Genomic DNA, 57,671 nt, shown 5'->3' with positions numbered 1-57,671 from the left:
CTTGATCACCGTGACAACGTCCACATTAGGCAGGCCTTGTGGACCGACGGTAATGAGGCCGCTCACGCTGTTGACCTGGAAATGAGGACTTGTGATCGGGTTGCCTAGTGAATCGGCAAGCGTAAAGCGGAAATTTCGGTTGCTGATGAAGGTGTCGGGATCGATCACGTCCTGATCCCGTATCGTTCCGATGGTGGAATTAACCTGAGCATCCTCGCTCATGGTATTGACGGCATAGGTCGCGGCAGTCGGCGCCTCGTTGACGTCGTTGACATAGACCTTCACGGTCGTCGTGCCGGAATTCAGGCCGTTTGTACCGGTTTCGACAGTACGCACCTGCACATTGAAGTACTTGCGCTCCTGTGTCGTGCCCCCGTTCTCGACGACGAGATTGGTGTTGTTCTCGTAGTTCAGGTTGCTGCCGGTGAAGGTGATCACCCCCGAGGTCGCGTTTATTGAGAACAGGTCGCCCGGATTGTTGGTCAGTTCATAGCGCAGCGCGCCGCCCACGCCGTCATCGTCGGATTCAACCGTTGCAACGTCCATGCTTCCCTGTCCCTCGGTCAGCGCCCGCAGAGTGCCGGTGACGACTTCCGGATCGGACGGCGCCTGGTTCGCCGGGCCTTCGTTCGGATCGTTGGTGATGTTGACTCTCAGCAATTGCGGGAACGACAGGCCACCGCCGTCCGTCGCAATGACCTTGACGATATGAAACTTTGATCCTTCCGGAAGAGCTTCGTAGTCGAGCACGCCGTTGACCACGAGCCGCCATGTGTTGCCGTTTCTGACGACCGTATAAAGGTCACTGTCCGGGTAAAGCGGATCGTTCGGATCCACTGCATAGGTAACACTCGGGCGCCCCCAGGTCGTGTTGATCCCGTCGGGATCGACGACGCCCAGCGTCGCGAGTTGAGTGTTAAGCGGCTGGTTTTCCTGAACCGTGATTTCGGTGGTGCCTATCGAATTCAACCATACGCCCGTCGGCCGTTCGTTGATGTTGTTGAGGTTGAAGGCGAAGCTGCCGGCATCCTCGGATTGCGTCGCGCTGCCGCGGAATCCTTCGACTGTCACCTGATGCTGAGCGGTTCCCTCGAAATTGAAGTTGGTGTCACCTCCAGCGATGACCACAAGATCGAGAACCCTTTGACCGTTGTCCATCCGACTGGCGAGGCCATAACGGGTCGCCCCGGAGGTCTGGCCCGTAATTCGGTAATTGAGGTCAACATCGACGTCGCGGATCGTTCCGATGACGACGCCCGTCGGCTGGTTCTCATCGAACCTGAACAACGTCGTTGAAGTTCCCTCAGGTGTCGCTACGGCAGGATTGTGAGTTAGAGTCAAAAGTGGCATCGGAAACTACTAATCTGATTTTTAATAACGTTTCATTTTCTGGTTGTCGAGGCATCTGCATTGGCAGGCACTGATCGCCAAAAGGCCGATCGGCTCCCTAGATCACACGGAAGTTGTCGTGGTTGAGGGAAAAGGCGTCGAGGACTGCGATCAGGATAGCCTGCTCACCGCCGACACCGTCGAAATCGTACATCAAGTAGCCCATGTTGGGATCATAGATGAGCCGATGCGCTTCGGTTGTTGCCTGATCCCCCAAGGTGAAGGCGTCCTCCGAAACCGCGCCTTCCTGACCGAACGCCTCGAAGATCGACAGCTTCAGGTGGATCTTGTCCTCGGCCGCATTGAAGTCGACCAAGAGATCGACATTCGTCTCGTCGAGCCATGTGTCAAAGACGAACACGTCGGCTCCATCTCCGCCAGCCAACTGGTCGCTGCCATATGATCCATAAAGGGTGTCGTTCCCGCCGCCGCCGTTCAGGTTGTCGTCACCAGAGCTGGCTTTAATCAGATCATCGCCGTTCCCCGCGACCACAACCTCCGTCATGAGATTGATGACGCCAAGGAAGACATCAAAAGGTTGCGATGTGACACCATTGAGCGTGACTGAGATCTTGAGATTATAGAGGCCAAGATCCTCGAAATCGAGCAACACGCCATTTTTGACTCTGAGGAAGTTACCGTCGATGTAAAACCGTCCGCCCGCATCGTCCTCGAGATTGAAGGTGTAAGTACCTGTGAGGTCGCCCCCGATTACCGACAGATCGGTAACGAATGAGTCCGTGGGGGTGAGTTCGTCCACGAATTGCCGAGAGAGCCGCACACCTGTGGGCACGCTGTCCTTCTGATAAAGGACGCTATCGATCCAGACGTTCTCGATGCCCTTGGCCCAGAGGTCGTGCACATAGGCATTGATCTGGTCCCTGGTGGCGGGAGTGCCTTCGTCTCCAATATTCTGCCGAAGAGCATAGACCGTGTCGGCGTCGCCACCTTCGTCGATCTCGACCACGTCGCCCCTGTTTCTCAGGTAGTAGATATCGTCGCCCTTGCCGCCGATGAGGGTATCCGGGCCGCCATCGCCACTATCGAGGATGTCGTTGCCGTCTCCACCATCCAGCCAGTCGCTGCCTTCGCCACCGTTCAAGTGGTCGTCGTCGTTTCCGCCGTAGAGCGTGTCGTTGTCGGCACCGCCATCGAGCCAATCGTTGCCGAAGCCGCCGACGAGAGTGTCCTCGCCTTCGCCGCCTTCAAGACGATCGGCTCCATTGCCGTTGTCCTTGCCGTCCTCCTTGTCGTCGGAGATCAGGTCATTGCCGGCGCCGCCCATCAAGGTGTCATCGTGCGCACCGCCATAGATGGTGTTGTCGTATTTGTTGCCTATGATCTCGACGCCGAAATCGACATCGTCTGCGACCTCGAGGATCTCGACGCCGACACCGTCATCAAGGGTGTAGCTCGCGACATGGATGATGGCGGTATCGATGCCTCCGATCGCGGGATCGACGTCCTCGACGATCGGCGGGCTGTCCTCGTGGACATGATAGACGTTGTTCTCGGGACCGGTTCCTCCACCGGTATAGAGTTCTTCGTCGACATAGACGTTCTCGATACCTTTGCTCCAGAGGTCCGCGACATAAGCGGTGACGTCGTTTTCGTCCTCGACGCCATTGCCATCGAAGTCTCCGATGTTGCTCGAGAGAACCCAGGCCGTGTCGTTGTCGCCTCCTTCGTCGTTCTCGATAACGTCTCCTTCATTCCAAAGGTAGTAGACATCGTCGCCGGCGCCGCCGCGAAGCGTGTCCGGTCCGCCGCCCTTACCGCCGTCGAGAGTGTCGTTACCGTCACCGCCATCGAGCTGATCGTCGCCTTCGCCGCCGTCCAGGGTATCGTCGCCGATCTCGCCGAAGAGCGTATCGTTATCCTTGCCGCCATCGAGCCAATCGTTGCCGAGACCGCCTATGAGAGTGTCTTCTCCGGCCTCGCCCTCCAGCCGATCGTCGCCGCTGCCAGGATTCTTGCCGTCTTCCTCATCGTCGGAAATCAGGTCGTTGCCGTCGCCGCCGCGAAGCGTATCGTTTCTCAGGCTGCCATAGATGGTGTTGTCCTGGCTGTTGCCGTTGATCGTGACGTCGAACGAGAGTCCATCCACAACCGACAAAACCTCGACACCGACGTCCTCGCCGAGCGTGTAGCTCGCGACATGGATGTTGGCGCGGTCGAAACCGCCCTTTGCCGGATCCAGATCCTCGACGATCGCCTCGCTTTCCGGGTAGACCTCGTAGATGTCGTCTTTGCCGTACGCCACCTCCTTGCCGTCGACGTAGATGTAGATCTCTTCGATGCCGTTATCCCGGAGATATTCGGCATAGGCCTCGATGGCATCCCAATCGACTTCGCCATCCGTCGCGAAGTTGTCCGCAACGAGGTAGACCGTGTCGGTGCCTTCATCCTTCCCTGAGCTGAAGTCGATCTCGTCGTCGGCATCCATCAGGAAGTAGGTGTCGTTGCCGGCACCGGCATGCAGCGTGTCGGCCTCGCCGTCGCCGACGGCTTTGCCTTGAGCGTCGAAGAAGCCGCCATTGAGGGTATCGTTACCCTCGCCGCCGAACAACTCATCGGCACCGCCGCCGCCGATGAGCGTGTCATCGCCGTCTTTGCCGTCAAGGACGTTGGCATGCTCGTTGCCGGTCAGCTTGTTGTCGCCGTCGTGGCCGATCAGGCTGGCGCTCCCGGCGCTGCCGTCGAGAATGCCGTTCTCGATGACGTCGTCTAGTTCGTACGCGCCGGTGGTGAACACTACAACCGTGTCGGTGCCCTCGCTGCCGTCCTCTCCGATCGTCTCGTGACCGCGCACGATATACGTGTCGCTGCCCTCGCCACCGTTCAGGAAGTCGTTGCCGGCGCCGCCGTCGAGCGTGTCGTCGCCCGCCTCACCGTAGAGCGTGTCGCCGCCCTCGCCGCCGATGAGCACATCGTCGTCGCCAAGGCCGTAGATGGTGTCGTTGCCCTTGCCGCCGTCGAGCACGTCCTTGCCGGGCGTGCCGAAGATCTCGTTGTCGCCATCGTTGCCCTCGATCACGTCGGTCAGGGTGATCGTGATCTCCTGAGCCGCCGACGGCTGGCTGCCGGCATAGGCCACAACCGTCAGCGTCAGGGTCGCCAGCATCTCGAAGTCGAGCTCGTACCCGTTCTTCACCCGCAGCCGGAAGGCGCCGTTCTCGACCACCACCTCGAACATCTCGGCATGATCGCCGGACAGATCGTAGCCGGTGATCGCGTCTCCTTCCGGATCCACCGCGCTCAGCACACCCAGATCGGTCGTGTTCTCGGCCACCGTCACCGCGGTCGCGCCCTCCAGCTGCACCGTGTGCGGCCCCTCGTCGACGTCCGTGATCGTGATCGTGACGTCTTTGTAATCGGTGAGCCCATGCCGGTCGGTCACGAGGATCCTGAACGAATAGCTGTCCCGCTCCTCGCGGTCGAAGACCGCTCCTTCCGCCACCAGGACGCGCCAGGTGCCGTTGTCGTTGACGATGATGAAGCGTCCGCTCTCATCGATCCGGTCGCCCGGACCCTGCCCGTTCACGAAGCTGAAGCTGGGCGTGTCGCCGACGCTATCGTGAGCCCCGAGGACACCGACTTCATCGCCCTCATGGGCGTCTTCGCGGATCGTGCCGCCGGTGAAGCTGACATTCGTGGGTGCGCGATACAGCTCGCCGTCGATGTAGATCTCCTCGATCGAGCTGTTCAAGAAGGCCGCCATATCGAGCGCTTCGGCCCGGCCCAGGTTACTTCCGGTAGTCAGATGCGCCACGTCATGGCCGCGGCTACCTTCGTCGTAAACCTCATCGTCGACGCTATCGACATAATACGTATCGCCGCCCTCACCGCCGATCAGGACGTCATCGCCCTTGCCGCCGTCGAGCGTATCGTCGCCCTCACCGCCTGTAAGGACATTGGCGCCGTCATTACCGGTCAGCTTGTTGTTGCCGTCGTTGCCGTTAAGGCTTGCGTTCCCGGCACTACCAGCGAGGCTGCCGTTCTCGATGCCACTGGCAAGCGTGAATTCACCATACGCGGTCACGATGACGAGATCGACGTCATTGCCTCCGGTGCCATCGTCGTAGGTCTCATCATCGACGCTGTCGACATAATAGGTGTCGCTGCCCTCACCACCGCTCAGGGTGTCCACGCCCTCGCCACCGTCGAGCAGGTCATTGCCGCCGCCGCCATTCAGTGTGTCATTGCCGGCCCTGCCATAGAGCTTGTTCGCACCATCATTGCCGACGAGAACGTTGTCTTCCTCGTCACTCCCAGTGAGATTGATCGAAGCGTTGCCTTCTATCGCCTGCAGAACCTCGATGCCCGTTCCCGCCTGGAGCGTGTGGTTGAAGTCTACGATGACGGTGTCGTAGCCGTCCGATTCTTCCGGGTCTTCGGATACGACGCCATCTTCGCTATCGACGTAGTAGGTGTCGTCCCCGTAGCCGCCCGACATAAAGTCGTTTCCGGCGCCCCCTTTGAGCACGTCATTGCCGCCATGCCCGTAGAGGGCGTCATTGCCGGCTCCGCCCAGAAAGGTATTGTCGTCCTCGTTGCCTTCGAGTGAGTTGTCTTTATCGGTACCGATAAGGGTCACGCCGTAGCCGCTGGTCGACGAGATCTGCCCGTTCTCGATTCCCTCAGCAAGCTTATAAGTGCCGCCAGGCCCATCGACGATCAGGAGATCGTTGCCGCCACCGGTGTCGGCCTCAACGTCGTCCAGATCGTCCACCCAATAAGTGTCATTGCCGTCGCCACCATTGAGCGTGTCACGGCCCTGATTACCTTTGAGAACGTCGTCTCCGGCGCCGCCATACAGACGATCGAAGCCAAGGCCGCCCGTCAGCTTGTCGTTTCCGCCGTGTCCTTCCAGGGTATCGTCGCCACCCTCGCCCCAAATCTCATTCGCAGCGTTGTTGCCCCAGATGATATTCTTGTCGTCACTGCCAGTCAGCTTGATCGGATTGCCACTGTCGGCTGCCTGGAGGATCTCGATGCCGCTTCCGCCCCGGAGCGTGTAGTCGAAGTTGACGATGACGATGTCTTTGGTCCCGCCGGAATCAAGATTTTCTTCGTAGAAAGTGTCTCCTGGAACCCCGACATGATAGATGTCGTTGCCCGTGCCCCCTTCCATATGATCCTTGCCGGCATTGCCGTCCAGAATATCGTCGCCCGCCTCACCGTAGAGCGTATCGTTGTCATCTCCGCCGTTGATGACGTCATTGTCGTCGCCACCCCACAGGGTGTCCTGTCCGACGTCGCCATTCAAGAAGTCTTTTCCGACGTCGCCTCGAAGCTGATCGTTGCCGTTCCCGCCGTTGAGGACGTCGTCGCCCCCATAACCGTACAGGAAATCATTTCCATCGTGTCCGTTGAGGATATTGGCCTTCTCGTTGCCCTCTAATGTATTGGCGAAACCATTGCCGCTCAGCGTGACTCCGTCGAGGCCGGCGCTGATCTGCCCATATTCGATGCCTTTCGAGAGGATATATTCGCCGTTCGCTTGGGTTGCGATCAGCCGGTCTGAATCACCTGACGTGTCTTCTCCGATAGAATCGCCAAGATCGGCCCAGTAGGTATCGTTCCCTGCGCCGCCGATCAGCGTATCATCGCCTAGTTCACCCTTGAGGACATCGTCTCCGTCGCCGCCGACGAGGCTATCCCTGCCGCTACCACCTAAAAGGGAATCATTGCCGCCATGACCTTCGAGGGTGTCGTTGCCGTCCTTACCGTCGAGGGTATTGGTTCCGTCATTGCCGATGATGATGTTGTTTTCTGCGTCGCTGCCAGTGAGATTAATCGTTGCAGTGCCTTTTTCTGCCTGCAGAATCTCGATTCCGGTGCCCGACTGGAGCGTATAGTCAAAGCTGACAATGACGGTATCCGTGGTGCCACCACCGCTTTTGGTATCGGTCTCAAGGACGCTATCGCCTTTGCTGTCGACATAGTAAGTGTCGTTGCCTGCGCCTCCCTCCATGTAATCGTTACCGGATCCACCATTTAAGGTGTCATTTCCGTCACCGCCGAGCAGCCTGTCGTTGTTGGCACCGCCATCGAGCGAGTCATCACCGAGAGCGCCGTCAAGCCTATCGTCGCCCGCATACCCACTTAATGTATCGTTGCCAGCATCACCCCAAAAGATATTGCCATTGGCGTCGCCCCCGAACACGTCGGCGCCGCTGGATCCGTTGAAGACGTCTATATCGAAATAAGTGTCACCAGTCGCAGCGCCGGTGTTGGTGCCGAGACTGGGATCCAAGAAGACCCTGACAGGCCCTTGACCCGCATAACTGACAGTATTCGTACCGCTTCCGCCTACGAAGACATCGGCGGCCGTATCGGTGCCACCATGCATGTAATTGTCGCCGCTGCCACCTTGGAGATAATCGCTGCCATCATTGCCATATAATTCGTCGTTACCCTGTCCGCCTCTGAGAGTGTCGTTGTGGGCACCACCGACCAGCGAATCGTTGCCGTCGTGACCGGATAGCCGATCGTTTCCACTGCCTCCCAAAAGTGTGTCATTACCAACCGTTCCAGCGTAGTGGTCATCTTGCTGATTACCTACGAAATTGACTTGGTTCCTGCGCACATCAAACGTTTGGCTGCGGATATAGCCGCCGGCCGAATTCCACGCCGTCGTCCACGTGATGGTAAACCTGCCGTCATCATGCGAGATGATCCGTGGGTCGATCTGCGCGCCCCCGTTAATCGTGCTGACGACGAACTCCAGCCCTTCTCTGACTCCGGGAGCAGAGAAAACCTGGGCTTTAATGACACTGGTACCGCCCTGTTCCTCGACCCAGGCCACGACAAAACTTGTACCTAGTGGGCTGGGCAGACTGGCTATAACGGGCTTGCTGTCGTTGCCATCGGTTGTCGGATCGATAATAAACTCACTTCCAACACGATTTCCGTTGGCGTCGACCGCTTGACCGCGCATTGTCGTTCCGGCGGGAGTGACTTCCAGCCATGTCACGACCATATGCCCATTTTTTAAGGCGGTGATCTCAACGTCCTTGAATTCGTACCCAGGTCGGTCGGTAATGGCGCTCTTTAGGACAACTAGAGTATCTTGTGGGGCACCGTACGTCTTGATGCGGAGAACAATCTCGCTGCGAAATTCAGTACCAGTTTGATGATCAGGGTCCCGTCCTCTCGCAAACACTCTTTTCTCTGTTATCGCATGCATTTCTCCAATGGATCCGATATAGGCGAAGTCATAATCGACGGCATACAGGCCAAGGGTGGAATTATCTCCAACAGCGGTGCCGCGTGCGTCAAACTTTTGTTCCCTGAACTCAGTGCGATATTCTAGGTCGGGCCATGGAGGCACAACATTGCCGGTTACTTTGTATAGGACGGAGTAGCTGCCATTTCCGAGATCGACGACCTTCGCATTGGTGAGCGCGCCAGATGTGTGGGACACGGGATCGGCCAAGGTGCTCGATCCATCTGGTCTGACGATCTGAGTAAATATTTTGTTTGCCGACTCATAGGCGACCACAAACGTCCCGTTCGACAGGGCAGTGATGGAGGGCCTTATCTGGTCCATCACACCAGGATAGATATTTAAATCGAAGGCTGCGTTGATAACGGTGCCGTCGAACTCGACAATCTGACCGACGACCTTTGTTATGTTCCGGCCCGGAACCCATTCTTCCCAGACCGTCATCATCGTTCCATCTGGCGCAACGGCCGTCGCCGCACGGTTCTGCGTCTGCGCGATGTTGTGAACCCAGTCCTCGCTGTTCCACCGTGTTACCCCACCAGCCATGACACTCTCCGCGCAGAATACGTTACTTAATGTTATATTAAGGCGTTATCGCATCAAAGCGGCGCGAGATGCAACCCTCTTACGGTCAAAAGTTCACTTTTGATTTACTCTGAGGGTTAACGGACGGACTTTTCGTGCATCCAGATGAAGGCCGAGACAATGGCCGCGGCGAAAGCGCATCCAATAGATCAAATTCAAGGATAGTCTACGTCCCGTCTATTTATATAGGGCAGTAGAAACGTTGTCTTGTGCTTGAACATTCAATTCATACACGACATTACTTTTCGTCAAGATCGCCGACTAGATTTATATTATACTCGTCATTTCTTTCCCATCTTTGCCAATGATCCGACAATAGGATTATTTGTACGTGCAAGGCGCCGGCGATCGAAGGCGCAGCGGCATTGTCCCGCCCTGCCAGCGAGCGAGATTGGGTTCCTACTTCGCTTTATCCCACCACTTATTCCCCAGCTTAGCAGCACACTTGCGGAACACAGCGAGAACGGCTACCTTGTTCCTGATTTGTTTCAGAATCGCTCCGCTGGGGAGCAGTAAGGGCCTGCCATGCTGACGCGTAAACAGCACGAATTGCTCCGCTTCATTCATGAGCGGCTGCGTGAAACCGGGGTTCCGCCCTCCTTCGACGAGATGAAGGATGCGCTCGACCTCAAGTCGAAATCCGGCATCCATCGCCTGATCACGGCGCTCGAGGAGCGTGGCTTCATCCGCCGCCTGCCGAACCGGGCCCGGGCGCTGGAGGTGATCCGCCTGCCCGAGAGCACCAGCGGTGCCGGCAGCCAGCGGCGCTTCACGCCGAGCGTGGTCGAGGGCGGCCTTGCCGGCAAGGCGAAGGCCGCGCCGCAGCCCCAGGCCGATCCGCGCGACCGCGAGATGTCGATCCCGGTCATGGGCCGGATCGCCGCCGGTGTGCCGATCTCGGCGATCCAGACCCGCAGCCATTCGATCACGCTGTCGGGCGATTTCCTCTCGCAGGGCGACCATTTCGCCCTGGAGGTGCGCGGCGACTCGATGGTCGAGGCCGGCATCCTCGACGGTGACCTCGTGGTGATCAAGCGTCAGGATACGGCCAATACGGGCGACATCATCGTGGCGCTCATCGACGACGAGGAGGCGACCCTGAAGCGCTTCCGTCGCCGCGGCTCCTCCATCGCGCTGGAGGCCGCCAATCAGGCCTACGAGACCCGTGTGCTCGGCCCCGACCGGGTCAAGATCCAGGGCAAGCTCGTCAGTCTGGTTCGCCGGTACTGAGATCCTCGTCAGGAAGATCCTGCTCAGGGACAGGCCGCGCGCGCCGCGGCTTTTCCTGAGCGCGAGAGGCGACGGATTGTGAGGGATTTGGCGTCGACCAGGGCCGCACCTCCCGCCCCTCCCTGACCGACAGGATCTCGACATCCTTCGGTCCGAAGCGCAATGTCGTCGCGCCGCGCTCCTTCAAGGCATTGCCGTCGAGGAGAAGATCGACCGAACAGGTCGGCGGCGCCTCGAGCCGGGAGATAATCACGGACGCTCTTCGACAATCCTCCTCGAAAGCAGCGACGTTCTGCACGAAGGCAATCCGCCTTCCCTGTTCGGCAATGACGACGCATCCGGCATTGTCACATCGGGAATCCTGCCTGAGCCCCGCATCGTCGACGCTCCGCCCATCCCCATCGGCCCGAAGCCACTGTTCCACGACGAAATCGGACGGCCGTCCGACCAGGGTGAGTTTCCCTCCGGCGCTGCGGATGGCGGCGCCTGCCCCGTCCCGGTCGACGAAGAGGTCATAGCGCGCCGGCATGGCGGCCATGGCGAGCCCTGCGCCGGTAGGCAGAATTGCAAGCCATCGCAGAGCCGATACCGGAATCGTCACCACGAGCAGCGCCAGGCTCAGAAGCGCCAGCGCGCCGATGCTCAGGGCCGGCACGACGAGCGTCGATCCGTTGAAGCCTCCGACCCAGGCGGATACCTCGAGCACCTGCGATACGGCGGCTCCCATGAGCTGCCAGACCGGCCGGTCGAGCCCGAACGGATAGGCGAGTACGCCGAGAACAGCCGACGGCATGACGACGAGAGAGACGAGCGGCAAAGCCAGTGCATTGCCGATGAGGCCGTAAGGGTTGAGGCTTTGGAAATGATAGGCCGAAAAAGGCGCGGTCGCGAGGCTCGCCACCAGCGTCGTGATCAATAATCCCAACACGGCCTGAAAGCCCCATCTCAGCGCTCGCTCAAGCAATGTGGCGGGCCCCGTTTCGCGCCTCGACTGCATCATCGGAACGAGCGCCATCATTGCCGCGACGGCGCCGAAGGACATCTGGAAGCTCGGGCCCAGCAGCGCCTCGGGCTCGCGCGCAAGAACGATAAGCGCCGCGATCGACAGGTTGCGGATGCTCAAGGCAGGCCGGTCAACGAGCATCGCGCCGAACATCACGAGGGTCATGACGAGCGAGCGCTCCGTGGCGACGTCGGAACCGGAGAAGATGCAGTAGATCGTCGCGCCGATCATGGCTGCAACCGCTGAGATCTTCTTCACGGGCCAAAGCAGGGCGGCCGCAGGAGCAAGCGCCAGCAGGGCGCGCACCAGCCAGAAGAACGTGCCGGCCGCGAGCACCATGTGAAGTCCCGAGATCGACACGATGTGATAGATGCCCGCGCCGCGCAGCACCTCGTTGGCCGGCTCTGGAATGAGACCGCGCTTGCCCGTCACGAGCGCCGCGCCGACGCCCCCGGCTGCGCCTCCGATGGAGGAGGCGATACGATGCGTGAGTGCATTGCGGGCCTCGTCGACCTGTGCGGCCAGAAGCAGTGTCCATTCCGGCTTCGCGGGCGAATCGAGAACCCGCACCTGCCCGACCATGGAACCGACGGCGCCGATCCCCTTGTAATAGGCGTCGCGCGCGAAGTCGTAGCCACCGGGCCATGCGGCTTCCGGCGGTGGCAGCAGCCGGGCCGTGCCGGAGACGAACTGCCCGGCATTCAACACCGTCCCTTTGCGGATCGTGACCCGCACGAGCCGAGGCCGCTCCGCTTCCGCGACACCCTTCATCTCCGACACGCGCAGAAGAAGCCGCTGCCCCTCCTCCCGGTCTTCCACCGCTTCGATGAAACCGGCGAGCGGGGCGATGACGATGCGGTTGAGAACGGGTGCCGACACGCTGCGCGTGCGAATGGTTCCGGCGGCAAAACCGGCGAAGATCGCCGCAAGGGCAATCGTCATGGACAACGCCAGGATGCGGCCGCGCAGGATGAAAGCGGCGAAGCAGGAGATCGCGAATGCCCCGAGCGGCGCCCAGAGCGCGGGCGGCCCGTCGGCCTGGAAAAACAGGAGGATGCCGATACCGAAATACACAGCGATCCAAGGGAACAGCCGGCGCTGCTCGATCTCCCGGGCAATCGCCCGCGACAGCCAACTGCGCCCGTCGAAGAGGCTCCAATCGATGCCGGCGCCCCAGGCCCGCGGCAAAGCCACCGCGCGTGCCGAGGCGCGCGGGATCCTGCTCGGTTTTGCCTGGTTGTCTTGCATCGCTGGTTCGGCTTAACGCGGGTTCCGTTGCATGCTAGACGACCGCACCGCTCCGGCCCAAGCCGCCCTGTGGATTGAGTCGGCTGACGTTGCGGCGTATAGGCCGCGCGAAATCACGTTTTTCAGTCAAGGTTTTCTGCGATGACCGTTGTCACCCGCTTCGCCCCCTCGCCCACCGGCTTCCTGCATATCGGAGGCGGACGCACAGCCCTGTTCAACTGGCTCTATGCCAAGCGGCATGGGGGAAAGATGCTGCTGCGGATCGAGGACACGGACCGGGAACGCTCCACGAATTCCGCCATTGCGGCGATCCTCGACGGCCTGAAATGGCTCGGGCTCGACTGGGACGGCGACGCGATCTACCAGTTTTCCCGCGCCGCCCGCCACAAGGAGGTGGCCGAGAGCCTGCTGGCGCAAGGCCGCGCCTATTACTGCTATGCCAGCCAGCAGGAGCTGGAAGAAATGCGCGAGAGCGCCCGCAAGGAAGGCCGGCCCCTGCGCTATGACGGCCGCTGGCGCGATCGCGATCCGTCCGAGGCCCCGGCGGGCGTAAAACCCGTCATCCGCCTGAAGGCCCCGACCGAGGGCGAGACGGTGGTCGAGGATCAGGTGCAGGGCCGCGTGGTCTGGCAGAACAAGGACCTCGACGATCTCGTGCTTCTGCGCTCGGACGGCACGCCGACCTACATGCTCGCCGTCGTGGTCGACGATCACGATATGGGCGTGACCCATGTGATCCGCGGCGACGATCATCTCACCAATGCCGCTCGCCAAACCCAGATCTACCAGGCGCTTGGCTGGGGCGTGCCGACGATGGCGCATATCCCGCTCATTCACGGGCCGGACGGCGCGAAGCTGTCGAAGCGTCATGGCGCCTTGGGCGTCGAGGCCTATCGCAGCATGGGCTATCTGCCGGAGGCGCTTCGGAACTATCTCGTGCGGCTTGGCTGGAGCCATGGCGATCAGGAGATCTTCTCGACACAGGAGATGATCGACGCTTTTGATCTCGGCAGCATCGGGCGCTCCCCGGCCAGGTTCGATTTCGCCAAGCTCGAGAACATCAACGGCCACTATATGCGCCAGTCCGACGACGAGCATCTGGTGCGCGCCCTTGAGGATCTGCTGCCGGAGCTGGAGAAGGACGAGCACCATCTCGGCCGCACCTTCAAGCCGGCCCTGCGGGAGAAGCTGGTCGCCGCCATGCCCGGCCTGAAGGAGCGTGCCAAGACCCTCGTGGAGCTTCTCGACAGCGCCTATTACCTCTACGCCCAGCGCCCGCTGCATCTCGACGAGAAAGCCGCAGGCCTGCTGGCGGACGGCCGATCCCGCCTTACCGGTCTGGACGCGAAGCTCGATGGAGTTTCCGATTGGTCGGCCCAGAGCGTGGAGGCGGTCGTGCGCGAGCATGCCGAGGCGATCGGGGCCAAGCTCGGCCAGGTGGCGCAGCCGCTTCGGGCGGCGCTCACCGGGCGCGCGACCTCGCCCGGACTCTTCGACGTGATGGCGGTTCTCGGCAAGGATCAAACGCTGTTGCGGTTACGCGATCAGCTCAAGGATGCATCTGCTGCATAGCAAGCGTTTGTCGCCTTTAGACGTGCTTGCCCCCACCATACGGATAAGCTACCCAAGGCGCCATAATCCTACCCGACCGGCAAACCCTGGTTCGGCAGCCCGAAGGGCTACCCTGCCTCCATGGCTGCACTAGGTTCTGCCCGGCCTCCGTTTTGAAAGGGCCATGACGCATGAGTTCCCCCACCAGCACCGTCACCGTTGACAACAAGTCCGTGGAACTGCCGGTCAAAGAAGGCACGATCGGCCCGAGCGTCATCGACATCTCGAAGCTCTACGGTCAGACCGGGATGTTCACCTACGATCCCGGTTTTACCTCGACCGCGGCCACCGAGTCGAAGATCACCTATATCGACGGCGACGCCGGCATCCTGCTCTATCGCGGCTATCCGATCGATCAGCTCGCAGAGCATGGCGACTTCCTCGAGACCTGCTATCTGCTGCTCTACGGAGAGCTGCCGACCGCAGCCCAGAAGGCCGATTTCGACTATCGCGTCACGCGCCACACCATGGTGCACGACCAGATGCACCGGTTCTTCACGGGCTTCCGCCGCGATGCGCACCCGATGGCGATCATGGTCGCCTGCGTCGGCGCGCTCTCGGCCTTCTATCATGACTCGACCGACATCTCGGATCCGCACCAGCGCATGATCGCCTCGATGCGCATGATCGCGAAGATGCCGACGCTCGCCGCCATGGCGTACAAGTATTCCATCGGCCAGCCCTTCGTGTATCCGCAGAACGATCTCGACTACACCTCGAACTTCCTGCGCATGTGCTTCGCGGTCCCGGCGGAGGAGTACAAGGTCAACCCGGTGCTCTCGCGCGCGCTCGACCGGATCTTCATCCTGCACGCCGATCACGAGCAGAACGCCTCGACCTCGACCGTGCGTCTCGCCGGCTCGTCGGGCGCCAACCCCTTCGCCTGCATCGCTGCCGGCATCGCCTGCCTGTGGGGTCCCGCTCATGGTGGCGCCAATGAGGCGGCGCTGAAGATGCTGGAAGAGATCGGCACGCCGGATCGGATTCCGGAATACATCGCCAAGGCGAAGGACAAGAACGATCCGTTCCGCTTGATGGGCTTCGGCCACCGGGTCTACAAGAACTACGACCCGCGCGCGCGCATCATGCAGAAGACGACGCATGAGGTGCTCAACGAGCTCGGCATCAAGGACGACCCGCTTCTGGACGTTGCCATCGAGCTCGAGCAGATCGCGCTCAAGGACGACTACTTCGTCGAAAAGAAGCTCTATCCGAACATCGACTTCTATTCGGGCATCACGCTGAAGGCGATGGGCTTCCCGACCTCGATGTTCACCGTGCTGTTCGCGCTCGCCCGCACGGTCGGCTGGATCGCCCAGTGGAGCGAGATGATCGAGGACCCGTCCCAGCGCATCGGCCGCCCGCGCCAGCTCTATACCGGCGAGACGGAACGCGACTACGTGACGGTCGCCCAGCGCGGCTGAGCGAATTGCTTAAGCTGAAGAAAAGGGGCCGAAAGGCCCCTTTTTTGTTGCTCCGCCTAGTTAAACCTCTGACGTCATGGCCGCACTTATTCCGGGGATGACGCGCAGGGAGAATGCTACCCTGAACGCCTCTTTCAGCCGCGCTTTTTCGAGTCGAGCACCTCTTGCACGACGCGCGCAGCCCGCTCGCTCGGCACTTCCTCACCGATCTTCATGAGAGCATCGAGCCTGGCGAAGGCTTCGATCTGCCTTTGGCGCTCGGGCGTGTCGCTCAGAAGCGGCAGAAGCGCGTCGGCGAGTTTCTCCGGCGTGCAATCCCATTGGATCAGCTCGGGAATGACGTTCTCGCCGAGCACCAGATTGGTGAGAACAATGGAGGGTGCCTTGATGAGGTATTTCAGCACTTCCTCGATCTTCGAGACGCGATAGGCCACCACCATCGGCACGCCGGAGAGGCCGAGTTCGAGCGTCACGGTTCCAGACGCCGCAAGAGCGGCATCGGCCTCGCGGAAAGCCGCCCATTTGGCGTCCTCACCTTCGACGATCCGCGGCTTTACGCTCCAGCCTTCGGCCTGTGTCCGGATCTCCTGCGCGAGATGGGAGACGGCGGGGATCGTGACCTCGAAAGGACGCGGTGAGCGCTCCTTCAGCAGCGCCAAGGCGGCCCCGAACGGCTCCATGAGACGGCCGACCTCGGAGCGGCGGCTGCCTGGCAGGACCAGAAGCCTGATCGGCCCATCGGCATTCCCGCCGCGCTCTCCGCGTGCGGGGCGGATCTCGCCGAGACGCTCGATCAGCGGGTGACCGACGTAGGTCGTCGGCGGGCCGCCGAGTCGCCTATGCGCCTCAGGCTCGAAGGGCAGCAGGGCCAGAAGGTGATCGACATAGGCGCGCATCTTCGGCGCGCGGCCCGGCCGCCAAGCCCAGACGGAGGGGCTGACATAATCGACGATGCGGATCTGCGGCGCGCGCTGTCGTACGGCCTTGGCGACCCGGTGGGTGAAATCAGGACTGTCGATGATGACGAGCAGGTCCGGCCTCGCCTTCACCACCGCATCTGCCGTGAATCGGATGCGCTTCAGGATGGAGGGGAGCCGGGCGATGACGGCGGAGAAGCCCATCACGGCGATCTCTTCGAGCGGAAACAGGCTGGTCAGGCCCTCCCTCGCCATCGCATGGCCGCCAACGCCGCCGAAACGCAGATTGTCCGCACCAAGACGGGTCTTGAGCGAGCGCATCAGCTTGGCGCCGAGCTGGTCTCCGGATTCCTCACCTGACACGATCCAGATCGTCAGCGGCTTCGTCTCAGGCAAGCGTTTTCTCCATCCAGGGCAGGTCGACACTCGTCAGAAAGAGGCCGAGACGATCCGCAATGCGCAGGGTCTCATCCTGCTCCAGCACGAAGGTCGAGCCCGCTCCGATGGCGATGCCGGACAGGCCCGCCCTTGCCGCCTCGACGACCGTCTTCGGCCCAATGGTCGGCATGTCGACGCGCAGATCCTGTCCGCGCTTCGCGGCCTTGATCAGCACTCCGCCCTCCTCCCGGCGGCGCAGGCCGAACAAGGATTGCCGCATCTTCCGCACGCGCCGCATCATGCGGTCCGTTCCCTCGGGCCCCTCGATGGCCAGCACATGGCGGTGAGCGACGATGGCGCCCTGGCCGATATCGAAACCGGACAGGGATGCGAGAAGATCGATGCCGATGCCGATGGCTTCCCGGTCTTCCATTCCGGCCTGCCGCGCGCCTGTCAGGTCACGGGATGCAACGAGATCGGGAGCGAGTTCATGGGCGCCGACCACCTTATGCCCGCGCTCTTCGAGCAGCATCACCGCACCGCGCAGAACCTGATCATCTCCGCGGCTGATGACCTCCTTCACCTCGTGCATGTTCCGCAGCAGCGAGTAGGCGCTCAACAGCGCCGAGAAGCCGGGACGTCGCACCGCGCCCACGAGGGAAACGGCCTGCGGCCGCCAGCCCTCGAGGGTGCTCATGATGGTTTTGAGGTCGAGAAGGTCGACGGTGGCATGGGCGCGGCGCTGCAGCTCGGCTTCCGCGAAGCCGCGGAAAGCCAGCACCCGGACCTCCTGCCCCTTCCGCTCGAGATGGTTCAAGAGCTGAATGGGAAGCTGCCCGGCCCCGGCGAGGATCGCGATGGGGCCTTGAGGCATGGTCATCCCGCCGTGCTGACGGGATCCCTTGGCGTGCAGATGGCGCGATCCTTGCCCTCACGGATGAAGTCGAGGATCTCATGCACGAAGGGGTGATCGTCGAACTCGCCGGCGACGTCCTCGACGCGCTCGGACAACGTGCCCTCGTCCGCAAACAGCAGGCGATAAGCGCGGCGGATGTCGTGGATCTGCTCGCGGGTGAAGCCGCGCCGGCGCAAACCGATGATGTTGAGGCCGGCCAGATGCGCCCTGTTGCCCATGGCCATACCATAGGGAATCAGGTCGTTCTCCAGGCCCGACATGCCGCCGACGAAGGCGTGCGAGCCGACGCGGGCATACTGGATCACGGCCGAGCCGCCGCCGAAGATCACGAAATCGCCCACCGTGACGTGGCCTGCCAGCATCACGTTGTTCGACAGGATGCAGTCGTTGCCGACCTTCGTGTCATGGCCGACATGGGAATTGGCCAGAAAGGCGCAGCGGTCGCCGATCACCGTGCGCAGGCCGCCGCCTTCGGTGCCGGGATTCATGGTCACGCCTTCGCGGATCATGCAATCGGCCCCGATCTCAAGGGTCGAGGATTCGCCCTTGTACTTCAGGTCCTGCGGAATGTGGCCGATCGAAGCGAAGGGGAAGATCCGCGTCCGGGGGCCGATCTTCGTCCGCCCCGCCAGAGCGACGTGGCTCATGAGCTGGCAGCCCTCGCCGAGTTCGACCTCGGGGCCGATTGTGCAGAACGGACCGATCTTGGCGCCGGCGCCGATCTTTGCGCCATCCTCGACGACGGCTGTCGGATGAATCAGCGTTTCCATTATTCAAGCACCAGCATCGCACTGACCTCGGCCTCGCAGACGACCTTGCCGTCGACCTTCGCCTCGCCCTTGTACCACCACATGTTGCGGCGGTTGTTCAGCTTGCGCATGTGAAACTCCACCCGATCGCCCGGCTCGACAGGCTTGCGGAACTTCACCTTGTCGATGGTCATGAAGAACACCTGCTTCGGCTTCGCCTGCTCCGCGATCTTCGCCTTGACGCAGATGGCCCCGGCCGTCTGGGCCATCGCCTCGATCAGGAAAACGCCCGGGAAAATCGGGCGAGAGGGGAAATGGCCGCTGAATTGTGGCTCATTGAAGGTGACGTTCTTGATGCCGATGCAGGAATTGTCCCCGTCGATCTCGATGATCTTGTCGACCAGGAGGAAGGGATACCGGTGCGGCAGAAGCTCCAGGATCTCCATAATATCGGCGGTTTGAAGCGTGGCTGGCGCTTCGGACATGGCTTGAACTCCGGAGAAAAGTGTATGCCTTCAACGAACGTTATGAAGACGCGTCGTCGTCTTTGGCCGAATTGTCACCGGATGCAAGCTTTTTCAGAGCCATGATCTCGCGGAACCATTCCCGCATCGGGCGGGCCGGGATGCCGCCCCACCGTGCGCCTGCCGGAACGTCGCCGTTGACACCGCTGGTCGCGGCGATCTGGGCACCCATGCCGATCCGCACATGACCCTTCACGGCGACCTGCCCGCCGAGCGCCACGTAATCCTCGATTGTGGTGGAGCCTGCGATACCGACCTGGGCGACGATCACGCAATGCCGCCCGATCACCACGTTGTGGGCGATCTGGACCAGGTTGTCGATCTTGGTGCCCTCGCCGATCACCGTATCCCGGCTCGCGCCGCGGTCGACGGTGGTGTTGGCACCAATCTCCACATCGTCCTGGATGATCACGCGCCCAACCTGCGGCACCTTCAGATGCCCCTGCGGTCCCATGGCGAAGCCGAAGCCGTCCTGGCCGATGCGCACGCCTGGGTGAAGAATGACCCGGTTGCCGACGAAGGCATGGGAGACGGTCACGTTGGCGGCAATCGAGCAGTCCCGGCCGATCTTCACCTGGGGACCGATGACCGCGTGGGCGCCGATCAGGGTGCCTGAGCCGATTTCCGCATGCGGGCCGATGACGGCGCCGGGATCGACGCGGACCCCGTGTTCCAGCCGGGCCGAGGGGTGGACGAAGGAGCCGGGGGAGATCCCCGCCGAGGCGAACGAGGATTCCGGCCGCATCGCAGACGGAAACAGGATTGCCAGCACCTGCGCGAAAACGCGATACGCCTGCGGGGTGACGAGGGCCACCGTGTGCGCAGGCACCTTGGCGGCAAAGCGCGGAGTGACGAGGCAGGCCGCAGCGCGCGTGGCCGCCAAAGCGCCGCCATAGGCCGGGTTGTCCATATAGGCGAGGTCGCCCGGCCCCGCGCTCTCAAGCGGCGCGACGCCACGAAGCAAAAGCTCCCCGTCGATGCCGTCGGGGAGCTTTGCATTCGCCATCTCCGCCACCTGACGTAGATTCAACGTCTGGCTCTGCGGAAAGAAATTGGATTCTGTCATGAATAATAAGTGAGGGCGCCGCTGCGCCCTCCCCGATTAGAAGCGTGTGCCGCCGGAGAACCGGAAGGCCTGAGTCTGGTCTGCACCGATCTTGGCGCCGTTCGCCAGAGGAACGCCCTCTTCCTTCGAGAGAGCATACGCGTAGTCGAAGCGGATCGGACCGAGGGGCGACGACCAGAGGATGGAGGCGCCGATCGAGGACCGGATCATCTTGCTGTCGAGCACTCTGATGCAGTTCTGCGGCTCGTTCGGGTTCTGCACGCAGCCGCTGATCGGATCCAGGATGCTGCCGGTACCCGTGTTGAACGTGGTCGGGCCTTCGTAGCCGTAGAGCGTACCGGCATCGGCGAAGATGGCGCCCTTCAGGCCCAGCTCCCGCGGCAGACCCCAGATCGGGAACTGCACTTCGAGCGTGCCGCCGAAATAGGTGGTGCCGCCAACGGCGTTCGCACGGCTGTCGAGGCTCGAGATATCGCGCGGGCCGATGCCGTTGGGCGCGAAACCGCGAACCAGCGACGGGCCCATGAAGAAATGGTCGACGATGCGCAGGTCGCCGTTCGTCCCATCGTCGTCGCCGCTATTGAAGCCGATGATGTGGCCACCCTGGATGCGGGCGATACCGACCACATCCTCGAACAGCTCGCGGTAGTACCGGGCATCGCCGGTCGTACGGAAGTAACGGGAGTCACCACCAAGGCCGGCGAAGTCCGTCTTCACCTCGGCATAGAAGCCGTTGCGCGGCTCGCGGATATTGTCGAGCGTGTTGTAGTTGAAGGTCAGGCCGGCCAGCGACGTGAGCGTGTCGCCCTGCGATTCCTTGATGGCAAGCGAGGCCTCGCCGTTGCCTTCGCAGAACGCACGGTTCGGCGTGCCGTTGGCGTTGAGCAGCGTGTAGCCGGGGATCGGCGCCGAGCAGTCGTTATAAGGCTGCTCGAGGTCGTTCGGGATGGTGAGATTCTGCTGGTACAGCGAGTAGCGGGCCGTAACCGTGAACTCTTCCGTCATCGGAAGTCCGAGGCGCAGCGTACCGCCGGTCATCCGGTTCTCGTAACGGGAATACCGGGTCTGGTCGCTGAACTTGGAGAACAGGTCGATACCCGCCGACATCCGGTAGCCGAGGAAGTACGGCTCGGTGAAGGAGAAGTCGATACCATGCGCGCGCTGGCCAAGCTGACCGGCGAGACGGACGAACTGGCCACGGCCGAGGAAGTTGGTCTCGGTGACCGAAACTTCGCCGATGAAGCCGTCGGCCGTCGAGTAGCCGCCCGAGATCGCGAACGAACCGGTGGACTGATCCTCCACATCCACGTTGACGATCACGCGGTCGGCCGAGGAGCCGGGCTCGTTGGAGATGCGGACGCGCTTGAAGTAGCCGAGGTTGTTCAGGCGGCGCTCGGCGCGGTTGATGAGCACCTGGTTGTAGGCATCGCCCTCACCCAGCTCGAATTCGCGACGGATCACGTAGTCACGGGTACGGCTGTTGCCGCGAACGTTGATGCGCTCGACGTAGATCCGAGGGCCTTCCTCGATCACGTAGCCGAGGTTGACGGTGCGGGTCGAGGGATCGCGGGTACCGACCGGGCGAACCTGAGCGAAGGGATTGCCCTGACGCCCGACGCTGATCGTGATTGCCTGAACGGACTTCTCGACGGCCTCCGCGTTATAGACGGAGCCTGCCGAAGTCGAGACATCCCTGCGCAGCGCATCGCCATCGACACCCGGGAGGCGGGAATCGACGCTGACATTGCCGACCCGGTACTGCTCGCCCTCTTCCACCGCGATGGTAATCACGTAGCCGCCGGCATTGGGGTCGAACGTGACGTCATTCGAAATGATCCGGAAGTCGGCATAGCCGTTCTTCAGGTAGTAGCGGCGGATCAGGTCGAGATCGTTCGAAAGACGATCGGGATCGTAGACGTCGGTGCTCTTCAGGAAGCTCAGGAGATTGGTCTCGGTGGTCTGCATGAGGCCGCGCAGACGGCTGGACGAAACCTGATTGTTGCCGACGAAGCGGATTTCCTTCACGCCGGTCTTGTCACCCTCGTTGATGGTGTAGACCACGTCGACCGTACCGTTGGGCAAATCGACGAGGCGCGGGGTCACGGAGGCCAGACCGCGACCGGAACGGCGGTAGATCTCGAGGATCCTCTCGACGTCGGCGTCCACGGCAGCCTGATTGTACGGAGCGCGGGCGCGGGACTGAAGCTGATCCTCGATGAGAGCCTTCTCGACCTTCTTGTTGCCCTCGATCACGACCCGGTTGACGACGGGGCCCTGCGCGGTCGAAGCGCGGCGATTCCCCGGAGTTCCCTGCGCGAAGGCGGTGTCCGCGGCCGTAATCCCGGCCATCAGCGCGCTGATCGCGATAACGGCGGTGGTGGCCGGCTTTTTCCGGCGAGGCGTGGTCGTCGACATCATCAACTGGCCCGTTTCTTTTATCTTCTGTCCTAGCGAGGGAGGCCCCGCAGGTTGGAAACGAGTGCCCCCAACCTTATCCGTGTGACCGCTTGTACAAACTTTCGCCGCCATTGCAAACGGCACATCCACAACAGAGTACCAATTTTTAAAGGGCGTGGCGTCCTTGTCACGATCCCTGCGCTAGGAAACTACTGCCAAGGTGAACAAGGTCATTCCAAGTGGCGAAAAGCATGAGCATCGCCACCAGGGCAAACCCGATTCTGAAGCCGATTTCCTGCGCTTTCTCGCTCAGAGGACGCCCGCGAACCGCTTCAATGGCATAGAACAGAAGATGCCCTCCATCCAGCAGCGGAATGGGAAAAAGGTTAATAAGGCCTATCGAGACGGACATGAAACCTATCAGGCTGACGAGGCTATAGACCCCTCCCACATCGAAGGCGGTCCCGGAGGCCCGGGCGATTCCGATTGGCCCCGAGAGCTGATCGGCCGATTCCCATCCCAGCACCAGGCGACGGATGAAATTGAGAGTCCGGTCGACCAGATTCCAGGTTTCCACCGCCGCCGCCTTGACGGCTCCCCAAGGGGAATAGGTCAGGCGTTTGATGGCCGAGGGGTCCCGCGAAGCCTCGACGCCGAGAAGGCCGATGCGCTGCTTGCCGAAGGGGCTGGTGCGCTCGACGAGATTGGGAATTGCCGTCAGAGCGACCGTTTCGCCGTTGCGCTCGACGGTAAAATGCAGAGGCTCGCCGGCGCTCGAGCTCACGATGAGCTGCATGTCGGCGAAGGTCTGGATCTGTCGGCCGTCGACCGTCAGGATCAGATCCTTGGGCAGGAAACCCGCCTTTTCGGCCGCACTTCCGGCCTGAACGGCCTCGATCCTGGGCTCCAGAACCTGCCGTCCGTTGAAGTAGTTGAAGCCGGCAAAGATGGCGATGGCCAGGATGAAGTTGGCGATCGGGCCGGCGGCGACGATAGCCGCTCGCTTGGCGACATTCTGATGGGGAAAACTAACCGCTCGCTGGTCGAGGGGCATCCGATCGAGCTGTTCCTGGTCGGGAACGCTGGCCGCGTTGAGATCGCCGACGAACTTGACGTAGCCGCCGAGGGGAATCGCCGAGATCTTCCACCGGGTGCCCTTCTTGTCGGTCCAGCCGAACAGCTCGCGCCCGAAGCCGATGGAGAAGGCGGTGACGCCGACGCCGCAGAGACGGCCGACCCAGAAATGGCCGAACTCGTGGATGAATACGACCACCGTGAGCACCACGAGGAAGGAGATCAGGGTCAGGAACAGGGAACCTGTCGCGCCGCTGATCATCGTGAGGTATTCCATCTTCGTCCCTTTCGCGCTCGGTCAGAGCTGCGTTGTCTCAGGCATGGGCAGGCATGAGGCCCATGGCCGCCTCGCGCGCTTCCCGGTCAATCTCCAGGGCGTCGGCAACGATCGCCGGTGCCGATAGCCGTCTTCCCGAAAAGGTCGAGCAGACACTCTCAACCATTTCTGAGATATCGTAAAATCGGATGCGGCCCGCCCTATAGGCCTCGACGGCGATTTCGTTAGCGGCGTTCAGGACGGTCGGCATCGCACCTCCAGCCTTCAGCGCAGCCTTGGCCAGAGATAGGCATGGAAACCGCTCTTCGTCAGGTCGGTCGAAGCTTAAACGGCCAATCGCGGCAAGATCGAGACGCGGCAGGTCCATCTGAAGCCGCTCCCGATGCCGCAGGGCGTTGGCGATCGGCACCTTCATGTCCGGCAGGGCAAGACCGGCAGTGACCGCACCGTCGCGCCATTGCACCAGCCCATGCACGATGGCCTCCGGATGGACCAGAACGTCCAGACGCTCGGCTTCGAGGCCGAACAGGTGATGCGCCTCGATGAGTTCGAGCCCTTTGTTCATTAGGGTGGCGGAGTCGATGTTGATCTTCGAGCCCATAGACCAGACCGGGTGGGCGGACGCCACGTCGGCATCGGCCTGGGCGATGCGCTCCTTCGACCAGGTCCGGAAAGGGCCGCCGGAGGCTGTTATCACCGCCTTTTCCACATCCCGGTTGAGGCCCGCCGCCAGAGCGTGATCGAGAGCGTTATGCTCGGAATCCACCGGCATGATCTCGACCCCGAGACGGCGGGCATCGGCCATAAAGGCCTCTCCGGCACAGACAAGGCTTTCCTTGTTGGCCAGGGCGATGCGCCTGCCCGCCTTCAGAGCGGCATGCGTGGGGGCCAGCCCGGCCGTCCCGCTGATCGCAGCAAGAACGACGTCAGTCTCGCGCGCGACCGCTTCGAGGATCGCGGACTGGCCCGCCCCACTCGCGATCCCCGTTCCGGACAACGCCTCCTTGAGGGTCTCGCCCCCCCGTTCATCGGAAAGGGCTGCGAACCTCGCCCCAAGGCGCCGGGCGACCTCAGCCAAGGCGGCGGCATCGCGCCCGCCGACAACGGCCTCCACGCGGAACTCGTCCCTGTGCGCCAGGACAACATCGGCCGTGGAGCGGCCGATCGAACCGGTGGCGCCGAGAATGGTGAGAGAGCGGGTCATCGATCCCTATGCGGTGAAACGAAGGGTCAGCAGCGAAAGCCCGACGATGAGGCACACGGCCCAGAAGCCGTCGAGTCGGTCCATGACGCCCCCGTGTCCCGGGATGAGGGCGCTCGAATCCTTGACGTCGCAATGGCGTTTGAGCGCCGATTCCCCAAGATCCCCGATCTGGCTCGCGATGGAGGCGATGACCGAGATGACCGCGACGCCGAACAACCCGAAGGGCAGCTTCAGGCCGTAACGGCTGCCGACCCAGCCCACCAGAACCCCACCGAGCGCGGCGGCAACCACCCCGCCGATAAAGCCCGACCAGGTCTTCTTCGGGCTGATCGCGGGGCAAAGCTTGGGACCTCCGAAGGCCCGACCGGTAAAGTAGGCGGCGATGTCGGTCGCCCAGACGACCGCAAACATCCACAGGAGAGCGAGGATTCCGAGATCGAGATGATCGCGCACGACGGGCGGCACGAGGACGATCACGGCGGCATAGGCGAAGCTCGCGACCGCCCACACCTTGTTGGTTGTCCCGCGCGTCGCGAGGGCAGCCGCAAGCGGGAAGACGATCGTAGCCCCGAGTACCAGTCCCAGGCCAGCGTCGGTCATCACGAGAATGCTCAGGACAACGAGGCCCGCCCCGAGGATCCCCTGCACGAGCCGGCGCGGCTCAGTGCCCGTCATGTCGGTCCATTCGACCATGATCGCGATGCCGGCGGCGAGCCAGAGGAGCGCGAAGGGCCAGCCGCCCCAATAGGCTGTCACGAGGGCGATGGCGATCATGACGATGGCGGAAAGAACGCGGGTCGTCAGTTCCTGGGACGGGGTCGGCTTGGGCTTGGATGGCAAGGACGAGCCTTGGTCTGGGGCCATCGTCAAACCGCCCGGGCGCTCAAGCCGCCGAAGCGGCGGTCGCGCCTGAAATATTCGTCGAGCGCCGCCTTGAACGCCGCCTCGTCGAAATCCGGCCAGAAGCACGGCAGGAAGACGAATTCGGAATAGGCCGTCTGCCAGGTCAAGAAGTTCGATACCCGCTGCTCGCCCGATGTCCGGATGACAAGATCGGGATCCGGGATGTCGTGGGTGTCGAGAGCGGCTCCCACCGTATCCATATCGATCGCCGCAGGGTCGAGCGTGCCTTCCTTCACCCGCCGGGCAAGGTCGCGCATCGCCGAGACGATCTCCTGGCGCCCACCATAGTTGAAGGCGATGACGAGGGTGAGGCCCGTATTGACGCGCGTGAGATGCTCCGCCTCGTCCAGCAGGAGCCGGATGTCGGAGGCAAGTCCCTCACGCTCGCCGATGATCCTGACGCGGATGTTGTTGGCGTGCAGCTCGGCGAGATCGTGCCTGACGAAGCGCTTGAGCAGGCCCATCAGGTCGGAGACCTCCTGGGCCGGCCGGCGCCAATTCTCGGCTGAGAAGCTGTAGACCGTCAGGTAGCGGATGCCGAGATCGCCGGCTATGCGCACCGCCCGGCGGATCGCCTCGACCCCGCGCCGGTGCCCCTCGAAACGGGGCAGGCCTCTCTGCGCGGCCCAACGGCCGTTCCCATCCATGATGATGGCAACATGGGCCGGCATCCCCTCGCCCGCTTCCCTGCGGGCAAGATCGGGAGCCGTCCGTTTGGCTTCGCCGCTCATATTTCCGTCCCAATGCACGCCTTGAGGATCAGACGTGCATGATTTCCTTTTCCTTCGCCGCCAGCAGAGTGTCGACCTCAGCGACGAACTGATCCGTCGCCTTCTGCACCTGGTCGGCGTGGCGCTTTCCGTCATCCTCGCTGATGGCGCTGTCCTTCTCAAGCTTCTTGAGCAGGTCGAGACCGTCGCGGCGCACGTGGCGCACGGCGACCTTCGCCTCTTCGGCGTATTTGTGCCCGACCTTCACCATCTCCTTGCGGCGCTGCTCGTTCATCTCAGGAATGCGCAGGCGGATCACCTGCCCCTCGGTCTGCGGGTTGAGGCCGAGGTCGGATTCCCGGATCGCCTTTTCGACGGCGGCAACCATGCCCCGGTCCCAGACCTGGACGCTGAGCAGGCGCGGCTCCGGCACGTTCACGGTGGCAACCTGCGAAATCGGCATCATCGCGCCATAAGCGTCGATCTGAATCGGATCGAGCAGGTTCGGCGAGGCGCGGCCCGTGCGCAGGCTGGCCAGGTCGTTCTTGAAAGCGTTGATGGCGCCCTGCATGCGGCGCTTCACATCGGCGAGATCAAAGGTCGTAGCCATCAGATTCTGTCCTTACGCGAACTCTTTAACGGGCTTACGCTTCCAAGGGTCCTGCATCAAGACCCTTGGATCAAGGGGCGACGACCGTCGACGGCACTTTCCCCTGAAGAAGGGCGGTCACGGAGCTGGGAGCGTGGACCGAGCCCACGATGATCGACAACCTGCTCTCGCGCGCCAGCGCGAAGGCGGCCGTGTCCATGACCTTCAGGTCCCTGGCAATGGCCTCGTCATGGGTCAGGCGATCGAATCGGATCGCGCTGGGGTCCTTCTTGGGATCCGCCGAATAGACGCCGTCGACCTGGGTGGCCTTCAGCACGGCGTCGCAACGCAGCTCGGCGGCCCGGAGGACGGCCGCGGTATCGGTGGTGAAGAACGGGTTGCCGGTGCCGCCGGCCAAAACCACCACCTGCCCCTTATCCAGATGGTGCAGGGCCGGCTGGCGGGCATAGGTCTCGCAGATGGTCGGCATGGAAACGGCCGACATGGTCCGGGCGGGAACGCCGGCTGCGTTCAGGGCGGTCTCGATCGCCAGCGAGTTCATGACCGTGCCGAGCATGCCCATGGAATCGGCCGTGGGGCGGTCGATCCAGCCGGCGGCGCTCATGCGGGCGCCACGGATGATGTTGCCGCCGCCGATGACGACGGCGATCTCGAAGCCGGCGCGGGTGGCGTTGGCGAGATCCTCCGCCAGGGACGACAGGATCTGCGTGTCGAGCCAGTACCCGTCGGGGGCCATCAATGCCTCACCCGAGAGCTTCACCAGGATGCGCCGGAACCTTGCCATCGTCAGACCTTTCTTTTCGAATCCTCTCATGAAAACGGCGGCCCGAAAGCCGCCGTTTTACTTGGGGTCGATTTAGGCCTTGAGACCGGCCTGGGCGGCGACTTCCGCCGCGAAGTCCGGGGCCTCTTCCTTCTCGATGCCCTCGCCGAGAGCATAGCGGACGAAGGCCTTGAGGGTCACCGGCTTGCCGGCCTTGGACTCGGCTTCCTTGAGCACCTGGGTCACGGTCTTGGAGGGATCGTGCACGAAGGGCTGCTCGAGGAGCGTGACTTCCTTGAAGTAGCTCTTCAGGCCGCTCTCGATGATCTTCTGCATGACATGATCCGGCTTGCCGGCGTTCTTGTCGCGCAGGATGGCGCTCTCGCGCTCGACGGTCGCCTGGTCGACGCCGGAGGCATCGAGGGCCACCGGGTTCGTGGCGGCCACATGCATGGCGATCTGGCGGCCGAGCGCGCCGAGAACGGTCACGTCACCCTCGGACTCGAGCGCCACGAGGACGCCGATCTTGCCGAGGCCTTCCGTCACCGCGTTGTGGACATAGGTCGCGATCACGCCCTTGGACACTTCGAGCTTGGCGATGCGGCGCAGGGTCATGTTCTCGCCGATGGTGGCGATCAGCTCCTGCAGGCGGTCCTTCACGGTCGTCTGCGAACCGGGGAAGTGAGCGGCCTCGAGCGCCTCGATGGTACCGTTGCCCATGAGACCGATCTTGGCGGCTTCGCGAACGAAGGCCTGGAACTGGTCGTTGCGGGCGACGAAGTCGGTCTCGGAATTGACCTCGAGGATCGTCGCGGTGTGACCGGACGACTCGACGGCGACGAGACCTTCGGCAGCGACGCGGCCAGCCTTCTTGGCAGCCTTCGACAGACCCTTCTTGCGGAGCCAGTCGATTGCGGCCTCCATGTCGCCATTGGTCTCGGCGAGGGCGGTCTTGCAATCCATCATGCCCGCGCTGGTCGTCTCGCGCAGTTCCTTCACCATCGCAGCGGTAATGTTCGCCATGGCTTTTCCTTTCAAAGGTTCATGCATAGAGGGAGCCCGGCGCTCGTGGAACGCCGGGCTCGATCAATCGTTCAAGCGGCGCTGCATGACGCTGCGCCGGGACAGTTACGCAGCAGCGGCTTCGATCATCGAGCGGGCCTGGTTGATCCAGCCATCACGCTCGAGACGGCCGTTCAGCTTCAGGTCCTTGTCGAGCTGGGCGACATCGCCAGCCTGCATGGCGGCAAGCTGCCAGTAGTGGAAGATGCCGGCTTCGTTCAGCTTCTTCTCGAGCTGCGGGCCGACGCCGTTCAGCTTGGTCAGATCGTCCGGAGCGCCGCGGGGGGCTGCCAGACGCTCGAACTGCTCGCCCTCGTAGGCGGCGGTCGCCGTCTCTGCGGCCGGGAGCTCTTCGGCCATCGGATTCTCGGACTCGCCGATATCGATGCCCATGGCGCCGGCGCCGCGGGATATGCCGTCGAGAGCGGCGCGGGCGACGAGATCGCAATAGAGCGAGATCGCGCGGCCGGCGTCATCGTTGGCCGGAACCGGGAAGGTGATGCCGTCCGGATCGCAGTTCGTGTCGACGATGGCAGCCACCGGGATGCCGAGGCGCTTGGCCTCCTGGATCGCCAGCTGCTCCTTGTTGGTGTCGATGATGAAGATCAGGTCGGGCGTGCCGCCCATGTCCTTGATGCCACCGAGAGCGCGCTCGAGCTTCTCCTTCTCGCGGGCGAGCATGAGGCGCTCTTTCTTCGTGAGGCCCTGGCCGCCGCCGGCGAGGATCTCGTCGACCTTGCGCAGGCGCGAGATCGAGCCGGAGATCGTCTTCCAGTTGGTCAGCATGCCGCCGAGCCAGCGGGCGTTGACGTAGTACTGGGCCGAACGCTTGGCCGCATCGGCGACGGCGTCAGCAGCCTGACGCTTCGTGCCGACGAAGAGCACGCGACCGCCCTTGGAGACGGTGTCGCTGACGGCCTGGAGGGCGCGGTGCAGCATCGGAACCGTCTGGGCGAGGTCGATGATGTGGATGTTATTGCGGGTGCCGAAGATGTATTGACCCATCTTCGGGTTCCAACGGTGGGACTGGTGTCCAAAGTGCGCGCCAGCCTCAAGCAGGCTGCGCATCGAAAAATCGGGAAGCGCCATAGTCTTTTCTCCGGTTAAGCCTCCGCGGAACAGTGGACCGGCTCTGCCGGCCACCGGGGGTATCCTCATGGGCTCATGAGGGGATTCCGCGTGTGGGATGTGGGCGCATATAGGGGTAAAGGCGGTGAAATGCAAGCCGGAGAATGCCCCGCCCTGGAAGGGGCATTGGGGAGCCTTGTAGGGTCCTGCGCCGCAGGACTACCGGCCGGCCTCATGCACGGGCTCGGTCGACCCCTGCCCGATTCCAGCCACGGCCGCCATCTCCATAGGCCTCGTGGCCGGCAGCCGTTATAGCCACCGTATCCTCAAGCTTTATGAAACCTCGCCGAGGGTGCTGGAGCGTCGTCTCGATCGAGACGACCATGCCCGCCGGCAACGGAAGATCCCGGTCATAAGCGGAATAGGGCCACGGGCTGCTCGCGGTAAGCCGAGGAGCCTCATGGCTGATCAGCCCCATTCCATGCGCGACGAAGCTCGCCTTGCCAGCCGTCAAACGCTGCATCGACGGCTCGACGGCAGCATAGATTTCCGCCCCGATCACCCCATCCCTGAGTGGCTTTCGCGCCGCTTGCTGGACCTCGTCGATCTGCCCCAGCAGGTCACGGAGTTCGGCGTCGGGCTCACCCAGGATGCCCATGCGGCAGAGATCGCCGATATAGCCCCGGTGGTTGCCGCCGGAATCCAGCGACATGATATCGCCCTCGACGAGAACCTGATCCGAGGGGGCACGGTTGAGGCTCGTCCCGGCGGTGATCAAGCAGTATTCGAAAAGCAGACCTCGTATCGTCTCTTCGCGCCGGAGGGCTTCAACGACTTCGCGCTTGGTCTGGCCTGGACACACGGTGGAAAAGACCGCGAGCATGGCTTCGACGACACCTTCGGATGCCTGCCGCAGCAACTGCAATTCGGCCTCGGTCTTCACGGCTCGCAGCCGCTCGAGCGTGAAGACTGCATCAACGATCTCACACCCTTGAATCGCATCCTTCAGGACGAGATACGCATCGGCCGGCAGAAAACCCGCCTCGATCCCGATACGCCTCAAGGGGCAGCCGAGGTGGCGGAGATGCTCGACGCACAGTTGCATGGCGTCGGTTGTCGCCCGTGCCTTTGCCTGAACGTCGGGGACCCAGAAGCGCCCCAGTTCCTGCTCGTAGGTTTCGTGCGGGTTGGCGATATAGGCGCTATCATCGGGGCGTCCGCGGCAATAGACGAAGATCGGGAGATAGCGGCTCAATCCGATCGCATCCATATAGTCGAACATGAAGAACCGATAGCCGCCCAGCATATATTGAACGTTATGCTTGGACGTGACGATCAGGACATCAAGGCCTGCGGCCTCCATCAGCGTGTCGAGGCGCCGATGGTCGAAGGGAGGAACATCCAGGTCGGAAGGCGTGTTGGAGGCGATCTCGGAGGTCATAGACGTCTCCCGATGCTGCCGCGGAACCCAGGCTTGAGCTTATCACAAGCGCCAAGATCGGAATACTCTCCACCTCGTCCGGATGCGGTCTACCGAAGGCTTGTTTTAATGCGCCGTTTCGGGAGGCGGAAACCGCTTTTGCAGGAAGAACCGGGCATGCCCCTGAGGCCGCTCTCCCGCTCGGTTCTCCAGCATTCCGAACGTCTCATAGCCCAACTTCTCATAGAAGCGCTTGGCGCGCCGGCTTGATGTGTCGAGCCAGGCCCCATGGCATCCCCGCACTTGGACGACGTCCTCCGCGAGCGCCATGATTCTCATGCCCAGCCCCTGCCCGCGGGCCTCGTCAGCGACCCACAGCATCTTGACCAGCAGCCAGCCATAGGACGTCCCACCGATCAGGCCGCCAAGGATTTCGCCCTCGGCATTCCGGGCCACGATGCCGAAAGCGGCATAGTCGCTTGCGGGAATGTTCTGCCGCAAGGACTCGAGGAGGCGCGCCTCGATCTCCTCCGCGAAGGAATCGGGATCTGCCTCGACGGTGAGGCGGATGTCGGAAAGCGGGCGATCCATGCAGACAGGTCTTCCCGATAACTCCCGAACGGGATTTCTCACCCCGTCGGTCAGCGCTTAGTTCATATGCACGTCGACGACACCCGGCACAGCGCGGAGCGCCCCGGCGATCTGCGGCGTCGTCATATATTTCTCGCGCAGCTTGACCTCGACCTCCCGGTCGCCGTCATCGAGGATGAGTACTAGGGACACCTCCCCGTCGCCGCGCATCTTGAGCCGCTCGAAGACGCTGGAGATGGGCTTCTCGTCACGCAGGAAGATGCGCATGCTCTTCTGATGCTTGGCCACCGCCTCGTCGAGCGGTTCCGCCATGCCGATGCGCGCCCTCACCTCCTCGCCCTCCAGGCCGGCTTGGAGCATGAGAACGACGGCGGTGCCGGGCTCGAGCACATCGCGGAGACGTACCAGCCCCTCCGAGAAGATAATGGCTTCGAACTGCCCGGTCTGATCCGACAGGGTGAGAATGCCCATCTTGTTGCCGGTCTTGGTGCGGCGCTCCTGCCGGTCGAGCACCGTGGCGGCAACACGCCCCACGGAATTGCCAGCCTTCACCGAGCGGCAGAACTCGACCCAGGTCTGCACACGCAGCTTCTTGAGAAGGTCGCCATACTCGTCGAGCGGATGGCCGGACAGGAAGAAGCCGACGGCGTCATATTCCCGCTGCAGCCTCTCGGCTGCGGGCCAGGGCTCGTAAGGCCCGATCCTCAGCTGCACACCTGCGGCTGCGACACCGCCGAACATGTCCATCATGCCGCCATTGGCGGCCTCGTGCGATTGCTGGGCGAGGCTCATCATCGCATCGATGGAGGCGCAGGCTCTGGCCCGATCCGGCTCCAACTCGTCGAAGGCGCCGGCTGCGATCAGGTTTTCCAGCGTGCGCTTGTTGAGCATGCGCGGATTGATGCGCCGCGCGAAATCGGCGAGATCCTTGAACGGCTTGTCGCCCCTCGCCTCGATCACGCTTTCGATGGCCTGACGCCCGACGCCTTTGACGGCGGCGAGAGCATAGAGGATCTCGCCCTTGCCCTCGGCATCGTATTGCACGTCGAAGACGACGCCCGAGCGGTTGATCGACGGCGGGATGACCTTGAAGCCGAGACGCTGCGCCTCGCGGCGGAATTCGGACAGCTTGTCGGTGTTGTCGAGGTCGAGCGTCATGGACGCCGCCAGGAACTCGACCGGGTAGTTGGCCTTGCAATAGGCCGTCTGGAACGCGACGAGCGCATAGGCGGCCGCATGGCTCTTGTTGAAGCCGTAATCGGCGAACTTCGCGAGGAGATCGAAGATCTCGTTGGACTTCGCCTTGTCGAGGCCGCCCTCCTTCGCACCCGACACGAAGCGCTCGCGCTGGGCGTCCATCTCCGCCTTGATCTTCTTGCCCATGGCGCGGCGCAGCAGGTCGGCGTCGCCGAGCGAGTAGCCGGAGAGGACTTTCGCCACCTCCATCACCTGCTCCTGGTAGACGATGATGCCGAAGGTCTCGCGCAGGATCGGCTCGAGCTTGTCGTGGGGATACCAATCCTTCTTGTTGTGCTCGTCCTTTCCGAGCTTGCGCGCGCAATAGACCGGGATGTTCGCCATCGGGCCCGGACGATACAGCGCAACGAGGGCGATGATGTCCTCGAAACGGTCGGTCTCCATTTCGACGAGGGCCTTGCGCATGCCCGCCGATTCCACCTGGAACACGCCGACCGTCTCGCCGCGCCGGAGCATCTCGTAAGTCTTGCGGTCGTCCAGCGGCAGCGCCGAGAGATCGACCTCGACTCCCCTGCGCCGGATGAGATCGACGGCGGTGCGCAGGACCGTCAGCGTCTTCAGGCCGAGGAAGTCGAACTTCACGAGGCCCGCCTGCTCGACCCATTTCATGTTGAACTGGGTCACGCGCATCCCGGTCTTCGGGTCTCGGTAGAGCGGCACCAGCTCCTGCAGCGGACGGTCGCCGATCACCACGCCGGCGGCGTGCGTGGATGCATGCCGGTGCAGACCTTCGAGCTTCTGCGCGATGTCGAGCATGCGCTTGACGACCGGCTCCTCGTCGATCGCCGCCTGCAGCTTCGGCTCGCCCTCGATGGCCTGTGCGAGCGTCACCGGGTTGGCCGGGTTCTGCGGCACGAGCTTGGTCAGCTTGTCGACCTGGCCATAGGGCATTTCAAGCACGCGGCCGACGTCGCGCATCACGCCGCGGGCGAGCAGCGTACCGAAGGTGATGATCTGTGCGACCTGCTCCGCGCCGTAGCGCTGCTGAACGTATTCGATGACGCGCTCGCGCCCTTCGACGCAGAAGTCGATGTCGAAGTCCGGCATCGACACGCGTTCCGGATTGAGGAAGCGCTCGAAGAGGAGCGCGAAGCGCAGCGGATCGAGATCAGTGACGGTAAGTGCATAGGCGACGAGCGAACCCGCACCCGAACCGCGGCCAGGACCGACCGGGATGTTGTGATCCTTCGCCCATTTGATGAAGTCGGCCACGATCAGGAAGTAGCCGGGAAATTTCATCTTGCGGATGATGCCGACCTCGAAGGCGAGACGGTCGCGGTAATCCTGCTCGGTCAGGCCGGGTGCCGGACCATGCGCCGCGAGGCGCCTCTCGAGGCCCTCCTCCGCCTGGCGCTTCAGTTCCTCGCCCTCATCGAGAGTTGCGGCGTCGGGACCCGTGCCGAAATTCGGCAGGATGGGCTTTTGGGTCCGTACGCGCGTGGCGCAGCGCATGGCGATCTCGACGCTCGCCTGCAGCGCATCCGGCAGGTCCGCGAAGAGCTCCATCATCTGCTGGCGCGTCTTGAAATGATGCTCCGGCGACAGGCGGCGGCGCTTGTCGTTGGAGACGATCTGCCCTTCCGCGATCGCGAGCAGCGCATCATGCGCCTCGTAATCTTTCGAAGACGAGAAGTAGGGCTCGTTGGCGGCAACGACGGGCAGGCCGTTGCGCTCCGCCAGCGCCAGCAATTCGCCCTCGATCAGGCGCTCGTCCTCCAGGCCATGGCGCTGGAGCTCGACATAGAGCTGATGGCCGAAGGCGCTCTTGAGGATGTCGAGCCGCGCCTGCGCGAGATCCTGGCGCCCGCCGTTGCGCAGGGCGGAATCGAGCGGCCCCGTGAATCCGCCCGTCAGTGCGATCAGCCCTTCGCCGTGAGCGGAGAGCAATGGAGCGGCAACGCGCGGATCCTCGCCGAGCGGCACGCCGAAATAGGCGTGGCTGACGAGGCGCATGAGATTGCGATAGCCCTCCTCGTTCTGCGCCAGCAGCACGACATTCGCCGGCTGCGGCACCACGCGGGCAACCGGATCCGCCTCCTCGAAGCAGACCGAGAGCTGCACGCCGGCGATGGGTTGGATGCCGGAGCCCGCGAGCTTTTCGGAGAACTCAAGGGCGCCGAAGAGATTGTTGGTGTCGGTGAGCGCAAGCGCCGGCTGCTTGTCCGCTGCCGCGAGCTTGGCGAGCTGCGCGACCTTCAGGGCTCCCTCGAGCAGCGAATACGAGGAATGCACGTGGAGATGAACGAAGCCGATATCGTGAAGGATGCGCGCCATGAAACTCTACTCGTCGACGGCGCGCATTCTGGCACGATTCTTTTCTAAGAAAGGATTGAAGGACTTCCTTCCTGTGAATCCACAGGATCTCCTGTGGACGGCTGCTATCAAGCAATGGGAGAAAGGACCAGAGCCCAGATTGCCACGGCGGATCCGAACATGGCGAGGGAAACGATCTCGGCGGCGGTTTCGATGATGAAGCGAAGCATGGTCTGATCTCCGTGTTCCCAATATGTTCATATTTGTTCATTGGATGTTCTGTGTAAAGCCTGGGAACAACCCGCCGTTATGGCGGAGTCAACGAAGTCTTAACGACCCAAACGCAAACGGCCGGCGCATGGACGCCGGCCGTTTTCATTCAATCGATCGTAAAATGCTTTTAGAGCGTGAAGAGGTGGAAATGCGCCGCCGTCAGTGCCGTGCCGGGCGTCAGCTTGGCGAAGGCCACCTGCCCTGTCGGGCCTGATCCGTCGGCATCGTAATAGAGAGTACCACTCGCCTGATCGTAGACGATCCGCTGCGCGTCGGTGCTCGCCTTGAGCCCGGTCTTGAACAGACTTGGCGAGAGCAAGCCGCCGGCGAGGCTCGACCACGCGGTATCCGCCACTGGCGCAAGGCCGAATGCCGTCGTCTCCAGCGAGATCCTGTCCTCAAATGGGCTAAAATCCGCGATCGTGTCCACATGCGCAGCCCGTGGCTTGGTATCGAAACGGAACACATCGCTCCCGGCGCCGCCGACCAGCAGGTCGCTTCCCTCGCCGCCGGACAGGGTATCGGCGCCATCCCTGCCGTTCAGAGCGTCGTTGCCGCCCCCTCCCTTCAACAGGTCGTCGGAGGCACCGCCCATCAGGATCGCATCTCCGGCGGCGATGCTGCCCGCGGCGGCAGCCTTCGTCGCGCCCGGCGACGCGTACGGCACATCGTAACTGAGCTTGTCGAGATCGCGCGGGCCGACATAGGGCACATAGCCTGTCTTCGAGACGTCCTTGAGATAGGTCGAGATCGCCTCCTTGCCGGACAGGTATTCGACGTTGAGGACGAACTTGCCCGCCTTGCGCGCGATGTCGAGAAGCTTTCGGCTATAGGCGATTTCCTGGGACGTATTGCGGATGCCGTCGCCATCGAGACCGTAATAGAGATCCTCCTTGGCGATCCCGTCGATGACGGACAGGTACTTGCGCGATTTGAGCAGCCCCTCGCCGTTCTGCGGGATGATGAGGAAGTTCGGATTGATCGCCCGCGCCGCCGCTGCGATCTTCTCGACGAAATCGACCATGTCCTTCGCGGCGCTCGGACGCCGCGACGCGAAGTACTCGTACGCGTCGACGATATCGAGATAGGCGCCGTCATAGCCGACCTTCGCGACCTCCCGGATCCGGTCCAGCGTCAGCTTCTGCCACTCGGGATGCCAGTAGCGGACCTTGTAGTTGCCCTCCCAATCGGGATTCTCGCGCTCAAGCCATGCGGGCTTTGTCGCCGCCCATCCCTTCTTCCAGTAATCCCGGTAATCCTCGGCCTCGCCGATGCTCACATAGGAAACGAGCTTGTGCGCCCCCTTCGCCTTCATCAGCTTGATCTCGCGGGCGCTGAAGCTGCCGTGGCCATCCTGCTCGTAATCGATGACGATCAGATCGTGGCGCGATTTGGCGATGGTCGCAGGCTTCGCATTCTGAAGCTGATAGCCCCAGTCCTTCGGCTTGTACTTAGGCATCCTGACTCCCGCACGACATCGCTCACATCATCTGATCGATAATGGAAATATGACGCAACGGAAATATTTCTTCCTGTGAGTGCGCCCTCCGGTGACATACACCCTGGAATGATCAGATAAAAAAAGCCGGCCCACCGGGCCGGCTCTTCGCGCTTCATGTCTTATTCCGACGCGTCGCGTCAGAGAGTGAAGAGCTGGAAGTGGGCGGCCGTGAGCGCCGTCCCGGCCGCCACCTTGGCGAACTGCACCTGTGCCTGACCGCCGAGACCGTCCGCATCGAAGTAGACCGCACCGCTCGCCTGATCGTAGACGATCCGCTGCGCGGCGGTCGTGGCGGAGGTGCCGAGCTTGAACGCACTCGTTGTAAGCGTTCCGTTCACCGGGCTGCCCCAGGCGTCGTATGTCACCGGCGCAAAGCCGAACATCCTTGTCTCGAGCGCGATCTTGTCCTCCGCGGCGTTGAAGTCGGCCAGCGTATCCACATTGCCTGCGCTGGCCCGCGTGTCGAAGCGGAACACGTCCCGCCCGGCATTACCGAGCAGCCAGTCGAGGCTCTCACCGCCCGAGATCGTGTCGGCGCCGTCGCCGCCCTCGATGTAGTCGTTGCCCGAGAGGCCATGGAGCTCGTCGTTGCCGCCCCAGCCATAGAGCGTGTTGCCGATGCCGTTGCCGGTCAGGGTGTCGGCATGGTTCGAGCCCTGCAGGCCCTCGATCGAGACGAACACGTCGCCGGCCGCATCGCCCAGGGTGCCGCCACCCGCCGCAAGGTTGGCGACCACGCCGGAGGCCGCACCCCAGTACACCGCAAAGTCGAAGCCGTCGCCGCCGTCGAGCTGGTCGCCGCCGCCGCGGCCCTCGAGCACGTCATCGCCCGCGCCGGCATAGAACCCGTCCCAGCCAGCGGTGCCGTAGAACTGGTCGGCATGGCCTGAGCCGAGCAGGCCTTCGATGGAGACGTAGACGTCGCCCGAGGCCTCGCCGGTATTGCGGCCCATGGCGAGCAGATCGACCAGCACGCCGGAGGCGGCGTCGGCATAGACCGCGAAGTCGAAATCGGCGCCGCCGTCGAGCAGGTCGGCGCCCTCGCCGCCGGAGAGATGATCGCCGCCTGCTCCGCCCGAGAGCGTGTCGGCGCCGCCGAGCCCTTTGAGCAGGTCATGGCCCGCATCGCCCCAGAAGGTGTTGGCCGAGGCGCTGCCCTCGATCGTGTCGCTGTGGGTCGAGCCGTCGATCACCTCGATGGAGACATAGGTGTCCCCCTCCGCCTCGCCGGTGTTGCGCATGACGTCCCAGAGATAGACCTGCACACCGGACGTGGCATGGTAATAGCTCGCGGTATCGCGGCCGTTGCCGCCGTCGAGCCGGTCGCCCCAATTCCCCCAGCCGCCTTCGAGCTTGTCGTCGCCGTCGCCGCCCGCGAGCGTATCGCTGCCGCCATGCCCGTTGAGGGTGTCGTTGCCCGCGTCGCCCCAGAACGTGTTCGCGTCGGTGTTGCCTTCGATCACGTCGTCAAACCGCGTGCCGTCGATCCCTTCGATATCTTTGTAGGTGTCGCCCTTGGCGCCGACATTGTAGTTCTCGGACCACATGTAGATCTGAACGGCGGTGAGGCTCTTGTAGTAGCTCACCGTGTCGTGCCCTTCGCCGCCATCGAAAGTGTCGGCGCCGCTCCCGCCGATCAGGACATCGTCCCCATCGTCGCCGTAGAGATCGTCGCTGCCGCCGGCCCCGTCGATGGTGTCCTTGCCACCGCCGCCTTCAAGGCGGTTGCTGTAGTTGTTGCCGGTGATTTTGTCGTTGTGCTCGGAGCCGACGATGCCCTCGACGGCGCCGTAGCCGTCGCCGGCCGCATCGCCCATATTGTGGCTCACATCGGCCATGTTCACGACGATGGCGCTGGAGGCAGGCGCGTAGCTTGCCATGTCGAACCCGTCGCCGCCGTTGAGCTTGTCGGCTCCCGCACCGCCGACGAGAATATCCAGGCCCTGCCCGCCGTTCAGGGTATCGTTGCCATTGCCGCCGTCGAGCACGTCCATGCCATAGGGGTCGTCGGCTCCGGTGAGCACGTCGTCGCCACCCAGGCCGTTCAGCATCCCCCCGCCGGCGAGCTCGTCATGTCCCTCGGTGCCCTCTTTATAATTGAGATACTGAGCCCCGGTACCGGTTTGGATGACCCTGATGCGACCGTCCTTGAGCGCATCGATCAGTTCAATCCGCTCCCTCTCGATGCGAAGGGTGTCTTCGAGCCTCATGCGCTCAATGAATGCGTCGTCAACACCTAGGAGCTGCAGAGAACTAGAGCCCCTTTCGCCAGTATATTCACGTTCAGGGTCCCTTATTACCATGGTCGACCCATCCGAGAATCTGATGGTCGTCGTCGACTGCACGAACGTCTTATCGCGGTATGTGTCTGTTCTAGCGAATCTGGCCTCTGTATTCACCTCAACTTGCGTGGGTATGTAAACAGTCCCCTGGTCTTTCGGCAGAACTACTTTCTCGCCTTTGTTTTCAGCGGCAGTAGTCGCTGGCGTCGTAGTGACTGTTACAACCCCCTTTACACTCGTGACGATCGTAGTGATGCTCCTATCATCATTCTCGATTACTTTCTTCTCTTTAATATTTTCGCCATTCGTATTGACGCCGCCGTTGGGAAGAATTCTAACGTCAATACGAACGCTTGTGCCGCCGCTCACGCCGTCGACGCCGCCAACGCCTGCACCTGCCTGGGCACCCCAATAGATAGGCTTCTTGCCGCCGGCCCTGCCGCCGAAATTTGTTATGTACGCCAAATAAGCGGCTTCAAGTGGGCTTAGCATAGCGCGCCTCCGTTCGCAGACATCGGGCAGCTCGTGACTCCACAGGGCCGCCGACGCTCTATCGATGAGGCGAAATAGAGAAAACTGAAACTCTCGATTCAGATAGGATTTTTATTGTAATTTAACTTTTTTGCTTGGGCCTATTACTGCAAGATATACATTCCGATACGTCAAATATCTCACACGTTGCAGCCGACTGCCGAGACAGAATCCTCAAGCTCTCTTGTAGCCGGTGAGCCGCGACAGACGAGTTCCATCTCTTCGAGATGGCGGTCTTAGTCTAGATAGATGCCTGATTGCTCGCGACAGACGTTACGGCAACTGCACCACCAGCCCATCCCGTATCGTCACCCGCCGATCCATTCGCGCGGCGAGATCCATATTGTGGGTGGCGATGAGGGCGGCGAGCTTGGAGGCTCTCACGATGGCGACCAGGGTCTGGAAGACGCGGCCGGAGGTGTTGGGGTCGAGATTTCCGGTGGGCTCGTCGGCGAGCAGAAGGCGCGGGGCATTGGCGACCGCGCGGGCGATGGCGACGCGCTGCTGTTCGCCGCCGGAGAGTTCGCCTGGACGATGTTCGAGGCGCTTGCCGAGGCCGAGGAAAGTCAGGAGCTGCGTGGCGCGATCCTGCGCTTCCGCCTTCGACAGGCCGCGGATGAGCTGCGGGATCACGACGTTCTCGAGGGCCGAGAATTCCGGCAAGAGATGGTGGAACTGGTAGACGAAGCCGAGTTCCTCGCGGCGCACCCGCGTGCGCTCCTTATCGGTCATGGCAGCGGTCGGCTTCGAGCCGACGAAGACCTCGCCGCCATCGGGCTTTTCGAGCAGGCCAGCCACATGCAGCAACGTCGACTTGCCGGTGCCCGAGGGTGCGACGAGGGCAACGATCTCGCCCGGCCAGATCGCCAGATCGGCGCCGCGCAGAACGTCGAGAAAGCTGTCGCCCTGCGGGTAGCGACGCTCGACTTTGGACAGGTAGAGGGCGGGTTGGGATTGGGCTGCCGACATACTCAACCGTAACGCAACGCTTCGACAGGATCGAGCTTCGCGGCCCGCCAGGAGGGATAGAGAGTAGCCAGCAGCGACAGCACCATCGCCATGATCAGGATCGTCGCCACCTCGGTGGGATTCACCTCTGCCGGCAGCCGGCTCAGGAAGTAGAGCTCCGCCGGGAAAAGATTGGTACTCGTCAGACGCGAGATGACATCGCGGATCGTCTCGACATTCAGCGCCAGCAGCAGGCCGAGGCCGAAGCCTGCGATCGTTCCCACGATGCCGATGGAGGCGCCGGTGATGAGGAACACGCGCATCACGGAGCCGCGCGTGGCGCCCATGGTGCGCAGGATCGCGATGTCCTCCGACTTGTCCTTCACGAGCATGATCAGGCCGGAGATGATGTTGAGCGCAGCGACCAGCACGATCAGGGTGAGGATCAGGAACATCACGTTGCGCTCGACTTCGAGCGCTCCGAAAAAGGTGCGGTTGCGCTGGCGCCAGTCGGTCATGAGGATCGGACGGCCCGCGGCTTCGTCGATGGCGGCGCGGGCCTGGTCGACCCGGTCGGCATTGTCGAGATAGACCTCGATGAGCTGCACGTCGTTCTGGCGGTTGAAATAGTTCTGCGCCTCGGTCAGCGGCATGAAGACGAAGGTGGAATCGAACTCCGACATGCCGATCTCGAAGATCGCCTTGACCGGGTAGCCTTTCACCCGCGGCGCGGTGCCGAAGGGCGTCGACGCCCCGCGCGGCGTGATGAGCGTAAAGGTGTCGCCGGCCTGCAGAGAGAGCGCATCGGCAAGGCGGCGTCCGATGGCGACGCCCTCGCCGTTCTCGAAATCGTCGAGGCTGCCCTGGCGCAGATTGCCGGCGATGTGTTCGATCTTGCGCAGATCTTCCGGGCGGATGCCGCGCACGAGCACGCCGCTGCCGTTATATTGCGACGAGCCGAAGGCCTGGCCTTCCACGAGCGGAATGGCGCGCTTCACCCCCGGCACCGCCGCGATGCGGGCGGAGACCTCGGGATAATCGGTGAGCGGGCTTTCCAGCGGCGCAACGAAGATATGGCCGTTGATGCCGACGATCTTGTCGAGCAGCTCCTTGCGGAACCCGTTCATGACCGAGAGCACGACGATGAGCGTCGCGACGCCGAGCATGATGCCGAGAAAGGAGAAGCCGGCGATCACCGAGACGAAACCTTCCCGCCGGCGCGTGCGCAGGTAGCGTCCGGCGAGCATCCACTCGAAAAGCGAGAAGGGTTTCGTCCCTGAAGATGCCGTCTTGGCTTCCGATGTCTTGGCTTCCGATGTCTTGGCCATGAGCGCCTATTTATGGCTCGTCAGGCGGGCAACCACGTCGTCGAGCGAGAGCAATTCGCGCTCGCCCGTCGCACGGCTCTTCAGCTCCACCTTGCCTTCGGCAAGGCCCTTCGGGCCGATCAGCACCTGCCACGGCACACCGATGAGGTCGGCGGTGGCGAACTTGCCGCCAGGCCGCTCGTCGCGGTCGTCATAGAGCACGTCGCGCCCGGCCGCTCCGAGTTCGCGATAGAGACGCTCGCTTGCTGCGTCCGTCGCGGAGTCGCCGGCCTTCAGGTTCAGGATAGCGACGTCGAAGGGCGCCACCGCCTCCGGCCAGATGATGCCGTTCTCGTCATGGCTTGCCTCGATGATGGCGGCGATCAGACGGCTCGGACCGATGCCGTAGGAGCCCATATGGACCTCCCGCTCCTGCCCGTCCGGCCCCATGACCTTCGCACCCATGGGCGCGGAATACTTGGTGCCGAAATAGAAGATGTGACCAACCTCGATGCCCCGCGCCGACATCTTCTTGTCGGCGGGAACGGCCTCGAAGGCATCGGCCTCGTGCATCTCGGAGGTCGCGGCATAGAGCGACGTCCACTTGTCGACCGTGCTCTGAAGACCGGGAATGTCGTCGAAGTTCGTGTCTGCCGATGGAATGTCGAAATTCAGGTAATCCGCGTGGCAGAACACCTCACTCTCGCCGGTCGAGGCCAAGATGATGAATTCGTGGCTCAGGTTTCCGCCGATGGGTCCGGTATCCGCCCGCATCGGGATCGCCTTCAGGCCCATGCGCGCGAAGGTGCGCAGATAGGCGACGAACATCTTGTTGTAGGAATGCACGGCGCCGGCCTGATCAAGATCGAAGGAATAGGCATCCTTCATCAGGAACTCGCGCGAGCGCATCACGCCGAAGCGCGGGCGCACCTCGTCGCGGAACTTCCACTGGATATGGTAGAGGTTCAGCGGCAGATCCTTGTAGGAGCGCACATAGCTGCGGAAGATCTCGGTGACCATCTCCTCGTTGGTCGGCCCGAACAACATGTCGCGCTCGTGGCGATCCTGGATGCGCAGCATCTCCTTGCCATAGGCATCGTAGCGGCCCGATTCCCGCCACAGGTCGGCTGACTGGATCGTGGGCATCAGCAGTTCGATGGCGCCGGAGCGGTTCTGCTCCTCGCGGACGATGGCATTGACCTTGTTGAGCACCTTCAGACCCAGCGGCAGCCAGGCATAGATTCCCGCAGCCTCCTGGCGGATCATGCCAGCACGCAGCATCAGCCGGTGAGAGACGATCTCCGCTTCCTTCGGCGTCTCACGGAGAATGGGGAGGAAGTAGCGGCTCAAACGCATAAGGGACGCCCTTGGGTCTCGATCGGAACAGGTAATAGGTAGCGACTCGCTTCCAGCACACAACACAGGCGCCGGGCAAAAGACAAGCTGTCATCGCCCTGCCTGGCCTGCGGCGAGATGGATTAGACCAAAGATCAATACAAGAAATGCCGAAAAATGCATCAGGGCGTGCCTATAAAAGGTGACACCGCTAGGTAAGGTGATTATAAGCAAAATCCTAACGTCTCAGACCTTCAAAGGTCCGAGGCTACGGTCCGAGTTTCGGGAGGAACAAGGTCCCCAGGCGCCCCGAGGCGCCGGCCTTAGAAAGCCAGGGATGAAAAATTGCCAAAAGGCAGTATAGCAAGGCGAAAGCCTTGCTTTTTCTTTTTCAGCGTCGATTTTTTGCTTGAATATCCGAGGTGGTCGACTTGCGTGGGACCACCTCTTTTTTGTTTCTCCGCATTTTTGTCGGCGAACCGGAGCCACTTGGCCGGAAAATGCTTCAGAGACCCGTCAGCGGAAAGACCGCCGCGGCGCCGATGAGGACGATGGAGGCGACGAGAGTCGTCCAGATCGCCTTTTCACGCAGGGCAGGCAGGGCCGGAGCGCCGGGCTCGCTTCCGCGGACCACCTCCCCGGCTTCCACCTGACTGCGGATTCCGAAAGGCAGAACGGCAAAGAGCAGAATCCACCAGATCACGAAATACAGAGCAAGACTGCCGCTGACCCGCAGACCGAATGCGTTGACGGAGATGGCAACGGCAATCGCCGAAATGACTGCCACCACGGCAAGGGTGGACCAGAGCGATCTGGCGAGTGTTTTTACAAGGCTTATCAACGGCTTGTCCTCAGGCCTGCTCGAGTTCGACGAGGGTGCCGTTGAAATCCTTCGGGTGCAGAAAAAGCACCGGCTTCCCGTGGGCTCCGATCTTCGGCTCGCCGGAGCCCAGCACTCTGGCCCCGGAATTCACAAGCTTGTCGCGGGCGGCGTGGATATCGTCCACCTCGAAGCAGATGTGGTGCATGCCACCGTCCGGATTCTTCTCCAGGAACTTGGCGATGGGAGATTCAGCGCCGAGCGGCTCCAACAGCTCGACCTTAGTGTTCGGCAGCGTGATGAAAACCACCGTGACGCCATGCTCTTCGAGCGCTTCCGGAGCGGAGACTTCGGCGCCAAGGGTGTTGCGATAGACGTCCGAGGCCGCAGCGATATCGCGGACGGCAATCGCGACATGGTTGAGACGTCCGATCATGGCACCCTCCCCTTCGTTTCTCAGGCCTCGATCACCAGCACGTGGCAAGCGGGCTTCTTGCCCCATTCCTGGTTCACGGCGGCGCGGACCGCCCGATGTACCGCGTTCTCTACGGCCTCGGGATCCCGGCGCTTTGCTTTGGAGAGCCCATCGAGCAGATCGGCGACTGTGTCGGCGATGATATCGGTCATCTCGCGGCCCTGGCGGTTCTTGTCAGGCAGCCCCATCGCATCGATGACCGGGTCGCCGACGAGCTCGCCCCTGTCGTCGATGGCGATGGCGACGGTGACGATGCCGGCGAAGGCGAGCTTACGCCGCTCCGGCAGAGCCCGCTCACCTGCGCCGATGACGATGTTCCCATCCCGGTAGAGGCGCCCGGCCGGGATGTTGTCGACGATCTCGGCCGGTCCCGGCGCAAGGCGGACGAGCGTGCCGTTACGGGCCTTGACCACTTCCGGCACACCCTGAGCCCGCGCGAACTTGGCATGTTCACTCAGGTGCAGGGCCTCGCCGTGGGCGGGAATCGCGATGCGCGGACGGGTCCACTGGTACATCTGCGCGAGTTCGCCCCGCCGGGGATGGCCGGAAACATGGACCAGCTCCGTACGGTCGGTGATCACATCGACGCCCTGCTCGATCAGCTTGTTGATGATGGAGCCGACTTCCTTCTCGTTGCCGGGGATGGCGCGGGACGAAAAGATCACCCGGTCGCCGGCGGAGAGCGCGATGTCGGGATGCTCGTCCTGCGCGATGCGTGCGAGGGCCGCGCGAGGCTCGCCCTGGGACCCGGTGAGGATGGCGACGACCTTGTCGCGCGGCAGATAACCGAAATTCTCGGGCGATCGGAATTCGGGCAGGTCGTCCAGATAGCCGCATTCCTTCGCCACCTCGACCACACGGTCCATGGCGCGGCCGACCACGATCACCTCGCGCCCGCACTCGCGCGCCGCCTGGGCGACCGAGCGGATGCGCGCCACATTGGAGGCGAAGGTGGTAACCGCCACCCGGTGCGGCGCATCCTTGATCAGTTGCGCCAGGCTCTTGGAAACGTCAGATTCGCTGGGGCTCGTGCCTTCGCGGACTACGTTGGTGGAATCGCAGACGAGGGCGAGGACGCCCTCGTCGCCGAGAGCACGGAACGACTCCTCCGATGTCAGGCTGCCGAGATAGGGTGTGTTGTCGAGCTTCCAGTCGCCGGTATGCACCACGAGACCTTGCGGGGTGCGGATGGCAAGCGCATTCGATTCAGGGATCGAGTGAGCCACGGGCACGTACTCGATCTCGAAGGGACCGAGCTTCAGCCGCTGGCCGGGCACGATCTCGTTCAGGTCGACCTTCGGCGCATTCGCCTCGGAGAGGCGGCGTGTTTCGAGAAGGCCGATGGCGAACTTCGTCGCGTAGACCGGCACGCGAAGACGCGGCCACATCTCCACGAGAGCGCCGATGTGATCTTCGTGAGCATGGGTGATGAAGATGCCGAGGAGGTTATGGCGTTCCTCTTCGATGAAGCGCAGATCCGGATAGACGAGATCGATGCCAGGAAGGTTCTCCTCGCCGCCGAAGCCCATGCCGCAATCGACGAGAATCCACTGCCGGTCGTCCTCCGGCCCGAAGCCGTAGAGCGCAGCGTTCATGCCGATCTCGCCGAGTCCTCCAAGCGGAAGAAAAACCAATTCGTCCTGGTGAGAAGCCATTAAGTTCGAAACCCTTTCGTGCCAGCGTCAGGCTTGGCTATATCGTGTTGCAAATTGGGAAAATAAAGGTCGCCCGCATCGATGAGTTCCATCCCGTCGGCGCTTTTCAGCTGCAGTCGTCCGAACCGGTCGAGACCTTCGAACACACCCTTCTTCTCACCTGCGGGCAATCGAAGCCTCACTTCCTGCCCTACGCCCGCTGCCCGTTCGAGCCAGAGCCGGCGGATCGCACCGAATGGATCCGACGCGCTCATGCGGGACGACGCGCGCCACGCCGAAAAGGTCCTGGCGAAGGCGGCCGCGAGAGATCGGAGCAAGACCTCGCGCGTCAGATCCGGCCTGACCGACTTCAGCGCGATGGCTGGATAAGGGGTGCCCGTCGGAGCGAAAGCCACGTTGACGCCGAAACCGATCACGATGGCCAGAGGGCCGTCCGTCTGAAGCTTGTGCCCTTCGAGCAGAAGACCGGAGACCTTGGCCCCGTCGAGCAGAAGGTCATTGGGCCATTTCAGAGAGAGTCGCGGCGCGCCGATTCCCGTGACTTCCTCCACTGCTTCGTGCAAGGCCAGACCGGCGACGAAGCCCAGTTGCGGGGCAACTGCCACCTCGCACGGATCGATCAGAAGGAGGCTGGCATAGAGGTTGCCCTGGGGCGACGACCATTGCCGGCCATGCCGCCCCCTGCCTGCGAGCTGCTCGGCCGCGGTGATCCAGAGTTGTCCCGGATCGCCGGAGCGAGCGGCCTTGAGAGCATCGTCATTCGTCGAGTCCGTCGCCTCAAGCGAGAGGAGCCTGTAGCCGGCAGCCTCGGTCTCTGGCGACAGATCCACGACTAGAACAGGGACCGGGCAGCAGCACCGGCTGCGGCCACGAGGGGGGCCGGAACGATGCCGAACAGGACGACGAAGACGCTGCTCACGGCGAGCACGAACTTCACGCCGAACGGCATGGCGTCGTAGCGCTCACCCGGCGCATCGAAATACATCACCTTGACGATGCGCAGGTAGTAGTACGCGCCCACCACGCTCGTCACCACGCCGATTACGGCCAGGGCGACGAGGTTGGCCTCGATGGCGGCGGCGAAGACGTAGAACTTGGCGAAGAATCCGGCCAGCGGCGGGATGCCGGCGAGCGAGAACATCATCATGGCCAGGCAGAATGCCAGCGCGGGATGGGTGCGGGCGAGACCCGAGAGATCGTCGATCGACTCGTACATCACGTTGCCGCGCCGCATGGCGAGGATGATCGCGAAGGAGCCGAGCGTCATGGCGAGGTAGATCGCCATGTAGATCGCGACGCCCTGCACGCCTGCCGGCGTACCTGCGGCCAGGCCGATCAGCGCGTAACCCACGTTGCCGATGGATGAATAGGCCATCAGGCGCTTCAGGTTGCGCTGCCCGATGGCGGCGAAGGAGCCGAGCGCCATCGAGGCGATGGAGATGAAGACGATGATCTGCTGCCACTGCACCAGGATGCCGGGGAACGCATCGATGAACACGCGGGTCGCCATGGCCATGCCAGCCATCTTGGGGGCGGCGGCGAAGAACGCGGTCACGGGCGTGGGCGAGCCCTCATAGACGTCCGGCGTCCACATGTGGAACGGCACGGCCGAGATCTTGAAGGCGATGCCGGCGGCCACGAAGACGAGGCCGACGATGGCGCCGATACCGACGGTGGTGCCGGTCAGGACCGAGGCGATGGTCGGGAAGGAAACGCTGCCGGTGAAGCCGTAGATCAGCGACGCGCCGTAGAGCAGCATGCCGGAGGACAGGGCGCCGAGCACGAAGTATTTCAGGCCGGCTTCCGTCGAGCGCACGTTGTCACGGTCGAAGGCCGCGATCACGTAGGACGACAGGCTGAGGAGTTCGAGGCCGAGATAGAGGGCGATGAGGTCGTTGGCCGAAATCACCATCATCATGCCGATGGTCGAGAGCACGATCAGGATCGGATACTCGAAACGGCTGATGCCCTCGCGGCGCATGTAATCGAGCGAGAGAATGACGCCGCCGGCGGAGCCGAGCAGCGTCAGGGCCTTCATGAACTTGGCGAAATCGTCGACGACGAAGGAGCCGGCCATGGTCTCGACCCGCTCGGACGGCAGCATCAGCACCGCCAGGAAGGTGACGGCGAGAAGCGCCAGAGCGATGATGTTCATGCCGTAGCCCGGGCGCTCGCCGCGGAAGGCGCCGAACAGCACCATGACGAGAACGCCGGCCGCCATGAGGATCTCTGGCAGCATCGGACCGAAGGCGGGAATGGTGAGGGCGGGATTCATCGTGACCTCAGTTCGCGGCAAGAGCTGCCGTTTTCACGGTGGCGAGCGCGGCCTGAACGCTCGTCATGAGCGCATCCGTCGGCGCGGCGAAGGCGTCGAGGATGGGGCCGGGCTGGATACCGTAATAGATGATGAGCAGAATGAGCGGCGCGAAGGTGATGATCTCGCGGCGGTTCAGATCGGTGATGTTCTGGAGTGCCGGCTTGTCGAGCTCTCCGTAGACCACGCGACGGTAGAGCCAGAGCGCATAGGCTGCCGAGAGGATCACGCCGGACGCCGCGAAGAACGCGACCCAGGTGTTGGAGCGGAAGGCGCCCATGAGGGTCAGGAACTCGCCGATGAAGCCCGACGTGCCCGGCAGGGCGACGTTCGCCATGGTCAGGATCAGGAACACCACGGCATAGAGCGGCATCCGGTTCACGAGGCCGCCATAGGCCTTGATCTCGCGGGTATGCATCCGGTCGTAGATCACGCCGACGCTGAGGAAGAGCGCGCCGGAGACGAGACCGTGGGAGATCATGGTGAACATCGCACCCTGGATGCCCTGCTCGTTCATGCTGAACAGGCCCATGGTCACGAAGCCCATATGCGCCACGGAAGAATAGGCGATGAGCTTCTTGATGTCCTCCTGCATCAGGGCGACCAGGGAGGTGTAGATGATCGCGATGACGGAGAGGGCATAGACCAGCGGTGCGAAATAGAGCGACGCATCCGGGAACATGGGCAGGGATACTCGGATGAAGCCGTAGCCGCCCATCTTCAAGAGAACGCCTGCCAGGATCACGGAGCCCGCGGTCGGCGCTTCCACGTGCGCGTCGGGCAGCCAGGTATGGACCGGCCACATGGGCATCTTCACCGCGAACGAGGCAAAGAAGGCGAGCCACAGCCAGATCTGCAGGTTCGGCGCGAACTTGTAGGTCAGAAGGGTCGGGATATCGGTCGTGCCGGCGGTCCAGTACATGGCCATGATGGCGAGCAGCATCAGGACGGAGCCGAGCAAGGTGTAGAGGAAAAACTTGAAGCTCGCATAGATGCGCCGCTTGCCGCCCCAGATGCCGATGATGAGGAACATCGGAATAAGGCCCGCCTCGAAGAACAGATAGAAGAGCACGAGGTCGAGGGCGACGAAGACGCCAATCATCGTGGTCTCGAGGACCAGGAAGGCGACGAAATATTCCTTGACCCGGTTCTCGATCGAATCCCACGACGCCAGGATGCAGAACGGCATCAGGAACGTGGTGAGCAGGACGAGCGGCATGGAGAAGCCGTCGACGCCGAGCTTGAAGCGGATCGTCTCGGTCAGCCAGGAATGGCTTTCCACGAGCTGGAACGAGGCCGAGGCAATATCGAAGCGGGCCCAGGCGACGAGGGACAGCAGGAAGGTGGCGATCGTCGTCGCCAGGGCGGCCCAGCGGGCGTTCGAGCGAGCGGCCTCGCTGTCGCCGCGCAGGGTCAGGATGAAGGCCGCGCCGACGAGCGGCAGGACCAGGAGGCCGGAGAGAATGCCGAAGCCGAGCATTAGTGGGCTCCCCTGAAGAGATAGAAGGTCACGAGAGCCGCAACGCCGATCAGCATCGCGAAGGCATAATGATAGACGTAGCCGGTCTGCACCCGCACCACCCCGCGCGTCACGTCGAGGACGCGGGCGGAGATGCCGTCAGGGCCGAGCCCGTCGATGATCTTCTGGTCGCCGGTTCGCCAGAAGAAGCGGCCGATGGCCATCGCCGGACGCACGAAGATCGCATCGTACAGCTCGTCGAAGTACCACTTGTTCAGGAGGAAGCGGTACAGGATCGGGTGATCGGCCGCGAGCTTCGCCGGCTGCTTGTTGTCGATGATGTACATGTACCAGGCGAGCACGAAGCCCAAGACCATCATGATCGTCGGCAGCAGCGGCACCCAGCCTGGGAGATGATGCATCTCTTCCAGGATATGGTTGTCCGGACGGGTGTAGAGCGCACCCTTCCAGAACTCCTGGTAGCCCTCGCCGATGAAGGCGCCGTGGAAGACGATGCCGGCGATAACCGCGCCCGTGGCGAGCACGATGAGCGGGATCAGCATCACGAGCGGGCTCTCATGGGGGGTATGGTCCCCATGGTGGCCATGGTCATGCTGGGCATGGCTCGCCGGCTCCACGTCGCGGTTGTGATCGTCGTGCTCGACTCCCTCATGGGAGTGCGGGGCGTGAGCGTGATGATCATGATGCCCCCAGCGTGCGGTTCCCTCGAAGGTGAGGAAGAACAGGCGCCAGGAGTAGAACGAGGTCATGAAGGCCGCGACGACGGTCGCCAGGAATGCGAAGGAGCCGGCCGAGGAATGCGCGGCGTAAGCCGCCTCGATGATCGCGTCCTTCGAGTAATAGCCGGCGGTGAACGGGAAGCCGGTGAGTGCCAGCGTGCCTATCGCCATCATCGCCGTGGTCAGGGGGATGTAGCGGCGGAGCGCTCCCATGTGGCGGATATCCTGCTCATGGTGCATGGCGTGGATGACCGAGCCGGCGCCCAAGAACAGCAGCGCCTTGAAGAAGGCGTGCGTGAACAGGTGGAACACGCCTGCGCCATAGGCGCCGACGCCGAGGCCCACGAACATGTAGCCGAGCTGCGAGCAGGTCGAATAGGCGATGACGCGCTTGATGTCGTTCTGGACCAGGCCGACGGTGGCGGCGAAGAAGGCCGTGATGCCGCCGATGACGGTGACGACGGCGAGAGCAGAAGGCGCATATTCGAAGAGCGGCGACAGGCGCGCGACCATGAAAACGCCGGCGGTCACCATGGTGGCGGCGTGGATGAGGGCCGAGACCGGGGTCGGGCCTTCCATCGCGTCCGGCAGCCAGGTGTGCAGGAGGAACTGTGCCGACTTGCCCATGGCGCCCATGAAGAGCAGCAGGCAGGCGATGGTCAGGGCATGCCACTCGATGCCGAGGAACATGAAGCGCGCATTCGCGAACTCGGAGACGCGCGGGAAGATCGCGTCGAAGGTGACGCCGTTGAACAGCACGAAGACCGTGAAGATGCCGAGCAGGAAACCGAAATCGCCGACGCGGTTGACGATGAAGGCCTTCATGGCCGCCGCGTTGGCGGAATCCTTCTGGTACCAGAAGCCGATCAGCAGGTAGCTCGCGAGGCCCACGCCTTCCCAGCCGAAAAACATCTGGACGAGGTTGTCCGCTGTCACCAGCATGAGCATGGTGAAGGTGAAGAGCGACAGATAGGCGAAGAAGCGCGACCGGTGCGGATCCTCGTGCATGTAGCCGATGGAGTAGAGGTGCACGAGGGCCGAGACGGTGTTCACGACCACCAGCATCATGGCGGTCAGCGTGTCGATCCGGAACGCCCAATCGACCTGAAGGTCGCCGACCGACATCCACTGGGCGATCTGGATCCTGGTGGCGCCGTCGCCGAAGCCGACCTGAATGAAGGACACCCAGGACAGGACGGCCGCCACGAAGAGCAGCGCGGTGGTGACGATCTCGCTCGGCCGCGGCCCGAGGAGCCGGCCGAAGATGCCTGCAATGAGGAAGCCGACGAGCGGCAGGAAGACGATTGCGTGATACATGTTCGTTTACTTCGCCATTCCGTTCGGGCTCATGGCCGACGCATGATCTTGATCAGAAAACCGGTTCCCACTTTTCCGGATCATGGTCCTAGCCCCTCAACCTGTTGATGTCCTCGACCGCGATGGAGCCGCGGTTGCGGAAGAAGACCACTAGAATGGCCAGGCCGATCGCCGCCTCCGCCGCCGCGACCGTGAGGATCAGCATGGCGAAGACCTGGCCGACGATGTCGTTCAGGTGGGTCGAGAACGCGACCATGTTGATGTTCACGGCGAGCAGGATCAGCTCGACGGACATCAGGATGACGATCACGTTCTTCCGGTTGATGAAGATGCCGAACACGCCGAGCGTGAAGAGGACGGCGGCGACGGTGAGATAATGACCCAGTCCGATAACCATGGCGCCTCTCCTTAGATGCCTTGGCGGAAGGGAACCTTCCGCACCTCGACCGCAGTCTCCTGAGTCCGGGCGTTCTGCTTGGAAATGTCCTGGCGCCGCACGCCGACCCGCTCGCGCAGGGTCAGGACGATGGCGCCGATCATCGCGACCAGAAGGATCAGGCCGGCCGCTTGGAAGAAGTAGAAGTAGCGGGTGTAGAGCACCTGTCCGAGGGCCTCGGTATTGGTCATGACGTCGGCAGCGGGGATCGGCACGGCGGGGGAGCGCACCAGACCGGGATCGATGGTGTAGGTCCCGACCACGAGGATCAGCTCGAGGAGGAGGATCACGCCGATCAGGCCGCCGATGGGCAGATACTGCAGGAAGCCCTGCCGGAGCGCGGCGAAATCCACGTCGAGCATCATGACGACGAAGAGGAAGAGCACCGCGACCGCGCCCACATAGACGATGACCAGGATCATCGCCAGGAACTCGGCGCCCATCATCAGGAACAGGCCCGCCGCATTGACGAAGGCCAGGATGAGGAACAGCACCGACTGCACAGGGTTGCGGGAGGCAATCACCATGAAGCCGGAGGCGATCGTGATCGTCGCGAACAGATAGAAGAAGGCGGCGGTAACCGTCATGCTTGAGCTCAAGCCGCCAAAGGCGGCCCCTTCCGACGTGGCGCCGGAGAATCCGGCGGCCTGTCTATAAAATCCGAATCCGGCCGGCACAACCCGCCGGACATGCTTGCCCCCTGCCCTCGCCGGGCAGGACGCCCCTTACCGATAGGGGGCGGTCTTCGCGAGGTTCCTCGCGATCTCGCGCTCCCAGCGCTCCCCGTTATCGAGAAGCTTGGCCTTGTCGTAGTAGAGCTCCTCGCGGGTCTCCACCGAGAACTCCAGGTTCGGGCCTTCCACGATGGCATCCACCGGGCAGGCTTCCTGGCACATGCCGCAATAGATGCACTTCACCATGTCGATGTCGTAGCGCGTCGTGCGGCGGGTGCCGTCGTTGCGACGCGGACCGGCCTCGATGGTGATAGCCTGGGCCGGGCAGATAGCCTCGCAGAGCTTGCAGGCGATGCAGCGCTCCTCCCCGTTGGGATAGCGCCGCAGGGCGTGCTCACCGCGGAAGCGTGGGCCGCGATGACCCATCTCGAAGGGATAGTTCAGGGTCGCCTTCGGCTTGAAGAAGTACTTCATCGTCAGGACGAACCCTGAAATGAACTCCTTCAGCAGGAGGGATTGGGCGATGCGGTCGAGCTGCATGGCCGATCTCCTTTAGCGGACGCCCGGCGCATTGCCGGTGACCATCAGAACAGCCGCCACGACGATGACCATGGCGAGCGACAGCGGCAGGAAGACCTTCCAGCCGAGGCGCATGAGCTGATCGTAGCGGTAGCGTGGCACCAGGGCTTTCACCATGGCGATGAGGAAGAACAGGAAGCTCGCCTTCAGAACGAACCAGATCACGCCCGGGATCCAGGTGAAGGGCGCGAAGGGGATCGGAGAGAGCCAGCCGCCGAGGAACAGAATCGTGCCGAGGGCGCACATGGTCATGATGGCCACGTACTCGCCGAGCATGAAGAGCAGATACGGCGTGGAGGAATATTCCACCATGTAGCCGGCCACGAGTTCCGATTCCGCCTCGGGCAGATCGAAGGGCGGACGGTTGGTCTCAGCCATGGCCGAGATGAAGAACACCACGAACATCGGGAACAGCGGCAGCCAGTACCAGCCGAGGATGCCGAGCCGGGTGTTCTGCGATTCCACGATGGCCGACAGGTTCAGCGTTCCGGCACACATGAGCACGGTGACGATCACGAAGCCGATGGAGACCTCATAGGACACCATCTGCGCCGCGGAGCGCAGCGCGCCGAGAAACGGATACTTCGAGTTCGAGGCCCAGCCGCCCATGATGACGCCGTAGACGCCGAGCGACGAGATCGCGAAGATGTAGAGGATGCCCACGTTGATGTCGGCGATGGCCCAGCCGGCATTGAGCGGGATGACCGCCCAGGCCGCCAGCGACAGGGTGCACATCACCAGCGGCGCAAGCAGGAACATGCCCTTGTTAGCCGGCGCCGGGATCACCGGCTCCTTCAGCACGAACTTCAAGAGGTCGGCAAAGGACTGGAAGAGACCCCAGGGGCCGACCACGTTCGGGCCGCGGCGAAGCTGGACCGCCGCCCAGACCTTGCGGTCGGCATAGAGCGCGTAGGCGATGAAGATGAGAAGAGCCACGAGCATGAGCAGGCTCTTGCCCAGCATGATCGCGACTGCGAGGACGATATCTCCGAAATCCATGATCCGTTCCTCTTACTCCGCCGCCTCGAGCTTCAGCGACCGGGCGAGCGCGGAGCACTCGGCCATGACGCCGGAGGCGCGGGCAATCGGGTTCGTCAGGTAGAAATCCTTCACCGGGCTCGCGAAAGCCTCGCGGCCGAGGGTGCCGCCGATATTCGCCAGCGCCTGAATGGCGGCAAAGCCATCGGCGGGCTGGATCGTATCGATGGCCGCAAAGTGCGGATAATGCGAATAGAGCTTCGCCCGCAGCGCATTCAGCGAGTCGAACGGCAGGCGGTGCCCGAGCACATCGGAGAGCGCACGCAGGATCGCCCAATCCTCGCGAGCCTCGCCGGGAGCGAAGGCGGCGCGGTTGGCGAGCTGGACCCGGCCCTCCGTGTTCACGTAGGTGCCGGACTTCTCCGTGTAGGTCGCGGCCGGCAGGATCACGTCGGCGCGGTGCGCGCCGCGGTCGCCATGGGTGCCCTGATAGATCACGAAGGCGCCGGGGGCGATGTCGATCTCGTCCGCGCCGAGATTGAACAGCACGTCCACTTCACCCTGAGCCATTGTCTGAGCGTTCAGACCCCACTCGCCCGGCACGAGACCGAGATCGAGGGCGCCGACGCGGGAGGCGGCCGTCTGCAGGACCGAGAAGCCGTTCCAGCCGTCCTTCACGGCACCCACGTCGCGGGCGAGCTGTGCCGCGGCCGAGAGAACGGCAAGGCCGTCGGGGCGGGAGAGAGCACCCTGCCCGACGATGACCAGCGGACGCTCGGCGGCGCGGAGCTTCTCGATGAAGCTGTGACGGCCGGCCGCGAGCTCGGCCAGGGTCTCGGGCCCAGCGCCGAGATAGTCGTAGGGGTAGGTCAGGTCGGCATGCTCGCCGATCATGCCGATCGGCGGCGGCGCCATGCGCCAGCGCTTGCGGATGCGCACATTGACCAGCGAAGCCTCGATGCGCGGGTTCGACCCCACAGTCAGGATCGCGTCCGCATCCTCGATGCCGGCGATGGTGCTGTTGAAGATGTAGGAGCCACGGCCATAGACCGGCGACAGCAGCGATCCATCCTGACGGGCGTCGATGTTGGTGACGCCAAGGCTCTCCATGAGCAGCTTCAGCGCATACATCTCCTCGACGGCAGCGAGGTCGCCGACGATGGCGCCGACGCGTTTCGGGTCGGTGCCCTTCACGCGGCTTGCAATGGTGGCAAAAGCCTCCTGCCAGGTGGCCGGACGCAGGCGGCCGTTCTCGCGCACGAAGGGGCGGTCGAGGCGCTGCAGGCGAAGACCGTCCACGATCTGGCGGGTCTTGTCCGTGATCCACTCCTCGTTCACCGCCTCGTTCACGCGCGGCAGGATGCGCATGACCTCACGGCCGCGGGAATCGACGCGGATCGCGGAGCCGACCGCATCCATCACATCGACGGAATCGGTCTTGGTGAGCTCCCATGGCCGGAAATGGAAGGATTCCGGTTTGTGGGTGAGAGCGCCGACCGGGCAGAGATCCGCCACGTTGGCCTGCAGTTCCGAGCCGAGGGCCCGCTCGAGGTAGCTGGTGATCTCCATGTCCTCGCCGCGCCACAGGGCGCCGAGATCCGGCACGCCTGCGACCTCTGCGGTGAAGCGCACGCAGCGGGTGCAGTGGATGCACCGGTTCATGGAGGTGCGGACCAGCGGGCCAAGATACTTGTCGGCCACCGCACGCTTGTTCTCGTGATAGCGGCTGGTGTCGACGCCGTAGGCCATCGCCTGGTCCTGCAGGTCGCACTGGCCGCCCTGGTCGCAGATCGGGCAGTCGAGCGGGTGGTTGATGAGCAGGAACTCCATCACCCCTTCCCGCGCCTTCTTCACGGTCGGCGATTTGGTCGAGATTTCCGGCGGCTCGCCGTTGGGGCCCGGACGGCAGTCGCGCACGCCCCAGGCGCAGGAGGCCACCGGCTTCGGGGCGCCCTTCACCTCGACGAGGCACATGCGGCAATTCCCGGCGATCGAGAGCCGCTCGTGGTAGCAGAAGCGCGGAATTTCCGCTCCCGCCGCCTCGGCGGCCTGGAGCAGAGTGTATTCCACGGGAACGTCGACCTCGACGCCATCAACGATGATTTTCGCCATCTTCAATCTCACTCCGCCGCGATCAGGACGGATTCGGAATGCGGGTTAGCCGCGTAGTCGTCGATCCGCTTCTCG

Annotated in this window: 41 protein-coding genes (2 of these 41 only partly in view); 3 read left to right on the top strand and 38 right to left on the bottom strand. The window is 62.8% G+C overall.

What is annotated here, in order from left to right:
• Both JKL46_RS15015 and JKL46_RS36315 read right to left on the bottom strand, forming a co-directional pair.
• Window positions 1–1,287, bottom strand: partial view of a cadherin domain-containing protein gene (locus JKL46_RS15015; RefSeq protein ID WP_201834134.1) — the beginning only. It extends 2,415 nt beyond the left edge of the window; 1,287 of the gene's 3,702 nt are visible here — the first part of the coding sequence; it begins with the start codon at window positions 1,285–1,287; its stop codon lies off the left edge, out of view.
• A gap of 160 nt (window positions 1,288–1,447) precedes the next feature.
• Window positions 1,448–9,166: a hypothetical protein gene (locus JKL46_RS36315; RefSeq protein ID WP_281399879.1), complete on the bottom strand. Its 7,719-nt coding sequence runs from the start codon at window positions 9,164–9,166 to the stop codon at window positions 1,448–1,450.
• Window positions 9,167–9,730: 564 nt separating this feature from the next.
• Between JKL46_RS36315 and lexA the strand changes: the two genes are divergently transcribed.
• Complete coding sequence (gene lexA, locus JKL46_RS14940; protein ID WP_201834132.1) at window positions 9,731–10,435, top strand: transcriptional repressor LexA; 705 nt, start codon at window positions 9,731–9,733, stop codon at window positions 10,433–10,435.
• Here the strand turns inward: lexA and JKL46_RS14935 are convergent.
• A complete protein-coding gene (locus JKL46_RS14935) occupies window positions 10,413–12,686 on the bottom strand; it encodes a ComEC/Rec2 family competence protein (protein ID WP_201834130.1) in 2,274 nt (757 codons plus the stop codon). The two genes, lexA and JKL46_RS14935, sit on opposite strands and share 23 nt — an antisense overlap.
• A gap of 141 nt (window positions 12,687–12,827) precedes the next feature.
• Here JKL46_RS14935 and gltX point away from each other — a divergent pair, with 141 nt between their 5' ends.
• Both gltX and gltA read left to right on the top strand, forming a co-directional pair.
• Window positions 12,828–14,258: a glutamate--tRNA ligase gene (gltX, locus tag JKL46_RS14930; protein ID WP_201834128.1), complete on the top strand. Its 1,431-nt coding sequence runs from the start codon at window positions 12,828–12,830 to the stop codon at window positions 14,256–14,258.
• Between the two features lie 170 nt (window positions 14,259–14,428).
• The gene (gene gltA, locus JKL46_RS14925) at window positions 14,429–15,721 is read left to right on the top strand and encodes a citrate synthase (protein WP_201834126.1); all 1,293 of its coding nucleotides are present in this window, start codon (window positions 14,429–14,431) and stop codon (window positions 15,719–15,721) included.
• 134 nt (window positions 15,722–15,855) lie between these two features.
• Here the strand turns inward: gltA and lpxB are convergent, their stop codons facing one another.
• The 35 genes from lpxB to nuoF all read right to left on the bottom strand — a co-directional run.
• Complete coding sequence (lpxB, locus tag JKL46_RS14920) at window positions 15,856–17,034, bottom strand: lipid-A-disaccharide synthase (protein WP_201834123.1); 1,179 nt, start codon at window positions 17,032–17,034, stop codon at window positions 15,856–15,858.
• Complete coding sequence (locus JKL46_RS14915) at window positions 17,027–17,896, bottom strand: LpxI family protein (RefSeq protein ID WP_246529330.1); 870 nt, start codon at window positions 17,894–17,896, stop codon at window positions 17,027–17,029. The genes lpxB and JKL46_RS14915 overlap by 8 nt, the downstream gene beginning before the upstream one ends.
• Entirely contained in the window at window positions 17,893–18,705 is an 813-nt protein-coding gene (lpxA, locus tag JKL46_RS14910) for an acyl-ACP--UDP-N-acetylglucosamine O-acyltransferase (RefSeq protein ID WP_425493274.1), read from the bottom strand. The genes JKL46_RS14915 and lpxA overlap by 4 nt, the downstream gene beginning before the upstream one ends.
• On the bottom strand, window positions 18,702–19,166 hold the full coding sequence (gene fabZ / locus JKL46_RS14905) for a 3-hydroxyacyl-ACP dehydratase FabZ (RefSeq protein WP_201834119.1): 465 nt from the start codon (window positions 19,164–19,166) through the stop codon (window positions 18,702–18,704). Before fabZ ends, lpxA begins: the two co-directional genes overlap by 4 nt.
• A gap of 40 nt (window positions 19,167–19,206) precedes the next feature.
• Window positions 19,207–20,271, bottom strand: a complete 1,065-nt coding sequence (gene lpxD / locus JKL46_RS14900) for a UDP-3-O-(3-hydroxymyristoyl)glucosamine N-acyltransferase (RefSeq protein ID WP_201834117.1) — start codon at window positions 20,269–20,271, stop codon at window positions 19,207–19,209.
• Window positions 20,272–20,307: 36 nt separating this feature from the next.
• Entirely contained in the window at window positions 20,308–22,689 is a 2,382-nt protein-coding gene (gene bamA / locus JKL46_RS14895) for an outer membrane protein assembly factor BamA (RefSeq protein WP_201834115.1), read from the bottom strand.
• A 166-nt stretch (window positions 22,690–22,855) separates the two neighbouring features.
• Window positions 22,856–24,019 (bottom strand): RIP metalloprotease RseP, encoded by a 1,164-nt coding sequence (rseP, locus tag JKL46_RS14890; protein WP_201834113.1) that lies wholly within the window; start codon window positions 24,017–24,019, stop codon window positions 22,856–22,858.
• Between the two features lie 37 nt (window positions 24,020–24,056).
• Window positions 24,057–25,223, bottom strand: a complete 1,167-nt coding sequence (gene dxr, locus JKL46_RS14885) for a 1-deoxy-D-xylulose-5-phosphate reductoisomerase (RefSeq protein ID WP_201834111.1) — start codon at window positions 25,221–25,223, stop codon at window positions 24,057–24,059.
• Between the two features lie 6 nt (window positions 25,224–25,229).
• The gene (locus JKL46_RS14880; RefSeq protein ID WP_201834108.1) at window positions 25,230–26,087 is read right to left on the bottom strand and encodes a phosphatidate cytidylyltransferase; all 858 of its coding nucleotides are present in this window, start codon (window positions 26,085–26,087) and stop codon (window positions 25,230–25,232) included.
• A gap of 2 nt (window positions 26,088–26,089) precedes the next feature.
• Complete coding sequence (locus tag JKL46_RS14875) at window positions 26,090–26,857, bottom strand: isoprenyl transferase (protein WP_201834106.1); 768 nt, start codon at window positions 26,855–26,857, stop codon at window positions 26,090–26,092.
• Window positions 26,858–26,885: 28 nt separating this feature from the next.
• Entirely contained in the window at window positions 26,886–27,446 is a 561-nt protein-coding gene (gene frr, locus JKL46_RS14870; RefSeq protein ID WP_201834104.1) for a ribosome recycling factor, read from the bottom strand.
• Window positions 27,447–27,516: 70 nt separating this feature from the next.
• Window positions 27,517–28,230 (bottom strand): UMP kinase, encoded by a 714-nt coding sequence (pyrH, locus tag JKL46_RS14865; protein WP_201834102.1) that lies wholly within the window; start codon window positions 28,228–28,230, stop codon window positions 27,517–27,519.
• A gap of 72 nt (window positions 28,231–28,302) precedes the next feature.
• Entirely contained in the window at window positions 28,303–29,232 is a 930-nt protein-coding gene (gene tsf / locus JKL46_RS14860; RefSeq protein WP_201834100.1) for a translation elongation factor Ts, read from the bottom strand.
• 105 nt (window positions 29,233–29,337) lie between these two features.
• Complete coding sequence (locus JKL46_RS14855; protein ID WP_201834098.1) at window positions 29,338–30,360, bottom strand: 30S ribosomal protein S2; 1,023 nt, start codon at window positions 30,358–30,360, stop codon at window positions 29,338–29,340.
• Window positions 30,361–30,571: 211 nt separating this feature from the next.
• Entirely contained in the window at window positions 30,572–31,780 is a 1,209-nt protein-coding gene (locus JKL46_RS14850; protein ID WP_201834096.1) for a M24 family metallopeptidase, read from the bottom strand.
• 105 nt (window positions 31,781–31,885) lie between these two features.
• Window positions 31,886–32,350 carry a GNAT family N-acetyltransferase gene (locus tag JKL46_RS14845; RefSeq protein ID WP_201834094.1) on the bottom strand — a complete coding sequence of 155 codons (465 nt, stop codon included), beginning with the start codon at window positions 32,348–32,350 and terminating at the stop codon, window positions 31,886–31,888.
• Window positions 32,351–32,407: 57 nt separating this feature from the next.
• Complete coding sequence (gene dnaE, locus JKL46_RS14840) at window positions 32,408–35,881, bottom strand: DNA polymerase III subunit alpha (RefSeq protein WP_201834092.1); 3,474 nt, start codon at window positions 35,879–35,881, stop codon at window positions 32,408–32,410.
• Window positions 35,882–36,260: 379 nt separating this feature from the next.
• The gene (locus JKL46_RS36310) at window positions 36,261–37,592 is read right to left on the bottom strand and encodes an MJ1477/TM1410 family putative glycoside hydrolase (RefSeq protein ID WP_201834090.1); all 1,332 of its coding nucleotides are present in this window, start codon (window positions 37,590–37,592) and stop codon (window positions 36,261–36,263) included.
• Window positions 37,593–37,771: 179 nt separating this feature from the next.
• On the bottom strand, window positions 37,772–39,844 hold the full coding sequence (locus JKL46_RS35520) for a calcium-binding protein (protein WP_281399878.1): 2,073 nt from the start codon (window positions 39,842–39,844) through the stop codon (window positions 37,772–37,774).
• Window positions 39,845–40,720: 876 nt separating this feature from the next.
• Window positions 40,721–41,416: an ABC transporter ATP-binding protein gene (locus tag JKL46_RS14825; RefSeq protein WP_201834086.1), complete on the bottom strand. Its 696-nt coding sequence runs from the start codon at window positions 41,414–41,416 to the stop codon at window positions 40,721–40,723.
• Between the two features lie 2 nt (window positions 41,417–41,418).
• Entirely contained in the window at window positions 41,419–42,723 is a 1,305-nt protein-coding gene (locus JKL46_RS14820) for a lipoprotein-releasing ABC transporter permease subunit (RefSeq protein WP_201834084.1), read from the bottom strand.
• A gap of 6 nt (window positions 42,724–42,729) precedes the next feature.
• Window positions 42,730–44,058, bottom strand: coding sequence for a proline--tRNA ligase (proS, locus tag JKL46_RS14815; protein ID WP_201834082.1), 1,329 nt, complete (start codon window positions 44,056–44,058; stop codon window positions 42,730–42,732).
• Window positions 44,059–44,542: 484 nt separating this feature from the next.
• Window positions 44,543–44,878, bottom strand: coding sequence for a DUF1467 family protein (locus JKL46_RS14810; protein WP_201834080.1), 336 nt, complete (start codon window positions 44,876–44,878; stop codon window positions 44,543–44,545).
• 10 nt (window positions 44,879–44,888) lie between these two features.
• Complete coding sequence (gene mce, locus JKL46_RS14805; protein ID WP_201834078.1) at window positions 44,889–45,293, bottom strand: methylmalonyl-CoA epimerase; 405 nt, start codon at window positions 45,291–45,293, stop codon at window positions 44,889–44,891.
• Between the two features lie 20 nt (window positions 45,294–45,313).
• Entirely contained in the window at window positions 45,314–46,987 is a 1,674-nt protein-coding gene (locus JKL46_RS14800) for a ribonuclease J (RefSeq protein WP_201834076.1), read from the bottom strand.
• Window positions 46,987–47,817, bottom strand: a complete 831-nt coding sequence (locus JKL46_RS14795; protein ID WP_201834074.1) for a biotin--[acetyl-CoA-carboxylase] ligase — start codon at window positions 47,815–47,817, stop codon at window positions 46,987–46,989. Before JKL46_RS14795 ends, JKL46_RS14800 begins: the two co-directional genes overlap by 1 nt.
• Window positions 47,818–47,819: 2 nt before the next feature.
• Window positions 47,820–49,262, bottom strand: coding sequence for an NADH-quinone oxidoreductase subunit NuoN (gene nuoN, locus JKL46_RS14790; RefSeq protein ID WP_201834072.1), 1,443 nt, complete (start codon window positions 49,260–49,262; stop codon window positions 47,820–47,822).
• Between the two features lie 7 nt (window positions 49,263–49,269).
• Window positions 49,270–50,781 carry an NADH-quinone oxidoreductase subunit M gene (locus JKL46_RS14785; RefSeq protein WP_201834070.1) on the bottom strand — a complete coding sequence of 504 codons (1,512 nt, stop codon included), beginning with the start codon at window positions 50,779–50,781 and terminating at the stop codon, window positions 49,270–49,272.
• Complete coding sequence (gene nuoL, locus JKL46_RS14780; RefSeq protein WP_201834068.1) at window positions 50,781–52,817, bottom strand: NADH-quinone oxidoreductase subunit L; 2,037 nt, start codon at window positions 52,815–52,817, stop codon at window positions 50,781–50,783. Before nuoL ends, JKL46_RS14785 begins: the two co-directional genes overlap by 1 nt.
• Window positions 52,818–52,905: 88 nt before the next feature.
• Entirely contained in the window at window positions 52,906–53,214 is a 309-nt protein-coding gene (nuoK, locus tag JKL46_RS14775; protein WP_201834066.1) for an NADH-quinone oxidoreductase subunit NuoK, read from the bottom strand.
• A gap of 11 nt (window positions 53,215–53,225) precedes the next feature.
• The gene (locus JKL46_RS14770; protein ID WP_201834064.1) at window positions 53,226–53,840 is read right to left on the bottom strand and encodes an NADH-quinone oxidoreductase subunit J; all 615 of its coding nucleotides are present in this window, start codon (window positions 53,838–53,840) and stop codon (window positions 53,226–53,228) included.
• A gap of 138 nt (window positions 53,841–53,978) precedes the next feature.
• On the bottom strand, window positions 53,979–54,467 hold the full coding sequence (gene nuoI / locus JKL46_RS14765) for an NADH-quinone oxidoreductase subunit NuoI (protein WP_201834062.1): 489 nt from the start codon (window positions 54,465–54,467) through the stop codon (window positions 53,979–53,981).
• A gap of 12 nt (window positions 54,468–54,479) precedes the next feature.
• A complete protein-coding gene (gene nuoH, locus JKL46_RS14760) occupies window positions 54,480–55,505 on the bottom strand; it encodes an NADH-quinone oxidoreductase subunit NuoH (protein ID WP_201834060.1) in 1,026 nt (341 codons plus the stop codon).
• A gap of 12 nt (window positions 55,506–55,517) precedes the next feature.
• Entirely contained in the window at window positions 55,518–57,596 is a 2,079-nt protein-coding gene (gene nuoG, locus JKL46_RS14755; protein WP_201834058.1) for an NADH-quinone oxidoreductase subunit NuoG, read from the bottom strand.
• 8 nt (window positions 57,597–57,604) lie between these two features.
• Window positions 57,605–57,671 carry the 3' end of an NADH-quinone oxidoreductase subunit NuoF gene (gene nuoF / locus JKL46_RS14750; protein ID WP_201834056.1) on the bottom strand. The gene runs 1,235 nt beyond the window's last position, so the window shows 67 of its 1,302 coding nt (coding positions 1,236–1,302); its start codon lies beyond the right edge, outside the window; it ends in the stop codon at window positions 57,605–57,607.

It is taken from the genome of Microvirga zambiensis WSM3693 (assembly GCF_016735695.1).
Taxonomy (GTDB): Bacteria; Pseudomonadota; Alphaproteobacteria; order Rhizobiales; family Beijerinckiaceae; genus Microvirga; species Microvirga zambiensis.
Note: the sequence above shows the minus strand (reverse complement) of the source record. Positions and strands in the feature narration are given on the sequence as shown.

Coding starts and splice junctions, on each gene's coding strand:
- JKL46_RS14880 (WP_201834108.1), bottom strand. CDS start 26,087: ATGGCCCCAGACCAAGGCTCGTCCTTGCCATCCAAGCCCAAGCCGACC.
- lexA (WP_201834132.1), top strand. CDS start 9,731: ATGCTGACGCGTAAACAGCACGAATTGCTCCGCTTCATTCATGAGCGG.
- lpxD (WP_201834117.1), bottom strand. CDS start 20,271: ATGACAGAATCCAATTTCTTTCCGCAGAGCCAGACGTTGAATCTACGT.
- gltX (WP_201834128.1), top strand. CDS start 12,828: ATGACCGTTGTCACCCGCTTCGCCCCCTCGCCCACCGGCTTCCTGCAT.
- nuoI (WP_201834062.1), bottom strand. CDS start 54,467: ATGCAGCTCGACCGCATCGCCCAATCCCTCCTGCTGAAGGAGTTCATT.
- JKL46_RS14845 (WP_201834094.1), bottom strand. CDS start 32,350: ATGGATCGCCCGCTTTCCGACATCCGCCTCACCGTCGAGGCAGATCCC.
- rseP (WP_201834113.1), bottom strand. CDS start 24,019: ATGGAATACCTCACGATGATCAGCGGCGCGACAGGTTCCCTGTTCCTG.
- JKL46_RS14825 (WP_201834086.1), bottom strand. CDS start 41,416: ATGTCGGCAGCCCAATCCCAACCCGCCCTCTACCTGTCCAAAGTCGAG.
- JKL46_RS14855 (WP_201834098.1), bottom strand. CDS start 30,360: ATGGCGCTTCCCGATTTTTCGATGCGCAGCCTGCTTGAGGCTGGCGCG.
- fabZ (WP_201834119.1), bottom strand. CDS start 19,166: ATGTCCGAAGCGCCAGCCACGCTTCAAACCGCCGATATTATGGAGATC.
- nuoL (WP_201834068.1), bottom strand. CDS start 52,817: ATGTATCACGCAATCGTCTTCCTGCCGCTCGTCGGCTTCCTCATTGCA.
- frr (WP_201834104.1), bottom strand. CDS start 27,446: ATGGCTACGACCTTTGATCTCGCCGATGTGAAGCGCCGCATGCAGGGC.
- JKL46_RS35520 (WP_281399878.1), bottom strand. CDS start 39,844: ATGAGGCTCGAAGACACCCTTCGCATCGAGAGGGAGCGGATTGAACTG.
- pyrH (WP_201834102.1), bottom strand. CDS start 28,230: ATGGCAAGGTTCCGGCGCATCCTGGTGAAGCTCTCGGGTGAGGCATTG.
- tsf (WP_201834100.1), bottom strand. CDS start 29,232: ATGGCGAACATTACCGCTGCGATGGTGAAGGAACTGCGCGAGACGACC.
- mce (WP_201834078.1), bottom strand. CDS start 45,293: ATGATCGGACGTCTCAACCATGTCGCGATTGCCGTCCGCGATATCGCT.
- JKL46_RS14770 (WP_201834064.1), bottom strand. CDS start 53,840: ATGACGGTTACCGCCGCCTTCTTCTATCTGTTCGCGACGATCACGATC.
- JKL46_RS14785 (WP_201834070.1), bottom strand. CDS start 50,781: ATGCTCGGCTTCGGCATTCTCTCCGGCCTCCTGGTCCTGCCGCTCGTC.
- JKL46_RS14915 (WP_246529330.1), bottom strand. CDS start 17,896: ATGACCATGCCTCAAGGCCCCATCGCGATCCTCGCCGGGGCCGGGCAG.
- dnaE (WP_201834092.1), bottom strand. CDS start 35,881: ATGGCGCGCATCCTTCACGATATCGGCTTCGTTCATCTCCACGTGCAT.
- gltA (WP_201834126.1), top strand. CDS start 14,429: ATGAGTTCCCCCACCAGCACCGTCACCGTTGACAACAAGTCCGTGGAA.
- JKL46_RS14935 (WP_201834130.1), bottom strand. CDS start 12,686: ATGCAAGACAACCAGGCAAAACCGAGCAGGATCCCGCGCGCCTCGGCA.
- nuoN (WP_201834072.1), bottom strand. CDS start 49,262: ATGAATCCCGCCCTCACCATTCCCGCCTTCGGTCCGATGCTGCCAGAG.
- JKL46_RS14875 (WP_201834106.1), bottom strand. CDS start 26,857: ATGAGCGGCGAAGCCAAACGGACGGCTCCCGATCTTGCCCGCAGGGAA.
- bamA (WP_201834115.1), bottom strand. CDS start 22,689: ATGATGTCGACGACCACGCCTCGCCGGAAAAAGCCGGCCACCACCGCC.
- JKL46_RS36310 (WP_201834090.1), bottom strand. CDS start 37,592: ATGCCTAAGTACAAGCCGAAGGACTGGGGCTATCAGCTTCAGAATGCG.
- nuoG (WP_201834058.1), bottom strand. CDS start 57,596: ATGGCGAAAATCATCGTTGATGGCGTCGAGGTCGACGTTCCCGTGGAA.
- proS (WP_201834082.1), bottom strand. CDS start 44,058: ATGCGTTTGAGCCGCTACTTCCTCCCCATTCTCCGTGAGACGCCGAAG.
- dxr (WP_201834111.1), bottom strand. CDS start 25,223: ATGACCCGCTCTCTCACCATTCTCGGCGCCACCGGTTCGATCGGCCGC.
- nuoH (WP_201834060.1), bottom strand. CDS start 55,505: ATGGATTTCGGAGATATCGTCCTCGCAGTCGCGATCATGCTGGGCAAG.
- JKL46_RS14820 (WP_201834084.1), bottom strand. CDS start 42,723: ATGGCCAAGACATCGGAAGCCAAGACATCGGAAGCCAAGACGGCATCT.
- nuoK (WP_201834066.1), bottom strand. CDS start 53,214: ATGGTTATCGGACTGGGTCATTATCTCACCGTCGCCGCCGTCCTCTTC.
- JKL46_RS14800 (WP_201834076.1), bottom strand. CDS start 46,987: ATGGCTTCTCACCAGGACGAATTGGTTTTTCTTCCGCTTGGAGGACTC.
- JKL46_RS14850 (WP_201834096.1), bottom strand. CDS start 31,780: ATGACCTCCGAGATCGCCTCCAACACGCCTTCCGACCTGGATGTTCCT.
- JKL46_RS36315 (WP_281399879.1), bottom strand. CDS start 9,166: ATGGCTGGTGGGGTAACACGGTGGAACAGCGAGGACTGGGTTCACAAC.